At 65.2% G+C, this 56,208-nt stretch carries 54 protein-coding genes (1 of these 54 only partly in view); 13 read left to right on the top strand and 41 right to left on the bottom strand.

Annotated features, from left to right (window positions below; genetic code table 11):
* The 3 genes from CA260_RS00275 to CA260_RS00265 form a co-directional block, all read left to right on the top strand.
* Nucleotides 1-242, top strand: the end of a protein-coding gene (locus CA260_RS00275) for a sensor histidine kinase (protein WP_238149574.1). The gene continues 850 nt to the left of window position 1, outside the view; only the last 242 of its 1,092 coding nucleotides appear in the window; its start codon lies beyond the left edge, outside the window; the stop codon is at nt 240-242.
* Nucleotides 239-997: a LytR/AlgR family response regulator transcription factor gene (locus CA260_RS00270; protein ID WP_111982923.1), complete on the top strand. Its 759-nt coding sequence runs from the start codon at nt 239-241 to the stop codon at nt 995-997. The genes CA260_RS00275 and CA260_RS00270 overlap by 4 nt, the downstream gene beginning before the upstream one ends.
* Nucleotides 998-1,123: 126 nt before the next feature.
* A complete protein-coding gene (locus tag CA260_RS00265) occupies nt 1,124-2,104 on the top strand; it encodes a PD40 domain-containing protein (protein ID WP_111980497.1) in 981 nt (326 codons plus the stop codon).
* A gap of 18 nt (nt 2,105-2,122) precedes the next feature.
* Here CA260_RS00265 and CA260_RS00260 read toward each other — a convergent pair whose 3' ends face one another.
* The 13 genes from CA260_RS00260 to CA260_RS00200 form a co-directional block, all read right to left on the bottom strand.
* Nucleotides 2,123-3,076, bottom strand: a complete 954-nt coding sequence (locus CA260_RS00260; protein ID WP_111980496.1) for an alpha/beta hydrolase family protein — start codon at nt 3,074-3,076, stop codon at nt 2,123-2,125.
* A 32-nt stretch (nt 3,077-3,108) separates the two neighbouring features.
* On the bottom strand, nt 3,109-3,567 hold the full coding sequence (locus CA260_RS00255; RefSeq protein WP_111980495.1) for a GNAT family N-acetyltransferase: 459 nt from the start codon (nt 3,565-3,567) through the stop codon (nt 3,109-3,111).
* Nucleotides 3,567-4,661, bottom strand: a complete 1,095-nt coding sequence (locus CA260_RS00250) for an AI-2E family transporter (RefSeq protein ID WP_238149573.1) — start codon at nt 4,659-4,661, stop codon at nt 3,567-3,569. The genes CA260_RS00255 and CA260_RS00250 overlap by 1 nt, the downstream gene beginning before the upstream one ends.
* Before the next feature lie 68 nt (nt 4,662-4,729).
* Nucleotides 4,730-5,020, bottom strand: coding sequence for a hypothetical protein (locus CA260_RS00245; protein ID WP_111980493.1), 291 nt, complete (start codon nt 5,018-5,020; stop codon nt 4,730-4,732).
* Complete coding sequence (locus tag CA260_RS00240) at nt 5,017-5,484, bottom strand: ABC transporter ATP-binding protein (RefSeq protein ID WP_111980492.1); 468 nt, start codon at nt 5,482-5,484, stop codon at nt 5,017-5,019. The genes CA260_RS00245 and CA260_RS00240 overlap by 4 nt, the downstream gene beginning before the upstream one ends.
* A 17-nt stretch (nt 5,485-5,501) precedes the next feature.
* A complete protein-coding gene (locus CA260_RS00235; protein ID WP_111980491.1) occupies nt 5,502-5,873 on the bottom strand; it encodes a DUF883 family protein in 372 nt (123 codons plus the stop codon).
* Between the two features lie 82 nt (nt 5,874-5,955).
* The gene (locus CA260_RS00230; protein WP_111980490.1) at nt 5,956-6,111 is read right to left on the bottom strand and encodes a DUF1328 domain-containing protein; all 156 of its coding nucleotides are present in this window, start codon (nt 6,109-6,111) and stop codon (nt 5,956-5,958) included.
* Nucleotides 6,112-6,227: 116 nt separating this feature from the next.
* Nucleotides 6,228-6,848 (bottom strand): YbhB/YbcL family Raf kinase inhibitor-like protein, encoded by a 621-nt coding sequence (locus CA260_RS00225; RefSeq protein ID WP_111980489.1) that lies wholly within the window; start codon nt 6,846-6,848, stop codon nt 6,228-6,230.
* 62 nt (nt 6,849-6,910) lie between these two features.
* Nucleotides 6,911-8,002, bottom strand: a complete 1,092-nt coding sequence (locus CA260_RS00220) for a PQQ-dependent sugar dehydrogenase (protein ID WP_111980488.1) — start codon at nt 8,000-8,002, stop codon at nt 6,911-6,913.
* Nucleotides 8,003-8,144: 142 nt separating this feature from the next.
* Nucleotides 8,145-8,549, bottom strand: coding sequence for a DUF3224 domain-containing protein (locus tag CA260_RS00215; protein WP_111980487.1), 405 nt, complete (start codon nt 8,547-8,549; stop codon nt 8,145-8,147).
* Between the two features lie 112 nt (nt 8,550-8,661).
* A complete protein-coding gene (locus tag CA260_RS00210; protein WP_111980486.1) occupies nt 8,662-9,663 on the bottom strand; it encodes a YheT family hydrolase in 1,002 nt (333 codons plus the stop codon).
* Entirely contained in the window at nt 9,660-10,436 is a 777-nt protein-coding gene (locus CA260_RS00205; protein ID WP_425479664.1) for a lysophospholipid acyltransferase family protein, read from the bottom strand. Before CA260_RS00205 ends, CA260_RS00210 begins: the two co-directional genes overlap by 4 nt.
* 93 nt (nt 10,437-10,529) lie before the next feature.
* Nucleotides 10,530-11,006, bottom strand: coding sequence for an Lrp/AsnC family transcriptional regulator (locus tag CA260_RS00200; protein WP_111980484.1), 477 nt, complete (start codon nt 11,004-11,006; stop codon nt 10,530-10,532).
* A gap of 149 nt (nt 11,007-11,155) precedes the next feature.
* On the opposite strand from CA260_RS00200, the gene phhA reads away from it, so the two are divergent.
* Nucleotides 11,156-12,046: a phenylalanine 4-monooxygenase gene (phhA, locus tag CA260_RS00195; RefSeq protein WP_111980483.1), complete on the top strand. Its 891-nt coding sequence runs from the start codon at nt 11,156-11,158 to the stop codon at nt 12,044-12,046.
* 148 nt (nt 12,047-12,194) lie between these two features.
* Here phhA and CA260_RS00190 read toward each other — a convergent pair whose 3' ends face one another.
* The gene (locus CA260_RS00190; RefSeq protein ID WP_111980482.1) at nt 12,195-12,881 is read right to left on the bottom strand and encodes a Crp/Fnr family transcriptional regulator; all 687 of its coding nucleotides are present in this window, start codon (nt 12,879-12,881) and stop codon (nt 12,195-12,197) included.
* An 81-nt stretch (nt 12,882-12,962) separates the two neighbouring features.
* Nucleotides 12,963-13,166 (bottom strand): YgaP family membrane protein, encoded by a 204-nt coding sequence (locus tag CA260_RS00185; RefSeq protein ID WP_111982922.1) that lies wholly within the window; start codon nt 13,164-13,166, stop codon nt 12,963-12,965.
* Nucleotides 13,167-13,426: 260 nt separating this feature from the next.
* On the opposite strand from CA260_RS00185, the gene CA260_RS00180 reads away from it, so the two are divergent.
* The gene (locus tag CA260_RS00180) at nt 13,427-14,044 is read left to right on the top strand and encodes an OmpW/AlkL family protein (protein ID WP_111980481.1); all 618 of its coding nucleotides are present in this window, start codon (nt 13,427-13,429) and stop codon (nt 14,042-14,044) included.
* Nucleotides 14,045-14,120: 76 nt separating this feature from the next.
* On the opposite strand, the gene CA260_RS00175 is transcribed toward CA260_RS00180, so the two are convergent.
* Both CA260_RS00175 and CA260_RS00170 read right to left on the bottom strand, forming a co-directional pair.
* On the bottom strand, nt 14,121-14,804 hold the full coding sequence (locus CA260_RS00175; RefSeq protein WP_111980480.1) for an RES family NAD+ phosphorylase: 684 nt from the start codon (nt 14,802-14,804) through the stop codon (nt 14,121-14,123).
* A gap of 208 nt (nt 14,805-15,012) precedes the next feature.
* Entirely contained in the window at nt 15,013-15,405 is a 393-nt protein-coding gene (locus tag CA260_RS00170; protein ID WP_111980479.1) for an MbcA/ParS/Xre antitoxin family protein, read from the bottom strand.
* A 194-nt stretch (nt 15,406-15,599) separates the two neighbouring features.
* Here CA260_RS00170 and CA260_RS00165 point away from each other — a divergent pair, with 194 nt between their 5' ends.
* Nucleotides 15,600-16,139 carry an SRPBCC family protein gene (locus CA260_RS00165; protein WP_111980478.1) on the top strand — a complete coding sequence of 180 codons (540 nt, stop codon included), beginning with the start codon at nt 15,600-15,602 and terminating at the stop codon, nt 16,137-16,139.
* Nucleotides 16,140-16,169: 30 nt separating this feature from the next.
* Here the strand turns inward: CA260_RS00165 and CA260_RS00160 are convergent, their stop codons facing one another.
* The 8 genes from CA260_RS00160 to CA260_RS00125 all read right to left on the bottom strand — a co-directional run bounded on the left by CA260_RS00160 (nt 16,170) and on the right by CA260_RS00125 (nt 24,338).
* Nucleotides 16,170-17,405: a hypothetical protein gene (locus CA260_RS00160; protein ID WP_146745264.1), complete on the bottom strand. Its 1,236-nt coding sequence runs from the start codon at nt 17,403-17,405 to the stop codon at nt 16,170-16,172.
* Between the two features lie 173 nt (nt 17,406-17,578).
* On the bottom strand, nt 17,579-19,342 hold the full coding sequence (locus tag CA260_RS00155) for a DUF885 domain-containing protein (RefSeq protein ID WP_111982921.1): 1,764 nt from the start codon (nt 19,340-19,342) through the stop codon (nt 17,579-17,581).
* Between the two features lie 17 nt (nt 19,343-19,359).
* Nucleotides 19,360-21,021, bottom strand: coding sequence for a SulP family inorganic anion transporter (locus CA260_RS00150; RefSeq protein ID WP_111980476.1), 1,662 nt, complete (start codon nt 21,019-21,021; stop codon nt 19,360-19,362).
* 532 nt (nt 21,022-21,553) lie between these two features.
* Complete coding sequence (locus CA260_RS00145) at nt 21,554-22,261, bottom strand: helix-turn-helix transcriptional regulator (RefSeq protein WP_111980475.1); 708 nt, start codon at nt 22,259-22,261, stop codon at nt 21,554-21,556.
* A 189-nt stretch (nt 22,262-22,450) separates the two neighbouring features.
* Nucleotides 22,451-23,080, bottom strand: coding sequence for a glutathione S-transferase family protein (locus tag CA260_RS00140; protein WP_111980474.1), 630 nt, complete (start codon nt 23,078-23,080; stop codon nt 22,451-22,453).
* A 22-nt stretch (nt 23,081-23,102) separates the two neighbouring features.
* Complete coding sequence (locus CA260_RS00135) at nt 23,103-23,507, bottom strand: GFA family protein (protein WP_111980473.1); 405 nt, start codon at nt 23,505-23,507, stop codon at nt 23,103-23,105.
* Complete coding sequence (locus CA260_RS00130) at nt 23,504-23,707, bottom strand: hypothetical protein (RefSeq protein WP_111980472.1); 204 nt, start codon at nt 23,705-23,707, stop codon at nt 23,504-23,506. Before CA260_RS00130 ends, CA260_RS00135 begins: the two co-directional genes overlap by 4 nt.
* Before the next feature lie 13 nt (nt 23,708-23,720).
* Entirely contained in the window at nt 23,721-24,338 is a 618-nt protein-coding gene (locus tag CA260_RS00125) for a DJ-1/PfpI family protein (RefSeq protein WP_111980471.1), read from the bottom strand.
* A 336-nt stretch (nt 24,339-24,674) separates the two neighbouring features.
* Between CA260_RS00125 and CA260_RS00120 the strand changes: the two genes are divergently transcribed.
* From CA260_RS00120 to CA260_RS00110, 3 genes are all read left to right on the top strand, one after another.
* Nucleotides 24,675-25,688, top strand: a complete 1,014-nt coding sequence (locus CA260_RS00120) for a class 1 fructose-bisphosphatase (RefSeq protein WP_111980470.1) — start codon at nt 24,675-24,677, stop codon at nt 25,686-25,688.
* A 163-nt stretch (nt 25,689-25,851) separates the two neighbouring features.
* Nucleotides 25,852-26,778: a patatin-like phospholipase family protein gene (locus CA260_RS00115; RefSeq protein ID WP_111980469.1), complete on the top strand. Its 927-nt coding sequence runs from the start codon at nt 25,852-25,854 to the stop codon at nt 26,776-26,778.
* 171 nt (nt 26,779-26,949) lie between these two features.
* Nucleotides 26,950-28,980 (top strand): S9 family peptidase, encoded by a 2,031-nt coding sequence (locus CA260_RS00110; protein WP_111980468.1) that lies wholly within the window; start codon nt 26,950-26,952, stop codon nt 28,978-28,980.
* A 65-nt stretch (nt 28,981-29,045) separates the two neighbouring features.
* Here CA260_RS00110 and CA260_RS00105 read toward each other — a convergent pair whose 3' ends face one another.
* From CA260_RS00105 to CA260_RS00075, 6 genes are all read right to left on the bottom strand, one after another.
* Nucleotides 29,046-29,705, bottom strand: coding sequence for a helix-turn-helix transcriptional regulator (locus tag CA260_RS00105; protein ID WP_111980467.1), 660 nt, complete (start codon nt 29,703-29,705; stop codon nt 29,046-29,048).
* A 2-nt stretch (nt 29,706-29,707) separates the two neighbouring features.
* A complete protein-coding gene (locus CA260_RS21040; RefSeq protein ID WP_172461679.1) occupies nt 29,708-30,370 on the bottom strand; it encodes a hypothetical protein in 663 nt (220 codons plus the stop codon).
* Nucleotides 30,371-30,484: 114 nt separating this feature from the next.
* Nucleotides 30,485-31,576: a PA0069 family radical SAM protein gene (locus CA260_RS00090; protein ID WP_111980465.1), complete on the bottom strand. Its 1,092-nt coding sequence runs from the start codon at nt 31,574-31,576 to the stop codon at nt 30,485-30,487.
* 47 nt (nt 31,577-31,623) lie between these two features.
* Nucleotides 31,624-33,846 carry a hypothetical protein gene (locus CA260_RS00085; RefSeq protein ID WP_146745262.1) on the bottom strand — a complete coding sequence of 741 codons (2,223 nt, stop codon included), beginning with the start codon at nt 33,844-33,846 and terminating at the stop codon, nt 31,624-31,626.
* Between the two features lie 251 nt (nt 33,847-34,097).
* The gene (locus CA260_RS00080) at nt 34,098-35,756 is read right to left on the bottom strand and encodes an MFS transporter (protein WP_111980463.1); all 1,659 of its coding nucleotides are present in this window, start codon (nt 35,754-35,756) and stop codon (nt 34,098-34,100) included.
* A 172-nt stretch (nt 35,757-35,928) separates the two neighbouring features.
* Nucleotides 35,929-37,425 carry a carbohydrate porin gene (locus CA260_RS00075; RefSeq protein ID WP_111980462.1) on the bottom strand — a complete coding sequence of 499 codons (1,497 nt, stop codon included), beginning with the start codon at nt 37,423-37,425 and terminating at the stop codon, nt 35,929-35,931.
* Between the two features lie 216 nt (nt 37,426-37,641).
* Between CA260_RS00075 and acs the strand changes: the two genes are divergently transcribed.
* Nucleotides 37,642-39,582: an acetate--CoA ligase gene (gene acs, locus CA260_RS00070; protein ID WP_111980461.1), complete on the top strand. Its 1,941-nt coding sequence runs from the start codon at nt 37,642-37,644 to the stop codon at nt 39,580-39,582.
* Nucleotides 39,583-39,724: 142 nt separating this feature from the next.
* A complete protein-coding gene (locus CA260_RS00065) occupies nt 39,725-40,396 on the top strand; it encodes a response regulator transcription factor (RefSeq protein WP_111980460.1) in 672 nt (223 codons plus the stop codon).
* Nucleotides 40,397-40,470: 74 nt separating this feature from the next.
* Here CA260_RS00065 and CA260_RS00060 read toward each other — a convergent pair whose 3' ends face one another.
* Complete coding sequence (locus CA260_RS00060) at nt 40,471-43,938, bottom strand: hybrid sensor histidine kinase/response regulator (protein ID WP_172461678.1); 3,468 nt, start codon at nt 43,936-43,938, stop codon at nt 40,471-40,473.
* A 107-nt stretch (nt 43,939-44,045) separates the two neighbouring features.
* Here CA260_RS00060 and CA260_RS00055 point away from each other — a divergent pair, with 107 nt between their 5' ends.
* Nucleotides 44,046-44,687 carry a 4'-phosphopantetheinyl transferase family protein gene (locus tag CA260_RS00055; RefSeq protein WP_338065705.1) on the top strand — a complete coding sequence of 214 codons (642 nt, stop codon included), beginning with the start codon at nt 44,046-44,048 and terminating at the stop codon, nt 44,685-44,687.
* Between the two features lie 72 nt (nt 44,688-44,759).
* A complete protein-coding gene (locus CA260_RS00050) occupies nt 44,760-45,503 on the top strand; it encodes a pyridoxine 5'-phosphate synthase (protein WP_111980458.1) in 744 nt (247 codons plus the stop codon).
* 211 nt (nt 45,504-45,714) lie between these two features.
* On the opposite strand, the gene CA260_RS00045 is transcribed toward CA260_RS00050, so the two are convergent.
* From CA260_RS00045 to dnaA, 9 genes are all read right to left on the bottom strand, one after another.
* Nucleotides 45,715-46,131 (bottom strand): ExbD/TolR family protein, encoded by a 417-nt coding sequence (locus tag CA260_RS00045; protein ID WP_038622740.1) that lies wholly within the window; start codon nt 46,129-46,131, stop codon nt 45,715-45,717.
* Nucleotides 46,132-46,136: 5 nt separating this feature from the next.
* Entirely contained in the window at nt 46,137-46,550 is a 414-nt protein-coding gene (locus CA260_RS00040; RefSeq protein WP_038622738.1) for an ExbD/TolR family protein, read from the bottom strand.
* 11 nt (nt 46,551-46,561) lie between these two features.
* Nucleotides 46,562-47,308 carry a MotA/TolQ/ExbB proton channel family protein gene (locus CA260_RS00035; protein WP_038622735.1) on the bottom strand — a complete coding sequence of 249 codons (747 nt, stop codon included), beginning with the start codon at nt 47,306-47,308 and terminating at the stop codon, nt 46,562-46,564.
* Nucleotides 47,309-47,357: 49 nt separating this feature from the next.
* Nucleotides 47,358-48,017, bottom strand: coding sequence for an energy transducer TonB (locus tag CA260_RS00030; RefSeq protein WP_038622734.1), 660 nt, complete (start codon nt 48,015-48,017; stop codon nt 47,358-47,360).
* Nucleotides 48,018-48,217: 200 nt separating this feature from the next.
* Complete coding sequence (locus CA260_RS00025; RefSeq protein ID WP_172461677.1) at nt 48,218-49,507, bottom strand: tetratricopeptide repeat protein; 1,290 nt, start codon at nt 49,505-49,507, stop codon at nt 48,218-48,220.
* A 314-nt stretch (nt 49,508-49,821) separates the two neighbouring features.
* Nucleotides 49,822-52,236, bottom strand: a complete 2,415-nt coding sequence (gene gyrB / locus CA260_RS00020) for a DNA topoisomerase (ATP-hydrolyzing) subunit B (RefSeq protein WP_111980457.1) — start codon at nt 52,234-52,236, stop codon at nt 49,822-49,824.
* An 80-nt stretch (nt 52,237-52,316) separates the two neighbouring features.
* On the bottom strand, nt 52,317-53,396 hold the full coding sequence (gene recF / locus CA260_RS00015; protein WP_111980456.1) for a DNA replication/repair protein RecF: 1,080 nt from the start codon (nt 53,394-53,396) through the stop codon (nt 52,317-52,319).
* 94 nt (nt 53,397-53,490) lie between these two features.
* Nucleotides 53,491-54,591 (bottom strand): DNA polymerase III subunit beta, encoded by a 1,101-nt coding sequence (dnaN, locus tag CA260_RS00010; RefSeq protein WP_038622729.1) that lies wholly within the window; start codon nt 54,589-54,591, stop codon nt 53,491-53,493.
* A gap of 252 nt (nt 54,592-54,843) precedes the next feature.
* The gene (gene dnaA / locus CA260_RS00005; protein ID WP_111982918.1) at nt 54,844-56,202 is read right to left on the bottom strand and encodes a chromosomal replication initiator protein DnaA; all 1,359 of its coding nucleotides are present in this window, start codon (nt 56,200-56,202) and stop codon (nt 54,844-54,846) included.
* Nucleotides 56,203-56,208 lie beyond the last annotated feature (6 nt).

The following is a 56,208-nucleotide window of genomic DNA, read 5'->3' as shown; positions in this document are numbered from 1 at the left end:
AGACCGAGCGCGGCACGCTGCATATCGTGACCCGCCGCGACGGCGACTCGCTGCTGCTGCGCGTCGACGACGACGGCATCGGCTTGCCGCCCGAAGGGCCGCGCGATGGCCTGGGCCTGGGCAATACCCGCACGCGGCTCGACATGCTGTTCGGCAGCGACGCCACGCTGGAGCTGCAACGCCGCATCGATGGCGGCACGCGCGTGGAGATGCGTTTTCCCTACCGCGAGTGCGCGGCATGAGCGCGCCGCCGATCCGCACGCTGCTGGTCGACGACGAGGTGCTGGCACGCCTCGCGATCCGGCAGGCGCTTGCTTCGCACCCGGACGTGGAGATCGTGGGCGAATGCGGCAATGCCGTCGAAGCGCAGCAGGCGATACGCGCGCTCGATCCCGACCTGCTGTTTCTCGACATCCGCATGCCCGGCATGGACGGCTTCAAGCTGCTGCATGGCCTCAAACGCGAAACCGCACCCATGGTGGTGTTCGCCACGGCATTCGGCCAGCACGCGCTGCGTGCCTTCGATGCCGATGCGATCGACTACGTGCTTAAGCCGATCGACCAGGAGCGCTTCGACCAGGCCATGGCGCGCGTACGACGGCATTGGCAGGGGCAGCATGCGCTGCCGGCGTCACCGCGGGCGACCGCACCGCCACCCAGCCCTTACCTGCAGCGCCTGAGCGTGCAGCACGGCGAGCATATCCGCGTGATTCCGGTGGACGACATCGACTGGCTGCGTGCCGACGGCAACTACGTGCATATCCGTGCGGGCACGGCGAGTTACTTACACCGCGAGTCGCTGCGGCAGCTGCTCGCGTCGCTCGATCCCTCACGCTTCCTGCGCATCCACCGCGGCATCGTGGTGAACGTGGAACGCATCCGCGAAGTGCATCCGCTGTTCCAGGGCAGCGCGGAAGTGGTGTTGCGCGATGGCACGCGGCTCAACCTCAGCCGCCGCTTCCGCATGCAGGCACGGCGCGCGCTCGGCATGGCATGAACCGTCCGTGGCGAGCAGGCAACCGCTCGTCACCGCCAATCAACCGCCCGACACGGAGCCGCTGCACCGAATGGGAACGCCACGCATGCTTGGTGCATACATCACGCCACGCAAAGGAAACCTTCCATGTCGCGCAAGCCGCTCAGCCTCGCGCTCTCGATCGCCGTCGCCGTCTCCGCCCTGGCCGCTGCCCATGCCGGCGAACTGGTCGGGCCGGGGGTGATTTCCACCGGCCTGCAGGAAACCTCGGCGGCGATCAGTCCGGACGGCCATACGCTGTATTTCATGCGTTCGGATTTCGCCGAGAAGGACGACACCATCCTCGTCTCGCATCAGCGCGATGGGCATTGGTCGACACCTGAGGTGGCGCCCTTCTCCGGCCAATGGCACGATTCGGAACCGGCGCTGTCGCCGGACGGCAAGCGGCTCTTCTTCGTCTCCAACCGTCCGCCGCACCCGGGCGATGCATCCGTCACGGCCGAGATGAACGGGCAGCATTTCGCGGGAACGCATCTGTGGTATGTCGAGCAGCAGGCCGATGGTCGTTGGGGCGAGCCCGTGCACGTCGATGGCGCGCACAACGATGGCGCGATGATCTACAACCCGTCGGTGGCGGCCAATGGCGATGTCTATTTCTCCGCGCACCGTGCGGATTCGGGCAAGCTCTACCAGATCTATGTCGCACGGCGCACCGGCCAAGGCTACGCCGCGCCGGAACGCGTGGACCTGGGCGATGTCGACCACAACCGCATGGATCCGTGTGTCGACCCGCAGCAGCGTTTCGTGGTCTACGCCGGCAACGAGGGCGATTCGCTCGGCAGCGCGGATCTCTACATCGCCTTTCGCGACGCCGGCGGCCACTGGGGCAAGCCCGTGCATCTGGATGGCGGGGTGAACAGCCCTTCCCTCGAGAACGCGCCGTCCCTGGGCCACCATTTCGGCGAGCTGTATGTCTCCAGCAACCGCCAGGCCGAGATGCGCTTTCCGAAGAACCGCGACGACAGCGCCTCGCTGCAACGGCGGTTGGAAGCGCCGCTCAACGGCTCACGCAACCTCTGGCTGTTCGATATCAGCGACGTGCTGAAAGCGCATGGCATCGACCATTGATCGCGAGCGGACGCAAAGTCACTGACGGAACCACGCCGCCACCGCCTTGCGCACGCTGGCGAGCGCCTGCGGATCGGAGGCCCATTGGTGGGATACGCCCGGCAGGCGCGTGAACTGCAGGCGCTGCGCGTGATCGCGATACAACGGCTTCAGCTGTTCGTCGAGATCGGCCAGCGCATGCGCATCGATCACCGAATCGTCGGCGCCCTGCAGGAAAAGCAGCGCGGGTGGCGGCGTGCCTTTGGCGATCTCGGCGACATGACGGATCGCATCCGTCCGTTGCGCCAGTTCGCGCGATGCGGGTGACCACGCGTAGGCGCGGCCGGTCACCTGTTCGTAGGCCTGCACCGAGGCCGTCAGCCCCGTCGATGGATTGATGAACACCGCGGCGTCGACAGCGGCCTGGCGTTGCGACATCGCATAGAGCGCTGCCGCGCCGCCGGCCGAAAAGCCCACCAGCCCGACCGCGCCGTCGCGCCGCAGGCAACCCTGCTGCGCAAGCGCCTGCACCACGTGCGGCAGTTCATCGCCGGCGCCCACGACCACCGGCTTGAAGACCTGCAGGCCAAGGTCCTCGCCCTGGCGCTGCGCGAGTTCCTTCATGCCACCCGGCAAGGCACGCTCACCGAAGAACGGAAGACCGAGATACACCTTCACCGCCGGCACGTCGTCGAGCGGCAAGGCCGCCATCATCGCGGTCTCGCTGGCGGGCGGCCCGAAGCCATGCCACAGGACGATCGGCGCGCGGCTCACCTGCTTCGGAATGCGCACGATGGCGGGCAAGCCGGCCAACGTCGTGCGTCGAACCTCGACGTCGGCGGCCGACGGTGACGCTGCGCACAGCGATGGTTCACCGCTGGCTCGCGCCGGGTCAGGCGAGGCGAGAGGCAATCCCAGCAACAGCAACGGCAGCGCCGTGAGGCGCGTGATCCAGGGAATCGTGGGAACGGTTGCGTTGGCTGCAGCGCGCATCGGAAACACTCGTCATCCGTGTTGCATCGACGCTACAGCAGCTTTCGGTACACCACAAATCCCGATCGGCACGCCACCTTGTCGTACAGCTGCATGGCGGTGGCGTTGGTTTCGTGGGTTTGCCAATACACGCGCGGCGAGCCGGCCTGCCGCGCGCGCTCGTACACGGCCTCGATGAGCGCGCGGCCCACGCCGAGCCCACGCGCGGCTTCCACGGTGAACAAGTCCTGCAGGTAGCAATGGTTATCGATGCTGGTCGTGCTGCGGTGGAACAGATAGTGCGCGAGGCCGAGCGGTTCGCCGTCGCGCTCGGCAACCAACGCGTGCACCGGTTCGTCGGCATCGAAAAAGCGTGCCCATGTCGACTGCGTGATCACCTCCGGCAGCGCGGTTTCACCGCTGCGGCCGTAGAAGGCGTTGTAGCCTTCCCACAACGGCTTCCATGCGCCGAAATCGTCGGCGGTGATGTCGCGCACCACCAGCGCCGCCATCAGCGCTGCACCATCCGCGCGAACCAGGCCCAGCCGCGCACGCGTTCGGCCACCAGCTTGGCACTGGTCAGCATCGGCACGGCGAGCAGCGCGCCGGGAATGCCCCACAGCCAGCCCCAGATCAGCAGCCACAACAGGATCGCGATCGGGCTCAGCCGCATGCGATGACCCTGGATCAGCGGCGTGATCACGTTGCCCTCCAGCGCCGTGATGCCGGCGAAGGTGAGCGCCGGCAGCAGCGCGGCGCCGGCATCGTTGAAGTTGAGCAGGCCCACGATGGCCAGCACCGTGGTGGTGGTGATCGCGCCCACATAGGGAATGTAGTTCGCCAGCATCGCCACCGTGCCCCACAGCAGGGGATCGGGCATGTGGTAGAGCCACAGCATGCCGGCGGTGATCGCACCCAGGCCCATGTTGATCAGCGTCGCGGTGAGGATGTAGCGCGAGACTTCATACTGGATGCTGCGCACGATCGACACCGCGTGCCGCTTGTAGCCGAAGCTCGGCGATGCTTCCACCAGTCGCCGCAACATCACGTCGCCATAGACGAGGAAGAAGAACACCAGCAGCACCACGGTCAGCACGCCCGCCAGCACTTTCGGCGTGGTGGCGACGACATCCCAGGCGCTGATGGACAGCGGCGGCGGTTGCTGCACCACCTGGCTGCGTACCTGGCCCGACAGGCTCTGTGTCGCGCGGTTCGCCGCTTCGAACGGCTGCATGAAGGTGCGCAGCTTGGGTACGAAGCCGCGGATCGCGGTGGGCGCCTCGTGGAACCAACCCATGGCCGGCTGCGCCAGCATGCCCACGCCAGCGCCGATGCCGGTGATCAGGCCGATCATCAACACGCTCGCGCCCAGCCAGCGCGGGATGTGCCACTGCGCGCCACGCGCCACGATGGGGTTGAGCGCGAGGCCGATGAACGATGCGAGCACCAGCGGTATCAGCAATTGCTTGGTCAGGGTGACGGTATAGAGCAGCGCCAGCATGACGAAGATGTTGAGCACGATGCGGATGCTGCGCAGGTGGCGCCGCGCGCTCTGCGTACGTATCACGCGCATCACGTCCTGGCGCGGCTGGCGCCGAGGCACCATGGCCTCCACCGCGACGGTCCGCACCTCTCCCTCGGCGGGGGGAGGCGTTGAAGTAGGATCGACGACGTTCATGTAGGGTCGAAGCTGTCCTGCGCGAATTCGGCCAGCAAGCGCGCGCCCTGCCCGACCAGCTCGGCGGCCGTGCCGCTGAGCAACGCGCCCAGACCCGGCACGCGCAGCGGATGGACGTTGAGCTGGCCCAGCACGAAACCCGCGCCAGCAGCTGCGCCCACGGTGGTCAGCGGATAGCGCTGCCCTCTCGACAGCAAGGCATGGGCTGGCACGGCCAGTTCGTGGCGGGCGTCCTGCGCGCGCGTTTGTGCGCTACGTACGGCCTGCAGCTGCTTCAAGAGGCTCATGGCGCATCCTCGGAGCGGGTATCCACCTGCGAATCGGGACGATGCAGGACCTCGCGCATCATCGCATTCCACTCGCCGCGCGTCGCCGGCAGGGTCATCCAGTGCATGCAGCGTCGGAACAGCACGATGGCGCCGACCAAAATACCCAGCTCCAGCAGCGCCAGCACCGCCAGCGCCCATGTCCATGAGCCAAACCACTGCGCCAGCAGCCATCCCGCCAACCCCAGCAGGGTGACGCCCAGGCCCACCGCCGCCACCATCGCGACCAGCGCCGCGGCGAGCAACCAATGCACCGCGCTGCGCGCCAGGCCGAGTTCCGCCGCCAGCAGTCGCAGCTGTGCGCCGAACAAGGTGTGGAGGGCACGGCCAAACCGTCCCAGATCATCCAGCAGACCGGGCGGTGGAGGCGGAGCCGGTGATGCTTCGGGTGCCCCCGCGTTACTGCCGCTTTCGGTCTGGTCCATCCGGTGCCCTCGTCGCGTCAGCGACGAAGTATGCGGCCAAGCAGCCAGCCTGCGCCAAGCGCGATGGCCACGGACTGCACGGGCTTCTCGCGGACGTACTCGCGCGCGCGATCCAGCCATTCGTCGGCGCGATCGATGGCGTCGTCATAGGCCTCGCGCCCACGCTGGCGATATTCGTCGGCCTTTTCGGTAGCCCGCGTGGCGGCGTCGGCGGCCTTGTCGGTGGCGCGATGCAGGCTTTCCTCGACGTGGTCGGCAGCGCGATCGACGGCTTCCTTGGTGCTCGTCACGGCGCTGGAGGTGGCCTGCTTGATGCGCTCGGCACGATCTTCGATGCGCTCGGCAGCCGTGCTGCCGATGTCCTCTGGCGCCTGGACCTGCTTGTTCATGAGGTTCTCCGGTGAGCGTTATGCGATATGGCCAGACTAGCGACCGCGTATCGGGGCTGGCGAGCCCCGATACGCCATTCGATCAGCTGGCGCGGCGAAAGAAGGCGATCACGGCGAGGATCAAGAAGACGATGAACAGGATCTTTGCAATGCCGGCTGCCGCGCCGGCGATTCCCGTGAAGCCGAACAGGGCCGCGATGATGGCGATGACCAGAAATACCAGGGCGTAGTGCAGCATGGGTTTTTCCTCTCGACGGGGCAGTGCTTCGCCCCGTGTCATTCATCCACAGCCCATGCCTTGTGCGCGTGAAAATCTCGGTTCGCCCACGCCACGTTGGGCCCCGTTCACGCTGTTCAGGCCAGCGCGGGATTGAGCGTATACGTGCCCATCAGCTCCGCTTCGGCCAGCACGTGCCCATCCATCGCAGCTCTCAGTTCGGTCACGGTGAAGCCGTCGGCAAGCTTCAGGTGTTCCACGTCCAGCGCATACAGGCGGAAGTGGTAATGGTGCACGAGCGAATCGTTCCACGGTGGGCACGGGCCGTCATAACCCAGGTATTCGCCCTTCATGTCCGCGTCACCGGCGAACCAGCCGGTGTAGTCGTTGCGGCCCTGCACGCTGCCCGGCGGACCGTACGGTGCACGCTTGCCGTGCGCCACGATGCCGTCGCTGCAGGCGCCTTCCGCCAGTTCGCCGCATTCCACCGGAATATTGGCCATCAACCAGTGCACGAATTCCACGCGCGGAAGATCGGCCGGCACGGTGCGGCCTTCCTTGTTGACGTCATCGGGCTTGCTCGGCACGTCGAAGTCGATGCACATGAGCACGAACGAACGCGTCGCGAGCGGCGCTTCCTTCCATGCCAGATGCGGGCTCAGGTTGTCGGAGAGCGCCACCGGCTGCCCGATCTTGCAGAACGCATTGGCAGGCGGGATCGCTTGCCCGTGGGTGAAATGGTCGCTGCGCAGTTGCACGGTGTTTCTCCTGCAGAGGTCTCGGAAGCGTCGCGCCGCATCGTAGCGGACGCGGCCTTGCGTCAGGGCTGATAGGTCACGCGATAGATCGCGCCGGCAAGATCGTCGCTCACCAGCAGGCTGCCGTCGGGCAGCGGCTGCACGTCCGCCGGGCGGCCCCAGGCCGTCTCGTTCTGCTGGAAGCCTTCGATCAGCGGTTCATACGAGAGCACCTTGTCGCCATGGAGCCGCACCGTCATCACGCGATAGCCCGACTTCTTGGTGCGGTTCCACGAACCGTGCTCGGCGACGATGATCGCGCCCTTGTAGCTGGCGGGAAACTGCTTGCCTTCGTAGAAGCGCAATCCCAGCGAAGCGACGTGGGCGCCCAGCTTCAGCACGGACGGCGTGTAGTCCTTGCAGTTCTTGCCCTTGCCGAACTCGGGGTCGAGCATATCGCCCTGGTGGCAATACGGGTAACCGAAATGCTCGCCGATGTGCGACAGGCGGTTGAGCTCGTCGCTGGGCACTTCATCGCCCAGCAGGTCGCGTCCGTTGTCGCTGAACCACATCTGCTTGGTACCCGGCTGCCAGTCGAAGCCGACCGTGTTGCGGATGCCGTAGGCGACGTCTTCCAGGCCACTGCCATCCGGATTCATGCGCGTGATCTTGGCGTACGCCTTGCCCTTGTCGCAGATGTTGCATGGCGCGCCGATCGGCACGTAGAGCTTGCCGTCGGGGCCGAACGCGATGAACTTCCAGCCGTGGTGCGTTTCGGTCGGAAACTTGTCGTACACCACTTCCGGCTTCGGCGGATCGTCCAGATGGTTTTCGATGTCGCGCAGCACGTAGATCTTGCTGACCGCGGAAACGTAGAGATCGCCATGGTGGAACGCGACGCCCACCGGCAGCTCCAGGCCGCTGGCGACCACGCGCACCTTGTCGGCGTGACCGCTGCCTTTGCTGTCGGTCAGCGCATACACCTTGCCGGCATTGTTGGAGCCCACGAACACCGTGCCCTTCGCGCCCAGGGTGATTTCGCGCGCATTCGCCACGTCGTCGGCATAGACGGCGATGTGGAACCCCTTGGGCAGCGTTAGCTTGTCCAGCTGCGGCGCCGCGCTGGCCGTGTGGACGGCCAGGAGGCCAAACAGTGCGAACATCCAGCGACGCATGGGCAAGCCTCTCCGTTGACGGAAAGGCTGAAGCGTAGCGCGACGGCCGCGCACCTTCCACGACGGCATGATGGCAACGCTTCGGGGGGTGTGTTTCGACGATCGCGCGGAGCAGGAAAACGGCCACCGCGCAATCACTTGGCTAGGGAACGTCAGGCAGCGAGTAAGCCAGTTCGTAGTGATGCACGCCATCGGCGATGCGGATGGTCAGCGTGCCGGCGATGCCGCTCAGTCCGTCGGTGCCCGAATCGGGCACGATGGTGATCGACAGCTGCGGCGTACCGCGGTTCATGACGCCGTTGTGCTGCAGCGCAAAGCTGCCTTCGCGGCCGTGCAGGGCGGCCTGGACACGCTCCATCGCCACATAGCCGGCGGAACCGTCGATCGCCGTGCCCACCGCAAGCATCTGCCCGCGACCCACGCCCTCGAGATCGCCCTTGAAATGCTTCTCGAGCGCCATGCGCCCGACGCTGGGATCGCCCACGCCCTCCGCGAAGGATTGCGGCGTGATCGTTACGTCGAAAGTGCCCTGGGCATGCATGGCCATATCCACTCTCCCTTATGGAATATTTGCTCGCGGGCGGCATGCGGGAATGCATGCAGCGCCACCATCAATGATGGATCCGCGACGCCCTCACGGCCGGCGCGGAACACGGATACTACGACGCGATCGCGTTGAACCGCGCGGCAATGTACTCATCCGTGAAGCTGGTCATGTCCCAGCCGCGAATGAACCCGCAATGGCCGCCATAGGCCGAGATATCCAGCTCCACGTTGGCCGGCAGCTCCAGCTTGTCGAACGCGTCCACCGGGATCACGGGGTCGTCACGCGCCGTGAGGATCGTCGCCGGCACATGCAGGTCGGCCAGCGCGCGGCCCGCGACCGAATAGCCGTCCAGATAGGCTTCCAGCGAACCGAAGTCGGTATGCCGCGCCACCAGCGACGCAGTCAGGCCGCGCAGGTTCTGCTTCAGCTCGGACAATTCGAAGTATTGCTGCTGCGGAAACGCGGCCTGCTTGGCCTGCAACGAGCGACGCCACTTGTGCATGAAGTACGCCTGGTAGAACCACGGCGCGGAAGCTTCCAGCGAGAACAACCCTTCGCTGGGATCGATGATCGGGCACACCGCCAGCGCGTAGCTCAGCGGCAGTCCGGCCGAGGGCGCGCGCAAGGCGGCGCGCAGCGCGAAGTTGCCGCCCAGTGAAAATCCCGCCAACGCCATGGGCCGGTTGGGATAGCGTTGCGCGATATCGCCCAGCGCGTTCACCACTTCATCGATGCGGCAGGAATGGAACAGCGCCTCGTTGAGATGATGGCTGTCGCCGTGATCGCGGAAATTCAGGCGGAAGATGTCCCAGCCATCGGCCAGCAGCCGGCTGCCGGTCTGCAGCACGTAGGTGGAATCGACGCTGCCTTCCCAGCCGTGGAACAGTACGGCCAGGCCGCGCGGCTGCGGCTTCGCCTTCTGTGCGGTGTAGGCGCCGGTGAGGCGCACGCCATCGCCGCCGCTCACCATGACCGGCTCGGCTCCTTCCATCACCGCCTGCGCCGCCTTCGGCAGCAGCACGCGCCGCACGCCGCTGGAGGACAGCATGGTCTGGATGTGCCCGCTGCGCAGCGGCCACGGCGGCAGGAAATCCTTTCCCTTCGGCAGAGTCATGCGCGGCTGTCGTGGTTCGGCTGGTCTTCCAGCGCCTGGGCGATGCGTTCGCGCGACAGCTCCGCCATGCGGCGTCGCGCATCGGGCGTGGCCGGCACGGGTTCGAGGAAATGAACTTCCGCATCCAGCGGCGCTTCGCCGAGCAGGCGCAGAAAGTTCTGCATGAAGTTTTCGTGCTCGCGGAAGCCGGCGTCGATCACCCGGTGCCCGTCGCGCGCAAAACGCAGCGCCACCGGCTGCACCGGCACCCCGGCATCGAGCGCCGCCTGGAAGATCCGCGCATGGAACACGCGCAACACGCCGTTGTGGCCCGTGCCGCCTTCGGGAAACACCGCCACCGAACGCCCGCCACGCAGCCGCTCCACCATCACCTGCATGACCGCCGCCAGCGAGTGGTTGCTGCCGCGGCGATGGAAGATCGTGCCGCCAGCCGACGCCAGCCAGCCCACCAGCGGCCAGCTGGCGATCTCGGCCTTGGCCACGAAGCAGGCCGCGCGCTGGCTGTGCAGCAGTTCGATGTCGATCCACGAGGTGTGGTTGGCAACGAACAGCACGGGATCGGCCAGCGGCTGGCCCACCCGCACGGAGCGCAGGCCGAACACCCGCAGCAGCGCGGTGGACCACCAGCGGATCATGCGATGCGTGAACGGCTCGCGGCCGTCCCTCATCACCGCGTCGCGGTTCCAGGTCAGCACCAGCGCGCACAGCAGGATGCCCAGCACGATGTGCAGCAGCAGCAGCGGTACGCGCCAGGCGTAACGCAGGGGTCGCATCAGGTCTCGGGCCGGGGCGGAAACGGTGTGGGTACTCATCAGTCCAGTTAGTTTAGCGTTAGTCGAGGCGATCCTGTGCCCCAGGCGCGCGCTTCAGCGTTCCACAGGATTCAGCGGTAAAGCAGCGGATCGCTTCACGGTACGCAGGACAAAACTGGAATTGACGTCGGCCACGCCCGCAGCGTTCAACAGCCGGTCGAGCAGGAACCTCGAAAAATCCTGCAGGTCCGCCACAAAGACGTGCAGCAGGTAGTCCATGTCGCCGGTGAGCGCATAGCACGCCACCACTTCGTCCCAGCCGTTGACCAGCTCCACGAAGCGCTCCACGGCCGCGCTCTCGTGCTTGGTGAGCTGCACGCGCACGAACGCCTGCAGCCCCAGTCCCACCGCCTGCGGGTCCACCTGGGCGGTATAGCCGGTCAGGATGCCGTCCGACTCCAGCCGCTGCACCCGGCGCAGGCAGGCGGAGGGAGAGAGGCTGACCTTCTCGGCCAACTCGGCATTGGTGATCCGGCCGTCGCTCTGGAGCACGGCAAGAATGCGCAGGTCGGTACGATCCAGATCGGGCATGGCAATGAATTTTCGGCTTTAGGCGTAGTGACGCAATATTATTGCTTGAACGGGCCTTTGGGCTGCAACAAAACAATCTTCGTGCGCGGGAACGGCCCTATGCTGAGGGCATCTTCCTATCACCCGGCCCCCGCAGCCAGGAGCCCGCCATGAGCAGCACGCCCCGCCGCGTCGAACATCACCAGACCGACCGTGGCTATGTCCCCGTCTACGCCACCGGCGTCGTCGAACAGCCGTGGGCGCAGTACAGCCAGACCGACCATCAGGTGTGGGACACCCTCTACAAGCGCCAGCGCGAACTGCTGCCCGGTCGCGCCTGCCAGGAGTTCCTCGACGGCGTGGAGCGCTTCGGCCTGGGTGACGGCGGCATCCCCAAGTTCGCCGACCTGAACAAGGTGCTGGGCGAGACCACCGGCTGGGAACTCGTGGCCGTGGAAGGCCTGCTGCCCGATGAAGTGTTCTTCGACCATCTGGCCCACCGCCGTTTTCCGGTGAGCTGGTGGATCCGCAAACCCGAGCAGCTCGATTATCTCAGCGAGCCTGACCTGTTCCACGACCTGTTCGGCCACGTGCCGCTGCTGCTGAACCCGATCTTCGCCGACTACATGCAGGCCTACGGCCGCGGCGGCATGAAGGCGTTCGCCATCGGTCCCGAAGCGCTGATGAACCTCACCCGGCTGTACTGGTACACGGTGGAATTCGGGCTGATCAACACCAAGGACGGCATGCGCATCTACGGCGCCGGCATCGTCAGCTCCAAGGGCGAGTCGATCTACTCGCTGGACTCGGCCTCGCCCAACCGCATCGGCTTCGGCCTCGAGCGCGTGATGAGCACGCGCTACCGCATCGACACCTACCAGCAGACCTACTTCGTGATCGACAGCTTCGAGCAGCTGTTCGAAGCCACCCGCCCCGACTTCACGCCGATCTACGCCAAGCTGCGCGAAGAGGTCCCTCATGCTGCCGGCGATGTACTCGACAGCGACCGGGTGTTCACGCGGGGCAACCGCGAGGGCTGGGCGACTAACGCGGATACGTGAGAAGCGGCAAGCACGGCGCTGGATTTGCCCATCCATCGCCTGCATGGTTTACCGCCCCGGCCGAGGCTTCTGAACGGTGCGTCTACACGGAGACGTGCAATCCATGAGACCGCGGGCGCCAACTGCGCCGCTCACCAAAAATAAGAGATCAGTCGAGGACAGAAGGATTTTCCTCGGCATGGGCAATCCCTTGCAGTGCTTCAATATCCAAGATATCGATCGCTTGGCGACGCTGCCTGACCCAGCCAGCCCGCGCCATTGCACCCAGATGACGGGATACCACCTCGCGCGCGGTGCCGATATCCGTCGCCAATGCGGCGTGCGTCATGGTCACGGCTCCGTCTTGCATCCTTGCAAGCAGTAGCCTTGCGAGGCGCAGTCCCGGGCTCTCCCCGATGAGACTTTCGACACGCATCATCAACGCGCCGATCCGCATCGAGTACTGCCTGAATACAAATCTTCGGAATGTCGCATTCGCATCGAGCTGTGCGTGGAACATAGCTGCGGGAAGCAACAACGCCATCGTGTCGCGGTCCGTTCTCGCGATCACCTGATAGCGCTGTTTTTCGATAAGGCAGGCTGCAGACACGGCACATCCCTCGCCATGCTGCATCCGGTAGAACACCACCTCATGCCCTGATCGTCCTGGCCGGCATACACGCACATCTCCGGCCAGCACAATCGGGTAGTGGCGACACGGATCCCCCACGCGAAACAGCACCGTCCCCTTCGGCACCTGCGTAACAAGCGCACGAATATTCGGCAGAACTTGCAAACCGAGGCGTCGCAGCTCGGTGTCGATGATTTCATCACCGCTACTAGCCCGCTGAATCACTCGCTTCCCTCATTTGCTCTTCGGCGTTTTCGTTCGCGCATCCTCTTCCACCTTCGCATCATTGAAGGCTGCTACGTGCACTCAGCGCCCGCACTTGGATGCCTTGCATGTGCGCAACCCGAAGACGCGATAGAGCGGGCACCAACTGACGATGGCGGTAACCAACGGAACGATGCCGATCCAGCCCCAGGATGTGCGCGGTCCCACGTAGACCAACGCGATAAGCACACCGCCGATGACGATGCGGATGATTTGATCCATTGTTCCCACGTTTTTGCCGGCCATCTTCATCTCCTTGGTTGATATGGCCAGCGACGTTAGGGAGTGGGGGCCTCATCGTCAGTGACTTTGTCACCGACCTTCTCTTGGAGAAATGTCGCACGCACCTCAGCGAGCAAGTACGTGCCATACGTGGAGATCCGGGCTGATCGTCAGTAAGGCATGCGTCCGTATGCCCTAGTCACGCTTGATGCAAGTCAAAACTGCACAACGAAATTCTCACGAGCATGGACTCGTTCGAAACGAAACCCACACGGATGAGCCCCATGAAAGTTCTGCTTCCCCTCGTCATTGCCGCCACTCTCGGCGCCGTCGCCGCTCCCGCCGCCCATGCCGACAGCAACGACAACTGGGTCGTGCGCTTCGGTGCACACGCCGTCGATCCCAAGAGCAACAACGGCACGCTTGCGGGCGCGCGCTCGTCGGTCAGCACCAGCGTACGTCCGACCGGCAGCATCGAATACATGATCACGCCCAACCTCGGCGTGGACCTGCTGGCTGCGTGGCCGTTCCAGCACGACGTGAAGCTCTCGGGCGTGGGCAAGGTGGCGCAGACCAAGGAGCTGCCGCCGACGCTGGGCATCAACTACCACTTCCTGCCTGACAGCCAGGTCTCGCCCTTCGTGGGCGTGGGCGTCAACTACACCAATTTCTTCGACACCAAGGGCGCCGGTGCGCTCAAGGGCGCCAGCGTCAGCATCGACAACAGCTGGGGCGTGGCCGCGCATGCCGGCATCGACGTGAAGATCAATCCGAAGTGGATCTTCACCGCCGACCTGCGCTGGGTCGACATCGAGAGCGATGTGCACGTCAACGGCGCCAAGGTCGGCACCGCCAAGATCAATCCCATCGTGTACGGCGTGAGCCTCGGCTACCGCTTCTGATTTCCTTGGAAAGGACTTCCGGCAAGGATGCCGGGTGGGCCTCCCGCGATGGGAGGCCCTTTCTTTTGCACACGCGTCAACCGCGCTTCCATTCGTCGACCGTGAGTACCTGGGCGATGCGTGTGCCGTCCCAGCGATACATCAGGTGCTGCGCCTGCACGCATGGCGCGATGCGGTCGGGATAGAACACCGCGACGCACTCGCCGCCCTTGTGGCGCACGCTGTCGTAGACCAGGCCATCGGAACCCTCGCTTCGCAACCTGCGCGCCAGCGCGACGCCTGCGCTGTAATCGTCGGGATCGTGTTCGGCCGTCCAATCGCCGCGCAGGTCATGCAGCCTGGCGTGGATGCTGGTGCGATAGCAGCGCATCTCGATGTCGCACGGCGGCTCCGCGGTGGCAGCAAGAAAACGCTCGCGGTGATACACGGTTTCCTCCACCGCGGTGGCGACGCTGTGCCCGGCGTAGAACACGCCCCAGCTGCCGTCGGAAAAACGGCTGCCCTCGGGATTCAAGTGGGTAAAGGCGGCCATCACCGGTGTGGTGCCGGGACCGCTGATGCGACGCTCCTTCGGCACCAGGTTCAACTGCCCCAGCTCGGTGCGCAGGCGCGGATTGGTCAGGGCTTCGATGGCAAACAGTGCGTCCAGGTCGCCCGGCTCGGCGATGCGATCGAACACACCGATCGGTGGAAAGCGGCTGGGAACGATGCGATAGGCCTGGTTCCAGCGGATCCGTCGAAGAGGTGGAATGTCTGCCATGACGAGTGCTTCTCACGCGGTCTGCCAGAGGAAGAGAGTATGTCCAGCAGGCGTATCGTGGGCTGCGACGTAGGCCGCAGCCTCATCGGAGCTGGCCGCAGGTTGATCGGATCGAGTGGCAGGCGCGTAGAAAGCGCCGCGGTGCTTCTTCCCGCAGCGACATGCACGCAAAGCATAGGTACGCCCGGCGAGAACTGGCGCGATGACTTCAGCCGCGCTGCGCGTCGAGGTACTGGCGCACCACGTACAGGTCCGCCACGTTGCCCGACAGCATGCGCTGCAACGCCGACTGCCCGCCAAACAGCGGCGACTGGTTGGCGCGGTGCACCCAGCCATCGGCCTGCTGTGGATCGGGAAACAGGATCTGCAGGTCTTTCCAGATGCCCAGCAGATAGCTGATGCGCTCCAGCGTGTCGCGACCGAGCGTGCCTTCCTGCAGGCGCTTCCACTTGTAGAAGGTCGACTCTGGCGGATCGCCCAACAGGCGCCGTTGGTCGACGATGCGCAGGTTCCAGCGTTCGGCCAGGTTGAAGAAGGCGCGCAAGGCGGGCCCGCTCAGGTCGGTCGCCGGGATCGTATCGGACTGGAGATGTGCAGCCATTGGCAAACTCTCCGTATAGAGCTCGACGTCAATATACTGTATTGGTAAAGTTTTCGCCAGCAGCCGCCTCTGATCCGGCGGGGCGGAAATGCACGGCCGACCCGCCTTCGCCGGCTACCCATACCCCACCCGGCCTATAGGCTGGCGCCCGATGGGCTGCCCATACTCCGGTGTCACTATCCAGGGAGAACGCCATGCGTGCCTGGCCCCTGCTTGTCGTCGCCGCGTTCGTCTTGCCCACGGCCGCCCGTGCCGAGGTCAAGGAGGCCAGCGCCGACCACCTCCTGATCGTCGACGCGCGGATCGTGCATGCGCCGCCGGACAAGGTGTACGCGGCGCTGATCGATGTGGGCCAGTGGTGGGACAGTCAGCACACCTACTCCGGCCATGCCGCGAATCTCGGCATCGAATCGTCCGCCGGCGGGTGCTTCTGCGAGCGCTGGGGCACGCAGAGCGTGGCGCATGGCCGCGTGATCTGGGCGAACCCCGGCCATCTGTTGCGGCTGGACACGGCGCTGGGGCCGCTGCAGAGCATGGCCGTCGGGGGCGTGATGACGTTTACGCTCAAGCCCGCGGACAGTGGCACCGCGCTGCAGTTCGAGTATCGCGTGAATGGTTCGGGCAGCAGCGGTTTGGACAAGCTCGCGCCGAACGTCGATGGCATGCTGATGGCGCAGCTGCAGAGGCTGCAACGTTACGTGGAAAGCGGCAAAGCCCCGCCCGCCAAGCCTTGAGCTTCGCCAGCCAAGGCGGGGCCGGTGCGACTACGGGCTGCAGCTGCCCAGCTGCGTCCAGCGCAATCCGAACCTGCCGGGATGAAGGCGGACGCAGGCCGGATCGCCCTGCCTCACGGCGTCAAAGTAGGCGCGCGACACGCGGATGCTGTCCTCGCCTCTCGTGTCGCCCCACGGCGCCAGGTACACCTCGTAGGTGGTGGATTTGCCGTGGCTCACGTGCTTGCCGGTGATGGAGGTGCGGAACACCTGGACCGGGGCGTCGTCCCAGATCGTATCGCCGAGTGCCAGCAGGCCGACCCCGTAGGCCGCCATGAAGGGCAGCATGACCAGCGGCAGCACCCATGGCTTCTTGGTCGCGGACGTAGCAGCCTTCGGCGCCATGATGACCGCCAGGCACAGCGGCAGCCCCAGGGCGAGGCCGCCCAAGAGCAATGGCTGCAGGTCGATCACATGGACGTCGAACAGTGCGCGCATCCCCAGCACCAGCGGCGGCATGATCAGCAGGCTTGCGAGGTTCGGGCGCACGTCGCTCTGCTTGCCATCGAGCTGGAACAGGTTCGGCTTCGCCCACGAAAGACCGATCGCCACCCACGGCATCAACGCGGCGCAGGCCACCATCGCGCCATACGGCCGGGGATACAGGTAGCCCCATGCCAGCAGGACCAGCGGGAGGACATTGAGCACCTTGGCGGCCTGCTTGGCCTTTGCCAGTTTCGCCAGGCGCTCCTGCGCGTTGCCGCCGAGCGTGACGTCCTGCTCGACCAGCGCAAGGGTGGAAGCGCGTTCCTGCTCGTCGAGGTCGGGCAAGGCGTTGAACCACGCGTTGAAGCGGTCGTCGAGGCCGAAGGTCGATCGGACAAGCCTGAGCGGACGTCCTTCCTTTACCACGATCAAGGGATACACCACGTTTCGCCCGGTCACCAGGCGACGCCCTGCGATGTCCCTCGTCTCCAATCGTCGCGTACCAAAGGCACCGCGAACTTCGATGGCCCGCGCCTCCAGGGTCACCCGGGCATTCATGGCGTAAAACAGGGCGCAGACGGGAATAGCCAGAAAACCGATGGCGACGAAACCGAGCAATGCGCCGGAGGCATCGCCGGAGCGTCCGTTCTGCGCCAGATAGAACAGGCCGATGCCCATGGCGCCGAACAACAAACCCAGAAATCCGCAGGCGATCTTTTGCGTGGTGGTTACCCGGTAGACCACCGGGTAACGGATGTCCTTGTGCCAACCCTTGTCCAGCACTCCCTGCATGTCACTCATCACCCCATTCCCCCTGAAACGGTGCCCGGCGATGGCGTTGGAGCTTAACGGTATTTCTCGGGAAACTGGCGCGGGTCGCGCTTGGACCGCTTCTCGATGTTTCCGGGCACATCCCTCTCTCCACGCGGGGCACGCTCGCGGCGTCCCGGCGAAGAGAGGGAAACGCGGATGGATTACGGCGCCTTGGACTTCGCGCAGTCGCAGCCGAAATCCGGCTCGGGGCCGCCGTCGGCGATGAAACGGTCGATGCGCTTTTCCAGCACCGGCAGCGGCACGGAGCCGAGCTGCAGGATGGTGTCGTGGAAGTGGCGCACGTCGAACTTCGTGCCCAATGCCTGTTCGGCCTTCTGGCGCAGCTCCCGCATCTTCAGGTAGCCCAGCTCGTAGGACAGCGCCTGGCCCGGCCAGCTGATGTAGCGGTCGACTTCGTTGGCGATCTCGCGATCGGACAACGCAGTGTTCTGCGTCATGAAGTCGATCGCCTGCTGGCGCGTCCAACCGAGGTGATGGATGCCGGTGTCGACGACGAGACGACACGCGCGCCACATCTGGTAGGTGAGATAGCCGAAGCGGTCGTAGGGCGTCTTGTAGATGCCCATCTCGTTGCCGAGGTATTCGGAATACAGGCCCCAGCCCTCGCCGAAGGCGGAGATGTAGCCCTCGCGGCGGAACGCCGGCTGTCCCTTCTGTTCCGCCGCCAGCGCGAGCTGCAGCGAATGGCCCGGCGCTGATTCGTGCAGGGTCAGCGCGGCGACGTTGTAGAGCGGACGCGACGGCAGGTCATAGGTATTGACCAGATAGCTGCCGGCGCCGCCGCGGCCCGAGGTGTAGTACGGCGCGATATCCGCCGGCACCGGCACGATGGCGAAACGCTGGCGCGGCAGGCGGCCGAATTCCTTGCCGAGCTGGCCGTCCACCTGCTTGGCCACCCACGCGCTGCGCATCAGCAGTTCGTCGGGTGTCTTGGCGTAGAACTGCGGGTCGGTGCGCAGGAAGTGCAGGAACTCGGCGAAGCTTCCCTTGAAGCCCGTCTCCTGCATGGTCTTCACCATCTCGGCGTGGATCTTCGCCACCTGGTCCAGGCCGACCTGGTGGATGGTGTCGGGATCGAGATCGAGCGTGGTGTACTCGACGATCTGCTGGCGATACCACGCCTTGCCGTCGGGCATCGCTTCCGCGGCGAGCGTGGTGCGCGCCTTGGGCACGTACTCATTGCGGAAGAAGGTGAGCAGGGTGCCGTAGGCGGGGATCACCTTGCTGCCGATCGCCTGCTTCGCCTCGTCCTGCAGCTTTGCCGCGTCGGCTGGCGCGATGGAGGTCGGCATCTTCTCGAACGGCTTGTAGAAGCTGCTCTTGGTCGGGTCCTTCAGTTCGGCCACCGAGGCGATCGACACATCGCGGCCGTTGAGCACTTCGCGCGGCACACTGAAGCCGCGCGCGAGGCCGTCGCGCATGTTGTCGATCTGCTGGTTGAAGTACGACGGCACTTGGCCCAGACGCTCGATGTAGCGCTTGTAGTCCGGCTCGGTGCGCAGGTTGTCGCCTTCGAGCACGTAGCCGAGGTCGCTCCAGAACGCCGAGTCGCTGTTGAACGGCATCTGCCACTGCTTGAACGTCTGCACGGCGAGCAGGTTCTGGATCTGCGCGCGGTAGATCGCGTAGTTGACCTGGTCTTCCGGCGACAGCTGCTTCACGTCGACGCCGTCGAGATCCTTCAGCACCTTCTGCCAGTAGTCCTGGCGCTTCTGCTGGCTGGCGGCGTCCACGTTGTCGAGCCGGCCGCCGTTGGGCGTGGCCTCGCCCGAGGAAGCAATGCCTGCCTGCCCGTTGCGCCAGGTCCATTCCTGGTCATAGATCTGCTTGAAGCGGCTGGCGGCGTCCTGTGCGGCCCAGGCGGGCGCGGCGAGTGCGAGGGCGGCGGCAGCCAGCCAGGTCATGCGAATCGTATGGGTCACTACGGTTTTCCCTTGGCCAAAGAAGAAGAGGCAGGCGCGGGCGCCAACACGGCATCCTCTACGCTCCAGTCGTCCAGCGCCTGTGGCGGAAGCTGGGGTAGCGCCATGCGCATCAGTGCGTCGCGGGCCGCGTCCTTCAATCGTGCCACGCGCAACTCGATGCCACGAGCGTCCAGCCAAGCGGCGAAGTCGCCCAGCGCTTCGAGCACGGTGCCGTCGAGATCGGGCGATTCCTCCAGGCTGAGGATCACCCGCCGCAACCCTTGCTGCGCTTCGACGCGGTGCCGCGCCTGCACCAGCACCGATTCGGCATTGGCGAAGAACAACGGCTCTTCGGGGCGAAGGATCAGCATGTCCATCGTCGGCGCCGCCTGTGGATGCTGCGCGATGTCGACGAAATCGTGGCCGTCGGCAAGGCGGCCCAGGACGCTCAGCCGCGGCGTCGCCAACTGGCGCAACAGCATCATGAGGCTGAAGGCGATGGCGAACAGCAAGCCGTTGAGGATGCCGAAGGACAACACCGCCACCACCGACGCCAGCGCGACCAGGCGATCGCGATGCCAGCGCAGGTACGGCGCAAAGGTCGACACGCGCAGCGATTTGCTCACCGCGTGGATCACGATGGCAGCCAGCACCGGCTGCGGAATGCGCTCGATCCAGCGCAACGCGAACAGCACCAGCGCCAGCACCGTGCCCGCCGCGATCAGGCCGGACCAGCGCGAACGCGCCCCCGCCGCCTCATTGGCCGAGGTGGCGGAATAGCCGGCACCGACCGGCATGCCATGCAGCGCGCCGGACACCACGTTGGCGATGCCCAGCACGACGAGGTCGCGGTTCGGTTCCACCTTGTCGCCATGCTTGAGCGCGAAGCCACGAATCGAGCTGTACGACTCGGCGTAGAGGATCAGCAGCAACGCCGCGGCCAGTTCCACGCTGGGAAGCCACTCCCCACTCTGCGGCCACCGCGGCCAGCCCAGCGCCTGCACCAGGTCGATGCGCCCGGTCAACGCCACGCCCTGCGTTTCCAGCCAGGCCGAAGCCGCCACGCCGAGCACGATCACCGCAAGGCTTCCCGGCAGCCGGCGCCACCGTTCCCCGGCGAACAACAGCAGCAGCGCAAGCACGCCCGTAGCCACCGAGGCCAGCTTCATCTGCGGCGACACGGTGGCCAGATCCAGCACGAGTTTCGGCACGAAATCGCCATGCAGATCGGCCACGCCGAACAGATGCGGCAGCTGCTTGAGCGCGATCACGCAGGCCAGCCCGAAGGTGTAACCGCGCAGCACGGGCCGCGCGATGAGGTGCGAAAGCCCACCCAGGCGGGCCGCACCGGCAATCAGGAAACACAGGCCCGCCAGCAGCACCAGCGTGGCGCCAACGGCCGCGCGCGACGCCAGGTCCCCACCCGCCAACGCCAACGTCCCCGCCGCCAGCACCGCCGCCGATGACGAGGTGGCGGAAACGATCGCGTAGCGGCTATGCCCCAGCAGCCCATAGACGACCAGCCCCACGAACAACGCGATCACGCCCGCCTGCGGCGGAAGGTTGGCGATGCCCGAATAAGCCACCGCCTCGGGCAACAGCAGTCCCGCAATGGAGAGGCCGGACACGAGGTCCAGATGCCAGGACGAGGCAACGGGGGGATTCTCGGTCACGGGCATCGATGGCTCCGGCGCGTCGGCGGAGATGAGGGTAACTGAAGCGGGGCGGTGGATAGGGGTTTGCATGCCGAGGCGTGCGTTTTGCGGTGCGTCATGCACGGCAGGTGTGTGTGTGTTGCATGCAGCGCTTCGATGGCGGACGGATGGTTTCCTCAAGGCATCCGCGCCATCTCTTCCCCTGTAGGAGCGCACCCAGTGCGCGACCGCAGAGTGGTGCACTGGCCTCAGTGTGGCGGCTGCAACGCCGTGTGGTTGCTGCACATCTAAGGTGGCGAATCGCGCACTGGGTGCGCTCCTACAGAGGGAGGCCGTGCTGTCGAACGCCTACCGCATCCCATGGGACTCGCTACGGCCAAAGGCGCCCGTTGGCGGTATCGCAACAGTCGAAGACCGACGGTACTGGGTCCCGGCCTGCGCCGGGATGACGAACATGGGGACAGACGCGAAAGGCTGTCGCGCACTGGGTGCGCTCCTACAAGGAGCGGAGGTGCGCCTTCAGGTTGGGCGACACGCCTGCTTTGCGCAGCACACCCTACCCTTCCATTCCCTCGTAATAGCCCCGCATCGCCTGCAGGTACGCATCAAGGTTGCGTCCGTCTTCGCTGCCGAAGCGCTCACCCGTGATCGTGCATTGGCGAATGCGATCCGGCCGGAAGTTGCGGAAGCCGACGCGCAGGCGGCACCAGGTGCCGAGCGTCCACGCACCGCCCCAGAAAGCGAGGCATAGCGGCTCAACCTCGCGCATGCTTTCACGCCCCGCTTCGTCGGCGTATTCCAGCCTCAGCACCTGGCTGTCGGTGATGGCAGCGTTGAGGCGATCGATCAACGCGGCGAAATCGGTCTTGGTCTGGTCGCGCCAGATCGGCGCGTAGATGCGCGTGCGCGTGGCCCGATCGCGCAGGTCGGCGGGCAGCACGGCTTCGATCTTCAGCAGAGCGGCCTGCGCGCTTTCGGCCAGCTTCTGTCCGGCGAAGGCGCGCACGAAGCGCGTGCCGACCACCAGCGATTCGAGTTCGTCGGCGGTGAACATCAGCGGCGGGATATCCGAGCCCTTGCGCAAGAGATAACCGACGCCGGCTTCGCCTTCGATGGGTACGCCCGAAAGCTGCAAGTCGGCCACGTCGCGATAGACGGTGCGCAACGAAACACCGAGCGTGCCGGCGAGCTGGCGCGCCTGCAGCGCGGTACGGCGCCCGCGCAGGGCGTGGATGATGAGGAAGAGTCGGTCGGCGCGACGCATCGGTGCATGATGGCCGAGTGGCCGGGTCGCGGCCAGCGCCGGGAGTCACGGTTGCGGGACATCATGCGGCGATACCTCGGCCGTCATCCCTGCGCAAGGGAAGACAGAGCGGCCTTGACGTCTCCTGCGAGGACGTCAGGCAGCAGGCTTCCGCTTGCACGAGGATGGCGGTGGGAAATAGTCACGACCTCACGCCGCCTGCGCTGCCGCCAGCTCGGCATCCAGCGCTGCGGCGCGCTGCATGGCCGGACGCGAGGCGATGCGTTCGACGTACGTCGTGATCACCGGCAGTTCCGGCACCAGCTTGAACAGCGTGGTCCAGCGCAGCGCACTGCCCCACAACACGTCGAGCGCGCTGAAGCGTTCGCCCAGCATGTACGGCCCGCGTTCGAGCTGCGCCACCAGCGTGTTGAACATGGTGTCCCAATCGCCGTAGGGACACGTCGACGGCTGCACGGGCTCCCGCTTCATTGCACGATCCACCAGCGCGGGCTCGAAGCTCGAACCATAGAACACCATCCAGCGCAGGTACGGTCCGCGCAACGGATCGCCGATGGCTGGCGCGAGTCCCTTCTCCGGATAGAGATCCGCGAGATACAGGTACACCGCCGGTTGCTCGGTGACGAGGGCGCCGTTGTGCCAGATGGCCGGCACCTTGCCCATCGGATTCACATCCGTGTACGGCGGCTGGCGCTGCTCGTTGTGCTTGAAGTTGAGCACGTGCATGTCGTACTCGACGCCGAGCTCCTCGAGCAACGCGCGCGTGCCGCCGGAGCGGCTGTTGGGTGCGTGATAGAACGTGACGCGTGGCGTGGTCATGACGGCTATCCCTCGTGGTGGATTACAGGTAGCTGGTCACCGCTGGCGTCTCGCGCCAGTTGTTGTCGCGGCCGTCGGCGTAGTGGACCGGCGCGGCAGCCCATTCCTCATCGCTCACATCGTCCAGGCAGGCCACGTTGATCGAGACGTACGCGCCACCGATTTCTTCCACATAGCCGCGATGGAAGGCGTGCACGCCGCAATGCCGGCAGAACACGTTGTGCGCGCTCTTGGTGTTGAACTGGTAATCGGTGAGCGCGTCTTCGCCGCTGAGCAGGCGGAACGACTCGGGCTTGGTCATGGCGCCCCAGAAGCGCAGCTTGCGGCAGATGGAACAGTTGCAGCGCCCCGTGCCGGCGGCGAGATCCAGCTCCGCTTCATAGCGGACGGCGCCGCAGTGGCAACTGCCGTGGTAGATGCGGCTCATGGCATGGCTCCGTGCAGTGGCTTGCTGGCGATGACCTTGGGCATGCGCTCGGTCTTCACTTCGGTACTGGGCGTTTTCTCGCGCTTGCCGGCGACCGGTTGCTGCGTCGTGGCGGGCAAGGTGTACTGGCCATCCATCAACAGGCCGCGCAGATAGAGCGGGCGGTAGGCCATCAGGATCTTTCCCATCGGAAACGGCATGACATCCTCCTCGTCAGGCCGCCACGGCGGTGGCGGCGTCGCCTGCACACCACGGCGGCGGCAGGGCGTGCTTGAACAGGCGGTACCAGTGCTCGCGGTCGCTGGGGCTGTAGAGATCGAGCGTGCGAATCACTTCGCGGGCGAACTCCACGCTGCCGAGCTGGCTCGCGGTGATCGTGCCGCCGTCGCTGACCGCGAGCACGGTCGGGTCGAACTGATCGGCGCCCGCATAACCAGGCACATGGGCGCCGATGTGGCCGGGCCAGCTGCCGGTATGACGGCAGGCATCCAGCAAACCGGCCCGGGCCAGCACCAGCACTCCGCTGTCGACGGCGGCCACCGGCGCGCCGGCGGCATGCACGCGACGCACGGCTTCCACCGCTTCGTCGCCATGCCCGTGTTCCCACAGGTAACCGCCCGGCACGATCAGCATCGCCGCGCGCTGCAGGTCCAGCCGGTCCAGGGTCAATTCGGGCACCACGCGCAGCCCGCCCATCGAGAGCACCGGCTGCAGGGAAAAGCCCACCGTCTTCAACTGCCATTCGCCCGGGCGGCGGATCTCGCAGAGCGCATGCGCCGCATGCCAGTCCGCAAAACCGTCGAACGCCAGGAAATACACCGTGTCGCGCATAAGACTCCCTCCTTCTGACGGCCGTCAGTGTGGGGACCCCCTGCTGCCAACGTGTTGTCAGCAGGGGCTGACATGGTCAGCTGTAGGAGCGCACCCAGTGCGCGATCGGACGACACCCGGCCGAGTCGTCGGTTGATGCCGATAGTTCACCGATGAGGTTTTGCGGGGCCGCCGATCGCGCACTGGGTGCGCTCCTACAAAAAACCTGCTCGGCTTGCCACTGGTTCGCCCGAAAAGGTTTTCACGACATGGAGATGAATGCACTGGTCATCTTTTGAGCTGACAAGCAGCCGGTTCTGCCCGGACAATAGGCATCCCTTCGCTTGCGGGTTTGTCATGAAGTCCATCTCGCTGATCCAGTTCCTGATCGAGGAACGTCGCGCCGGCCATATCAATGCCGAGCTGTCCCTGCTGATCGAAGTCGTGGCCCGTGCCTGCAAGCGCATCGCGGTGGCCACCAACAAGGGCGCCCTCGGCGGCGTGCTGGGCGAGGCCGGTACCGGCAACATCCAGGGCGAGGCACAGAAGAAGCTGGACGTGATCTCCAACGAGATCCTGCTCGAAGCGAACGCCTGGGGCGGCCAGCTCGCCGCCTGCGCATCGGAGGAGATGGAAGACCCGCAGCCGATCCCCGACATGTACCCCAAGGGCAACCATCTGCTGCTGTTCGATCCGCTGGATGGCAGCTCCAACATCGACGTGAACATCTCGGTCGGCACGATCTTCTCGATCCTGCGCTGCCCCGATGGCATCACCGAACCCAAGGCCGAGCACTTCCTGCAGGCGGGCACCACCCAGCTCGCCGCCGGTTACGTGGTGTACGGCCCGGCCACCGTGCTGGTGCTGACCTTCGGCCACGGCACGCACGAGTTCACGCTGGACCGCGAAGTGGGCAGCTTCATCCTCAGCCGCCGCGACATCCGCATTCCGGAAGAAACCGCCGAGTTCGCCATCAACATGTCGAACCAACGCCACTGGGAAGCGCCGATGCAGCGCTACATCGGCGAGTTGCTGGCCGGCAAGGACGGCCCGCGCGCGAAGGACTTCAACATGCGCTGGGTGGCCTCGATGGTGGCCGACGTGCATCGCATCATCACGCGCGGCGGCGTGTTCTTCTATCCGCTGGACGCCAAGATCAAGTCCAAGGGCGGCAAGCTGCGCCTGATGTACGAGGCCAATCCGATGGCCTTCATCATCGAGCAGGCAGGCGGCGCGGCCACCACCGGCCGCGAGCGCATCATGGAGATCGAGCCCAGTGGCCTGCACCAGCGTGTGCCGGTGTTCCTTGGCTCGAAGAACGAAGTGGAAGTGGCCACGCACTACCACGTCGAGGCCGACGCGGCCGCCTGAGCTGACGCGGGGAGCCGACCGGGTCGTCTCCCCGCTGGCGCTTTTCTGAGCAGCGCCCAACAAGCGCCCTGCACCGACAGCGCGCCGCCCTGCGGCGGCCTTACACTCGCGCGCCAGTGGCCTCCCCGTCAGGCGGCCACATTCACCCACCGCGCCACGAGCCATGTCCGCCATCCACCGCTACCGCCCGCTCCTGCCCCTGCTCGCCAGCCTTGTGCTGTGCGCCTGCTTCGGCACCACCAAGCCCACGCCGCCGCCCGCACCGCTGGTGCCGCCGCCGGTGGTGAAGCTGCGTATCGGCCTGGCGCTGGGCGGCGGCGCGGCCAAGGGCTTCGCGCACATCGGCGTGATCAAGATGCTCGAAGCCAACGGCATCCGGCCGGACGTGGTGGCGGGCACCAGCGCCGGCAGCGTGGTCGGTTCGCTCTACGCCAGCGGCATGGATCCGTTCCAGCTGCAGGAGACCGCCTACGCGCTGGACCAGGCCAACCTGCGCGACGTTCGCCTGTTCTCAGGCGGCGTGGTCCAGGGCCAGAAGCTGCAGGACTACGTGAACCAGCAGGTGAAGAACCGTCCGCTGGACAAGCTCGCCGTGCCGTTCGCCGCCGTGGCCACGCAGCTGGAAACCGGGCAACGCACCGTGTTCGTGCGCGGCAACACCGGCCAGGCGGTGCGCGCCTCCAGCAGCGTGCCCGGCGTGTTCGAGCCGGTGGAGATCAACGGCAAGCACTACATCGATGGCGGCGTGGTCAGCCCGGTGCCGGTCGACGCCGCGCGCCAGCTGGGCGCGGACGTGGTCATTGCCGTGGATATCTCCAGCAAGGCCGACGGCACCAATCCGCAAGGCGTGTTCAATATCGTCGGACAGTCCATCAGCATCATGGGCCAGAAGCTCGGCGAGCAGGAACTGGCGCGCGCGGACATCGTGATCCGCCCGAAGGTGAACCAGATCGGCGCGGCGGACTTCGAACAGAAGAACCAGGCCATTCTGGAAGGCGAACGCGCCGCGCTGGCGGCGATGCCGGCGATCAAGGCGAAGATCGCCGCGATACAGGCCGCGCACCAGCAGCAGGCGATCGCCGCGCACTGACGCTGTTGTGGGGGCGCACCCTGTGCGCGACAGCAGAGCACGTGGTCCCGCACCGAAACATCCTGCGCTCCAGCGGTGTGCCGTCGCACCCGCGAGGCATGCACTCCTGCACATACACGCGGGTGCCACGGCCTGTTAGCGTTTACGCTTTCCACCGCACCAGGCATATCCATGGCCCAGCCTGCACGTCTCCTCCTGCCAGCCCTCATCGCCGTCCTGGCGCCTTCGGCGTTCGCCGCGCCCACTCCGGTCGATCCCCGCATCGAGTCCTTGCTCACCGAGCTCGGCAAGGTGCATTCGATCAGCGCCGTGCAGCTTTCGCCCGACGGCACGCAGCTCGCCTGGGTGGTACGCACCGAGGGCAAGGATGGCATCGAGGTCGCCAAGGCCGATGGCAGCGACGTACGCCGCATCAGCGACAACAAGCCGGGCAGCTGCAGTTCCGAGAACATCGCCTGGGCGCCGGATTCGCATCACCTCGCCTTCGTCTCCAACTGCGCCAGCGGCGGCAAGCAGAAGGACCTGGTGGTGGTCGATGTCACGGCCAAGGGCACGCCCAAGCGCCTGGCCGAGCTGCCCGGCGTGAGCGACGATCTCACCTGGTCGCCCGATGGCAAGTCGCTGGCCTTCCTCTACGTACCCAATGGCACGCGTCGCGCCAGCGCCGTCTATGCGGCCAAACCGGCGTCGGGCGAGATCGGCGTGGATGGCCTGGAAGTGCAGCGCGTGGCGACGGTGGACGCCACGGGCGGCGCCGTGCACCTGCTCACCGACGCCAGCACCTATGCCTATGAATACAGCTGGTCGCCGGACAACCAGCGCATCGCCTACGTCGGCGCGCCGCCGCCGGGCGACAACAACTGGTGGGTAGCCAAACTCTACGTGCAGGACGCCAAGGTCGATGCCAAGGCGACCATGGTGCTCGATCCCACCACGGTGAAGGGTTCGCTGCACGGTCTGCAGATGGCGTTGCCGCGCTTCTCACCGGATGGCCAGCGCATCGCCTTCATCGGTGGCCTGATGAGCGACCAGGGTTCCACCGGCGGCGACATCTACGCGGTGTCATCGCGCGGTGGCGAGCCGGTCAATCTCACGCCCGACACCAAGGTGACGCCGGTGTGGTTCACCTGGAGCACCAGCGGCAACATGCTGGTCTCGCAGGTGCGCAACGGCCAGAGCGAGGTGGCCGAGTACGGTGTCGCCGGCAACAAGGCCGAGCAGAGCGTCACGCTGTTCACGCTGCCGGCGAGCATCTACGACGGCACCGCGTCGATGGCATTGTCGCTGTCGGCGAACCAGACCAAGGTCGCCTTCATCCAGAGCTCCTTCGACACGGCGCCGGAAGTGCATGCCGGCGAATTCGGCAAGACGTCGCCGCCGGCCGTCACCCATCTCAATACCGGCCTCAAGCCCTCATGGGGCAAGACCGAGTCGGTGGAATGGGACAACGAAGGCCGCCACGTGCAGGGCTGGCTGTTGTATCCGGCCAACTACGATCCGAAGAAGTCCTACCCGATGATCGTCACCGTGCACGGCGGCCCGTCGGCCGCGGTGATTCCGCGCTGGCCGGCCGTGGGCTTCGGCGGCGTGCCGTTCTCGGCACTGGGCTACTTCGTGTTCATGCCCAACCCGCGCGGCAGCTTCGGCCAGGGCGAGGCCTACGTGCAGGCCAACCGCAAGGACTTCGGCCACGGCGACCTGCGCGACATCCTCGCCGGCATCGACACCATCGAGAAGAAGCTGCCGGTGGACGACAAGCGCCTGGGCCTCACCGGCTGGAGCTATGGCGGCTTCATGAGCATGTTCGTGCCGACGCAGACGCAGCGCTTCCGCGCGGTGGTGGCCGGCGCCGGCATCAGCAACTGGCAGAGCTACTACGGCCAGAACCTGATCGACCAGTGGATGGTGCCGTTCTTCGGCGCGTCGGTGTACGACGACCCTGCGGTGTACGCGAAGAGCTCGGCGATCAACTTCATCAAGCAGGTAAAGACGCCCACGTTGATCGTGGTCGGCGACCGCGATGCGGAATGTCCGGCGCCGCAGTCGTTCGAGTACTGGCATGCGTTGCGCGCCCAGGGCGTGCCGACCTCGCTGGTGGTGTATCCGAACGAAGGCCACCACTTCGTCGATCCGGATCACCAGCGTGACGTGCTGCAGCGCGCGCTGATGTGGTTCGACAAGTACCTGCCGGCGAAGGGCTGAGCCTTAGAGGTACATGAAACACCACGAGCCGCCGATGGAGACATCGGCGGCTTTTTTTCCGCTCCTCAGCGCTTCCTCTTGGCTTCGTCCGGCAACAACGCGCCGAGGCGAAAGCGGCACACGTGCCCGCCACGCACGATGCATTCCATATGGTGCACACGCCGGCCGGTCGCCGCTTCCATGTATGCCAGGTCGAACTTGCATACCTGCGGGTGTTGCTGCGCCATCGCATGGAATACGCAGTTGAAGGCCTCGACCTGATACTCCCCGCCATGCCTGGCGGCGACGGCTTCGTAGCCGAGCGCGTCGAGTTTCTGCGCCAGCGCCTGCACGACCTCCTCCGCCGGGGTGTCCGCAGCGGGTGCCACTTCCTGACTGCCCAGGCTGCGGCCGAGTTCGCGCAGCATCTGTTCCACGCCCGTCTCGCCGAAGCGATCCTGCAGTTGCGACAGCAGCGCCGTCGCGATGGTGCCGTAGTTGCGTGGAAACAGTGCACGTCCCGCTTCGGTGAGGCGATAGCAGGCCACCGGCCTGCCACCGCTCGGTCGCGATTGCGCGCGTTCCACCACATCGCGGGCGATCAGGGCGCTCAGGTGCTGGCGCACGGCGTTGTGGCTGATGCGCAGTTGCTCGCACAGCGATTCCACCGTGGCGCCCTCGCTGGCCATCAGCAACTGCCGTAGCAATCGCTGCTGGGTGCCACCGAGCTGCCTGAGCGCCGTCATCGTCAGCTCGCCTTGTCCGGGAACTGCTTGGCGATGCCGCCGGCCAACGCATCGGCAATCGTGTTCATGTGCGCCTGCATCTGCGTCCAGGTCGCCTGCTCGCCCTTGGTATCGCCGCTCATGATCTGGCTGATCTGCGAGGCGTGATGCGCGACGTGCATCGCGAACAGGCTCTGCACCGCGCTCTCCGGCAGGTTGGGATTGGCGCCCGAGAAGAATTTGGCGATCGCAGTGACGTTGGTGTTGAGGTCGGCCATGGCCTTCTGTTCGGCCGCCGCATCCTTCGCGGCGGTGGCATCGGTGAGCGCTTTCACGCCACCCCAATGGCCGGCCAGCAATTGCAGCGTCTGCTCACCCGCCGGCTTGCCATAAAAGCCGGCGACAGCGTCGGCGATCTGCTTGGCGTTGGCCACCACGGCGTCTTCCGCCGCCTTGGCCTTGGCGGCGTCATGCGCGTGCACGGCCATCGCATACTCTCGCGTGTGCACCACGTGGCCATGCCACAACGAGCGCATCGCGGCCTGCAGTTTGGGGGCAGCCACGGGCGCGGCGGCGGGCGCCGCCTGGGCCATCGCGGCCATGTCATGCGAGGCCTGGGCCGTCACGGCGATGCCGGCGGTCGCGCAGGCGCCGGCGAGTGCAAGGAACCACATCCTGGTCTTCATCGAGATATCTCCGGTAAGTCGCCACTAGCGACACCGGACAGTCTGGTCGCCCCCTATTCTGACGCAACAGACCTATGTGTAAAGCGCCTTTTACAAGGCTTTACACACCTCGTCTCAGAACAGTTGACCTTGCGGCGACGGTTCGCGCGGCGGCACGAACTTCGCCGTATCGAGCTGCAGCTCGCGGACACGGCCGAAACCATGCTTGCGGCAGGCCACGTCGAAGCGACGACGGATGAGTTCGGCAAACACGCCCTGCCCATGCATGCGCGTGGCGAAGTTGCTGTCGTAGTCGCGTCCACCGTGCATTTGCTGCACCAGGCTCATCACGTGGGCCGCCCGTTGTGGCGCATGCAGCGCCAGCCATTCGCGAAACAGCGCCTTCAGCTCGTAAGGCAGTCGCAGCGTGGTAAAGCCGGCGCTGCGCGCACCGGCGTCGGCAGCCTGCTCGAGCACCGCTTCCATGTCGCGATCGTTCAACGCGGGGATGATCGGCGCCACCAGCACGCCGACCGGCACGCCCGCGTCGGCCAGCGTACGGATTGCCTTGATGCGCCGGTGCGGCGCACTCGCGCGTGGTTCCAGCTTCGCGGCGAGATGGTTGTCGAGCGAATTCACCGAGACGAGCACCTGCACCAGGTTCTCGCGCGCCATCGGCGCGAGGATGTCCAGGTCGCGTTCCACCATCGCGTTCTTGGTGACGATGGTGCATGGATGATGGCATTCGGCCAGCACTTCCAGCGCCGCGCGCGTCAGCTTCCAGCGTCGTTCGATCGGTTGGTACGGATCGGTGTTGCTGCCGATGTTGATCGGGCTGACCACATAGCTGCGGCGCGAAAGTTCATGTCGCAGCACTTCGGCCAAGTTGCTCTTGGCGCGCAGCTTGGTTTCGAAGTCGAGCCCGGGTGACAGGTTGAGATAGCTGTGCGACGGTCGCGCGAAGCAATAGATGCAACCATGCTCGCAACCGCGGTACGGGTTGAGCGCCTGGTTGAAATGGATGTCCGGCGAATCGTTGTGCGTGATGACGCTGCGCGCGCGCTCCTCGGTGACTTCGGTGCGTGGCCGCGGCGCCGCTTCGTCCAGCAACAGGCTTTGCCAGCCGTCGTCCTCGGCGTGGTGCCGGATCGACTCGAAGCGCCCTTCCGGATTGGAAGCAGCGCCTCGCCCCTTGTGAGCCTGCGGTGGAAGAAAGGATTCGGCCATGCCGCCAGTGTGCGCTGGCGACGTCTCAACCGACGCGACACCTCACTTCAGGGCACGTCGGGCGCCAGCTGTGTCTTGAGGGCCTGGACCATGGCCGGCAGCGGATAGTGCTCGTCGAGTTGGCGATCCAGCTCCGCGAACACCGGCGTGGAGATGGTCCATCCCAGGGGAATGGGATAGTTGCCGCGGCACAACCGGAAATGCCACAGCATGTCGCCCTTTGCGGGATCGGCATCATCGGGCTTCAACGTATTGAGCAACTGCACGCGGGCGTACTCGCCACGTGCCGCACGCGTATCGAGCAAGGCGTCGAGCGGCGCGACCGCTTCGCCGCGCACGCCGTCGCGCACGGGCCCGGGCAATGGCGGGCAGGCCGAGGAATAGAACGGCAAGGGATGCGCGGGATCGTGCCGGTCGATGAAATCGGTCATCTGCGGATCGTTGCTGATGTGGATGACGATGAAGCGCAGCGACAGATCGCGCTGGCGAGCACGCTCGCGCAACAGACGCATCACCTCCAGCAAGGTGGTGCTGCCGGAGTTTTCGAAATAGCCACCGTCGACCAGCTGCAGGCGCGCGGGCACCGGCGGGCTGGGCTGCGCGGTTTCCAGCGTCCCGGCCGGGCTCACATAGGTAAAGCGTGCGCTGTTGAGCACCACTTCGCTCAGCGGCACGCGTGGATCCAGCCAGCTCGATCCATCGAAGCCGGCGGTCCACGGCTGGCGCTGCGGCGTGGCGATGGCCTGGAATGGATGCTGGATGAAACGCCGTCCCTCGTTCACCGTCGTGCTGTTGAGGAACAAGGCCGGCACGGTGGGTGCGGCCGTGCCGTCCGCTCGTGCATAAAGCGCCGCGAAGGGTTCCGCGAACGCGTTGACGCCTTGCTTGCGAGCCGCCGACTCCCAGGCGCGGGTGAGTGCGCGCGAGCGATCGTTCAACCATGCGCCCGGCAGCCAGCGTTGGGTGAAATCGACGAAGAACGCATTGGCCAGCGTCGGCGCGAGAAAGTCGTGGCTGAGCATCTCCTGCGCGCGGCCTTCCAGCGTCGCCGCGTTGGTCGGTGATGGTTGGGCGAGCATGCTCACGTAGGTCGCCAGTCCGAGGCTGCCGCCGGATACGCCACTGGCGGCGAACAGGTAGCGCGGGAAAAGCGGCTCACCTTGAGCGTGGTCCTGCGCGTCGAGCATGGCCGTCAATCGGCTCAACACCACGGCTGTCCACGCCGCACCGCGAATGCCGCCGCCTTCCGCGGCAACGAGTATCACCGGGCAGCGCGCATGCCCTGCGCAGCGGTCGTTGAGCCAGGCGTCGGCGTAGGCATCGAAACTCGGCCGCGATTCCGCTGGCGGCTTCATCGGAAGCTCGTGCGTGCTCATGGCCGGATACTGGCGCACCCGGTGGTTGTCGTTGAGGTGCAGCCAGTGCAGCGATGCACTCAACAGCAACATCGCGCTGAGCAAGGGCACGCCACGTCGATCGCCGATCATGCACAGCAGGCTGCCGCTGAAGCACAGGAATGCCGCGGAGATCAGCAGCTGGGCCAGCGGTCCGATGCCGTCCAGCGCCTCCGGCCGCAGCACGATCAACACAGTGGCCAGGATGTTGAGCACCACCACCACGGCGTAGCACATGCACGGAATGACGCCGAGGTCGCGCACGCGCCACACGCGCGCTTCGGCGGATGGACGTGGCGCCGGGGGCGCCAGCGATGCTGAGCGTCGCGACAGCGCGCGCCACAGCCGCCGACGCGAAACGAAGAAGATGATCAGCGCCGCCGATACCAACACCAGGCCGATCGCGCGCCAGCTGCGTTGCGCGCATTCCAGGGCGGCTCCGCAGGAACCGTGCGGCAGGCTCGCCAGCGCGAACACGTAACCCAGGCAGACCAGCAGGGGCACGGCGGCGCCCAGCAGGCGCGGCAGCCAGTCACGCAGCACCGCCGCGCGTTCATCCTGCAGCGCCGGCCAACGTGGGTAGCGCAGGCGATAGGCGTTGCGCGCCGCGTACCACATCGAAAGCCCTGCAAGCGCGCTGGTGGCCAGCAGGGTGAGATAGCGCCAGGGGCTCGGGTCGGTCCACAGCGCAATCAGGAACAGTTCGGCCGCCTGGTCCACGCCGACCGCCACGAACACGGCCACCGCCAGCACCAGCAACGAGACGCGCACCGGCTTGAGGTGATCGAGCACCAGTGCGGTCCAACCGAGCATGCGTCGCCAGCGGCGGTGTAGCGGTCGGCGTTGCCTGGCAGTGGGGCGGTCGACTGTCGACATGCGGCATCCGGAAGTCGCAGAGGCGCCGCTATCTTAATGATCTCCCGCGCCACCGTTTTGTGTAGGAGCGCACCCAGTGCGCGATCGGCGCAGCGGCGTACACATGTGGCCCGTCGTGGCGACGGCCGGTGACTGAGGCAGAGGAGACAGGCTGCGGTCGCGCACTGGGTGCGCTCCTACCGTGGGGGACGTCCAAAAGAATGGGCGCGGCAGATAGCTGCCGCGCCCTTGGTCTTCGTCATGCCGCGCGATCAGTTGCGGATGTCGACATCCTTGGTTTCGCGCAGGAACAGCAGGCCGATGAAGAACGTCGCGATGGCGACGATGATCGGATACCACAGGCCGTAGTAGATATCGCCCTTCCACGCCACCAGCATGAAGCCGATGGTGGGCACGAAGCCGCCGAACCAGCCGTTGCCGATGTGGTACGGCAGGCTCATCGAGGTGTAGCGGATGCGCGTGGGGAACATCTCCACCAGCCACGCCGCGATCGGCCCGTAGACCATGGTCACGTAGATCACCAGGATCGCCAGCAGCACGATCAGCATGACGTTGTTGGTCTGTTCCGGATTGGCCTTCTCCGGATAACCCGCGGTCTTCAGCGCGGCGCCGAGCTGCGTGCCGAAACTCTTGCTCTGGTCGGCGAACGCCTTGCCATCCAACGAGCCGCCTTCGAAGGAGCTGATCACCGTGTCACCGATCTTCACTTCGGCGATCGCGCCACGCTCGGCCGTCACGTTCGAATACGGAATGCCCTTCTTCGCCAGCGCGCTCTTGGCTACGTCGCACGAACTGGTGAACTTGCTCTTGCCCACCGGATCGAACTGGAAGCTGCACGCCTGCGGGTCGGCCACCACCTTCACCGGTGACGTCGCCGCCGCCTGTTCGATGGCGGGATTGCCGTAGTGCGTGAGGCCCTTGAAGATCGGGAAGTAGGTCAGCGCGGCCAGCAGGCAGCCCGCCAGCACGATGGACTTGCGGCCCACGCGGTCGGACAACCAGCCGAACAGCACGAAGAACGGCGTGCCGATGGCGAGCGCCGCGGCGATCAGCAGGTTCGCCGTGGTGCCGTCGATCTTCAGGCTCTGCGTGAGGAAATACAGCGCATAAAACTGGCCCGTGTACCACACGACCGCCTGGCCGGCGGTAGCGCCGAGCAGTGCGAGGATGACCAGCTTGAGATTCTTCCACTGGCCGAAGGCTTCAGTCAGCGGCGCCTTGGAGTGCTTGCCCTCGGCCTTCATCTGCTGGAACACCGGCGACTCGGACAGCTGCATGCGGATGTACACCGACACGATCAGCAGCAAGGACGAGATCAGGAACGGAATGCGCCAGCCCCAGGCCTCGAAGCCTTCCGTGCCCATGCCCAGACGCGTGCCGAGGATCACGAGCAGCGACAGGAACAGGCCGAGCGTCGCCGTGATCTGGATCAAGCTCGTATAGAAGCCGCGCTTGCCCTGTGGCGCGTGTTCCGCGACGTAGGTCGCCGCGCCGCCGTACTCGCCGCCGAGCGCGAGGCCCTGCAACAGGCGCAACGCGATCAGGATGGTGGGGGCGGCAACACCGATGGTCGCGTAGCCGGGCAGCACACCGACGAAGAACGTCGACAGGCCCATGATCACGATGGTGATGAGGAAGGTGTACTTGCGGCCGATCATGTCGCCCAGACGGCCAAACACGATGGCGCCGAACGGGCGCACCGCGAAGCCGGCCGCGAACGCCAGCAAGGCGAAGATGAATTGGCTGGTCTCGTTGAGGCCGCTGAAGAAGTGCTTGCCGATCAGCGCGGCAAGCGAACCATAGAGATAGAAGTCGTACCACTCGAACACCGTGCCCAGGCTGGACGCGAGAATGACGCGCCGATGGTTGGTGTCGAGCGACCCGCGCATGTCGACTGCGGTCGTTGCCATGATGAAAGCCCTCGATGATTGCTGCCGGAGTTGGACGTGAAATTCAGGGTGCAAGCCACCGGAGCGGCGACTGCCGCCCTTCTCTTTCTCTCCGCTGTCGGGTCGAGGCGCGTCCTTGGCCTTTTCCCGGCCGATCAGGCGGCGACGCCTCCCGCGCCACCGCCGTGAAGCCTCAGAACTTGTACAGGCCGTTCAAGCTGACCTGGTTGCCGTTGATGTTCTGCGTCTCGCCATGGACGCCGGGCTGGTACTTCAGCTTGTCGTACATCCATTCGACGCCCAGTTCGTACGCGCCTGAGGCGTATTGCAGGCTCAGTGCGGCCTGTTGCGTCCTCAGCAATCCGTTGGCGGTGGTGCTGCTGCCGATCACCCAGCGCCGCACATCGCTCTGGCTCGGATTGGCCTGCGAGTAGAACGCGTTGACGCTCCACTTCGGCGTGAAGTTGTAGCCCGCCTGCACATAGCCGCCCGCTTCGCCGATGTCGCCAAACTGCGACATGGCGCCGAAGATCTGGCCCAGCGCATTACCCGAGTAGATCAGGCCCTTGAACGTCCACGGCCCGGGCTTCCACTGGCCACCCAGCTCGTAGCCGTAGCTGTCGATCTTGTCCTTGATGGGCGTGGCGAACGAACCGTTCACGCCCTTGAGGTTGAGCGACGAATAGTGCGCCACGAAGTAGGCGAGCCAGTCCTTGTCGGCGACGCGCAGACGCGCTTCGACCTGCGGACGGAAGTTGGCGTTGCCCGCGGTCAGGTAGTTGATGGTGTTGGTGCCACCGCTCGGATTGGGACCGTTCCAATTGCCCGAGAACGCACCGACGTCCAGGCGCCACTTGGGACCGTCGGAACCATGGTTGAGGTCCTGCATCCACACCACGCCCGGATAACGCCAGCCGACGAAGCCGGCGCCGAAACCGAGCGGGAAGGCGATGTGCGAAAGCGAGGTGGGCGTGTTGTCCAGCGGGAACATCAGGTCCCACTGCTCGCCGATGCGGATGGTGCTGCCCGTGCTCGGGTTGGCGATGTCCATGTAGGCCTGGCGCAGGCGCGGCGTCGGCTGCTGTTGCGAGTACGCGCCGGTGCCGTTGAAGCCGCCGAAGAAGTCCATCTCGATGCGACCGCCACCGCCCCAGTTCTCATTGAACTTGGCGCCGGTGAAGTCGAGCCAGAAGCGCGTGTTGCGCACATCGACGCCGCTGAGCGAACCCTTGTTGGCGGCGGCCGGCACCGCGGGAATTTCCGCATTCTGGCCATTGCCGTAGGTGAAGGTCTTGTCCTGGCCAAAGGCGCTGGCGCTGATGAAGCCATGCAAGGCCACCGACATGCCCGGCGCGGTGGAGAACGTCGGCTTGCCATTGGGCGCCACCGCTTCCACTTTGGTGGACGTCGCCTGCGCCGTGGTGGCGGCCTGCGTGGCCGTGGCCTGCGCTTGCTGCGCCGTCTGCGCCGCCTGCGTGGTGGCCTGCCTCTGTTCCTGGATCATGGCCTTCAGTTCGGCCAGTTCCTGTTCCAGCTGGTTCACGCGTTGCTCGAGTTGTTGTTCGCGCGCGTTGCCTTTTGCCGAGCTCTTCGTCGTGCTTTGTGCATGCACCCCGAGCGGCAACGCCAGCGCGCAGGCGATGCTGATCGCCAGCAGCCGGCTGCCTCGGGTGGTGGTAGGAAATGTCATGGCAGGCCTCCCCAGGTCGATGACCGGCCCGAGCATGTCCATGCTGCAACGCGGGCGCCTATTCCCCATTGGTCGAACCTCGACCAAAGTCGAAAGCGCGACGAAACGTCTCAATCACCGGCCAGCCGCTACACTCGGACGCTACCGCCGGCCATGGTGCGCTGCGGCGGATTCAACGCATGAGGAGGCCGGACCGCCGGCCGCAGGAGCCCCACGATGACCAAGCTCTACCCCGTCAAGCCCGAATTCGCCGTCAAGGCCCGCATCCGCAAGGACGATTACGAGCGGCTTTACGCCGAATCCGTGAAAGACCCGGAGGGCTTCTGGGGCAAGGCGGGTCAGCGACTGGACTGGTCGAAGGCGCCGAGCAAGGTCAAGAACGTTTCGTTCGATCCGAACAACCTGCACATCCGCTGGTACGAGGATGGCGAGCTCAACGTCTCGGCCAACTGCCTGGATCGCCACCTCGCCACCCGCGGCGACAAGACCGCGATCATCTTCGAAGGCGACGACCCGAACGAATCGCGCCACATCACCTACAAGGAACTGCACGCGGAAGTGTGCAAGTTCGCCAACACGCTCAAGCATCTTGGCGTCACCAAGGGCGATCGTGTGGCCATCTATATGCCGATGATCCCCGAGGCGGCGGTCGCCATGCTGGCCTGCGCGCGCATCGGCGCCGTGCATTCGGTGGTGTTCGGCGGTTTCTCGCCCGACTCGCTGGCCGGCCGCATCGCCGACTCCGCCTGCAAGGTGGTGGTCACCGCCGATGAAGGTGTGCGCGGCGGCAAGAAGATCCCGCTGAAGGCGAACGTCGACGCCGCACTGGAGCGCCCGGGCACCAACAGCGTGGAGACCGTGATCGTGGTGCGCCGTACCGGCAGCGCCGTGCCGATGCAGTCGCCGCGCGACCGCTACTACCACACGCTGATGGACGGCCAATCGACCGATTGCCCGCCGACGCCGGTCGGCGCCGAGCATCCGCTGTTCATCCTCTACACGTCCGGTTCGACCGGCAAGCCCAAGGGCGTGCTGCACACGTCGGGCGGCTATCTCGTCTACACCAGCTATACGCACGAACTGGTGTTCGACGTGCGCGAGGACGACGTGTACTGGTGCACCGCCGACGTGGGCTGGGTCACCGGCCACAGCTATGTGGTGTACGGCCCGCTCGCCAACGGCGCCACCACGGTGATGTTCGACGGCGTGCCCAACTATCCCGACACCAGCCGCTTCTGGAACGTGGTGGACAAGCACAAGGTGACGCTGTTCTACACCGCGCCCACCGCCATCCGCGCGCTGATGCGCGAAGGCGAAGGCCCGGTGAAGAAGGCCTCGCGCGCCTCGCTGCGCCTGCTGGGTTCGGTGGGCGAGCCGATCAATCCGGAAGCGTGGGAGTGGTACTACCGCGTGGTCGGCGACGAGCGTTGCCCGATCGTGGATACCTGGTGGCAGACCGAGACCGGCGGCATCCTGATCACCCCGCTCGCCGGCGCCATCGATGCCAAGCCGGGGTCGGCGACCAAGCCGTTCTTCGGCATCGTGCCCGCGGTGGTGGATGCCGCCGGCAACGTGCTCGAAGGCGCCACCGAGGGCAACCTGGTGATCACCGATTCCTGGCCGGGCCAGATGCGCACGGTGTACGGCGACCACCAGCGCTTCATCGACACCTATTTCACCGCCTATCCAGGCAACTACTTCACCGGCGACGGCGTGCGCCGCGACGAGGACGGCTACTACTGGATCACCGGCCGCGTCGACGACGTGATCAACGTCAGCGGCCACCGCATCGGCACCGCCGAAGTGGAGAGTGCCTTGGTATCGCATCCCAAGGTGGCCGAAGCCGCCGTGGTCGGCGCGCCGCACGACATCAAGGGCCAGGGCATCTACGCCTTCGTCACGCTGATCGCCGGGGAACAGGGCAACGAGGACCTGCGCAAGGAACTCGTCGCCTGGGTGCGCAAGGAAATCGGCCCCATCGCCACGCCGGATTTCCTGCAGTGGGCGCCGGGCCTGCCGAAGACGCGCTCGGGCAAGATCATGCGCCGTATCCTGCGCAAGATCGGCGAGAACCAACCCGATGCGCTGGGTGACATCTCCACGCTGGCCGATCCGAGCGTGGTGAAGAACCTGGTGGACGAACGGCTGATCAAATAATCAGAGAGAACCTGTAGGAGCGCACCCAGTGCGCGACCGCAGAGATTCGCCTCACGCCAATCTCCGCTTGTCGCGCAAATCTTCAACACTTCGCGGACCGATCGCGCACTGGGTGCGCTCCTACAGACAAGAACGGATCACCATGCCTGACGTACTGATCGCCGACGACCATCCGCTATTCCGCGACGCGTTGCAGCGCGCCGTGGTGGCCGCCGTGCCTCACGCCAGCGTGCACTGCGCCGACAGTGTCTACACGCTGCTCAGCCTGATCGAGCAATACCCCGACGCCGAGCTGCTGCTGCTCGACCTGCACATGCCGGGCGCGCGCGGCTATTCGGCATTGGCGCATATCCGCGGCCAGTTCCCGGGCTTGCCGACCATCGTTGTGTCCGGCCATGAAGACGTGCAGGTCGCGCGGCGCGCGCTCGCCCATGGCGCGTCGGCCTATATTCCCAAGTCCACGCCGGGCGAAGACATCATCACCGCCATCCGCAAGGTGCTGGATGGCGACGTCTGGCTGCCGCATCAGTTCGTCGGCGGCGGCATGGAACTGAAGCCCGACGAAGCCGCCGTGGCCGATCGCATCGCCACGCTCACGCCGCAGCAGTTCCGCGTGCTCACCATGATCGCCGAAGGCCTGCTCAACAAGCAGATCGCCTACGACCTCGGCGTCTCCGAAGCTACGGTGAAAGCGCACATGACCGCCATCATGCGCAAGCTCGGCGTGAACAACCGCACGCAAGTCGCGCTGGCCGCCAGCCACCTGGCGATCGACCAGGAAGCATTGCCACCGCTGCCCGACGACGACGAATAACACCGCCGCTCTTCTGTAGGAGCGCACCCAGTGCGCGATCAACCCGCCTCACGCGCTATGCCTTGATCCATGTGTTACGCCGGTGTCTGCCTCCGCACCAACGCCGTCAGCAACGCCCGCAATGCCGCCGGCCGCACCGGCTTGTGCAGTATCGGATAGCCCAGTGCACGTGCACGCTGCTTCAGTTCGCTGCTGCCATCAGCGGTGATCATCGCCACGGGCGGCAGTTCTTCGACGCTGCTGCGTAATTGCTCCAGTGCCTGCAAACCGTCCGTATCTTCGCTCAGGTGGTAATCGGCGAGGATGAGATCGATGCGTCCGCGCCGCAGCTCCTGTTGTGCCTGCGCGGCATCGAGGGCAGTGCGGCAGTCCACGCCCCAGCGCTGCAGCAGAGCGCGCATGCCGTCCAGGATCGAAGGATCGTTGTCGAGACACAGCACGGTCAACGGCAACTGCTCGTTCGGCAACGGATGCACTGAGGTGCGGCGGCGCGACACCGCACTCTCCGCACGCGGCACGCGCACGGCAAAACGACTGCCCTTGCCCTCGCGCGATTCCAGCTCCAGCGTGTGGTGGAGAATGCCGGCGATGCGCTCGCAGATCGACAGGCCAAGACCCAGGCCCTTCTCGCCCCAAGGCGATGGACGATCGAGACGCTGGAACTCACCGAAGATGCGCGCACGCTGCTCCGCGGCAATGCCAGGTCCGGTATCCCATACTTCGATGCGCACGTCGCTGCCCATGCGGCGAGCGCCGAGCAGAATGCTGCCTGTGCGCGTGTAGCGCAGCGCATTGGAGATGAAGTTCTGCAGGATGCGGCGAAGCAGTTGCGGGTCGCTACGCACCGCGAGCTTGGTCGGCACCACGCGCAGGCGGAGGTCGCGCTGTTCGGACAGCACGGCGAACTGCGCCTTCAGCGAATCGAACAGGTCGGACAAGGCAATGTTGCTGATGTCGGCGCGGTAGCTTCCGGCATCGAGTCGCGATGTATCGAGCAATGCATCGAGCAGGTCTTCGGCAGCGCGGAACGAAGCGTCGATACGCTCGGCGAGCTGTCCTGCTTCGGCGTCCAGTCCCGGATGCTGGCGAAGCGCGGCCGTGAATAGTCGTGCCGCGTTCAACGGTTGCAGGAGGTCATGACTGGCGGCAGCCAGGAAGCGCGTCTTCGATGCGTTGGCCATCTCGGCATCGCGCTGCGCATTGGCCGTGGCGGTGAGTGCTTCGCTCAACTCGGCCGTGCGCTGGTCGACGCGCTGTTCCAGGTTCTCGTTCGCCTCGATCAACGCCTGTTCGGCGTGCTTGTACGCCGTCACGTCGGTGTAGGTGGTCACGTAGCCGCCACCTGGCAGCGCCCGACCGCGCATTTCGATCACCGTGCCATCGGGGCGAATGCGCTGGAACAGATGCGGCGAGCCCGCACGCATGTGTCCGATGCGTTTCGCTACGTGCGCTTCCACTTCGCCAGGGCCGCATTCGCCGTGCTCCGCATTCCAGCGAATCAGGTCGGCAACCGGAACACCGACGTACACCATGCCATCGGGATAGTCGAACAGCTCGAGATAGCGCCGGTTCCACGCCACCAGGCGCATGTTCGCATCGACCACGCTGATGCCCTGCGAAACGTTTTCCAGCGTGGTGGAAAGCAGCTCGCGGTTGAAGCGCAGTTCCTGCGAGGCCTCGTCCATCAAGGCCATCGCCTCGGCGATGTCGAGGCCCGAACCCGACAGCGCGCCCATCAGGATGCGACGCGCGCTTGCGGCGCCCACCGCGGAAGCCAGCAGGCGTTCGGTGTACTGGATGAGCGCGCGATCGGCGGCTTCGCCGGCCTGCAGCGGCTTGCCGCGACGCTCGGCGTAATCGTCGAACGCGCGCTGGCTGGTCCGCTCGCCGACGATGCGCTCGGCGATCGTGCGCAAGTCGGCTACCGCGACACGCCCGCGCCAGTCACCAGCGCCGCGATTGTCGATCGCATACGGATCGATGAACATCGCGGCGTGCAGGCGTTCTTCGAGATTCGGGCGGAAGCGCAGCGAAACGAAGATCAGGCACGCCACGTTCACCAGCAGCGACCAGAACGTGCCATGCATTACTGGGTCCCAGCCGCTCAGATGGAACAGCGCCTGCGGCTGCAGCCAGCTCAATCCCATCGGGCCCGTCGCCAGCCATCCCGCCGGACGGCTCATGGCGGGCACGAGCAAGGTGTAGGCCCAGACCATGAATCCGGCGGCGAGGCCCACCGCGACACCCTTGCGACTGGCGCTGCGCCAGTACAACGCCGCCACGATGCCGGGCGCGAACTGCGCCACCGCGGCGAAGGCGAGCAGTCCGGTGTCGGCGAGATTCGTGGTGTCGGCGACCAACCGATAGTAGAGGTACGCCATCGCCGCGAGCGCGATGATCGCGATGCGGCGCACCAGCAGCACCAGCTGCGACAGGTCGGCTCGCTCGTCCAGGCGGAAGCGCCGTACGCGCAACAGCATCGGCATGACGAGGTCGTTGCTGATCATGGTCGACAAGGCGACCGACGCCACGATCACCATGCCAGTCGCCGCCGAGAAACCGCCAAGGAAGGCGAGCAACGCCATGCCGCGGTCGCCGTAGCTCATCGGCAGCGTCAGTACCCAGGCATCCTTGTTGCCGCCCAGCACCTGGGGGAGGTTCAGGCCCGCGGCGACGATGGGCAACACCGCCACGCTGATCAGCACCATGTAGATGGGAAACAACCAGCGGGCGCGGGAAAGATCCGAGGGGTCCTCGCATTCGACCACGCCGATCTGGAACTGGCGCGGCAGACAGAACATCGCGCAGAAGGCGAGCAGGGTCTGGGCGAGAAAACCCGGCGAAACGCCTTCGGAAATCTGTTGCAGCGGAAGCTGTGCGGTGGCCTGCAGCCCTGGGCCACGCCACAGCGCATATCCCGCGAGCGCGACGAAGGTCATCAGCTTGATCAGCGATTCCACGGCGATCGCGAGCATCATGCCGTGGTGGTGTTCGGTCGCATCGATCGTGCGCGTACCGAACAGGATGGCGAAAGTTGCCAGGAGAATCGCGCACCACAGTGCACTGTCACCGAACTGCGTGGCGCCCGGCGTGCCCAGGCCGCCGAGCACGGCATAGGACATCGCCACGGCCTTGAACTGCAGCGCAAGGTAGGGCACCACGGCGATCACCGCGATGATCGCCACCAGCGCCGCCAGTCCGTGCGATTTGCCGAAGCGCGCGCCGATGAAGTCGGCGATCGATGTGATGTTGCGCTGGCGTGCGAGCAATACCAGGCGACGCAGCAGACCAAAGCCGAACACGAACAGCACGATCGGGCCGAGGTAGATCGGCAGGTAGCTCAGGCCTTCGCGCGCCGCCGTGCCGACCGCGCCGTAGAACGTCCACGACGAGCAATACACCGCGAGCGCCAGGCTGTAGACCAGTGGGCGCAATCGCGGCTGCCGGGGATACAGCGGGCGCCGGTCACCCGCGTAGGCCACCACGAACAGCAGGCCGACGTAGAGCAGGGACACCAGCAGCAGCAGCCATCCGGCGATCAAGCGGCGGTTCTCCGTGAAAGGGTTCCATACCGTGGCTAGGCCGCCGGCGCATGACGGACCCGTCATGCTTGTAAGTATCGCCATACACCCGGCAACATGAGCGGATGATGACGACGGACGGCCAGACGCCAGCGAAAGTAGCAGAGCGGCTGGGCGATGACGAGATACACGTGTGGCGGCTGGCCTACGACCATCACCGGGGCCGTGAGCCGCTTATCCACATGCTGGCCGCCTATCTCGGGCAACCGGTGGCAGCCGTGCAGCTCGAAGATTCACCGCACGGCCGACCGACGCTGGCCGGCGCGCATCGCGATGCCTTCGCGTTCAACTGGACCCACAGCCACGACGAAGCATTGATCGCCATCGCCCGGGGCATCTCGCCCGGCGTGGACCTGGAGCGGATGCGCCCGCATCCCAAGGCGCTGCCGATCGCGCGCCGATATTTCAGTCCCGACGAGACGGCGTTGCTGGAGTCACTTCCCGAGGCGCTGCGCGACCGCGCGTTCCTCGAAATCTGGACCGCCAAGGAAGCAGTGCTCAAGGCGCTGGGCCGCGGCCTTGCCTTCGGCCTGCACCGCCTGAGCATCGCCGGTTCCTCCGAATGGCCCGTGCTCGGTCGCCTCGAGGGCCACGAAGCCGGGCAATGGCAACTGCATCGATTGGCGCTCGGCGCCGAGCACATCGGTGCATTGGCCTGGCTGGGTGGGCCGCGGCGCGTTCGCCTGTGGACACTTGCCGGCGCTCCTTGATCGGCGCACTGTTTTCAACCCGCCGCCGTTATGGCGCCTCACACCGCTACGTCTGCGAGTACCGTTCCTCCCATGACCCTGCTTAGCGTCAACCTCAACAAGATCGCCGTCCTGCGCAATTCGCGTGGCGGCACCGAACCGGACATCCTGCGTGCCGCGCATACCTGCATCGATGCGGGCTGCGGCGGCATCACCGTGCACCCCAGGCCCGATCAACGGCACGTGCGCCCTGATGACGTGCGCGCGCTCGCGGCGACGTTGCGCGGGCGTGTCGAATACAACATCGAGGGCAATCCGTTCGCCCCGGCGCGTGACTCCTATCCGGGCCTCGTCGCCCTCGCTCGCGAAGTGCGGCCCACGCAGGTGACGCTGGTTCCCGACAGCGACGGCCAGATCACCTCCGATCACGGCTTCGACCTCGAGCGCGACATCGACACGCTGCGCCCCATCGTGGCGGAGCTGACGGACATCGGCTGCCGCGTGAGCCTGTTCGTCGATGCCGGCGAGACCGGTTTCGATGCGGCGGCCGCCATCGGCGTGCAGCGCATCGAGATATACACCGGCCCCTACGCGCACGCCTTCGCCAGCGGCGACGTACAGGACGAGCTGGAGCGTTGCGCCGACACGGCCCGGCGCGCGCAGCACGCGGGTCTCGCCGTGAACGCCGGTCACGATCTGAGCCAGGCGAACCTGGGTACCTTCAAGGCCGCCATCCCGGGCCTCGCCGAGGTATCGATCGGCCATGCGCTGATCGGCGAAGCGTTGTACGAAGGCCTCGCCACGACCGTGCGCAACTATCTGCAGATCCTGCGCTGAGCCTTGTTGGAAGGTGCAACCACATTGGTCGCGCACTGGGTGCATTCCTACAGGAACGATGACGCCCTGCTGTAGGAGCGCACCCAGTGCGCGATCGGCCCTGCAACCTGTTTAGACGTCCAAACGCCCAAACCCTTTTTTAGATGCCCAAAAAAGAACCCCCGCACAAGGCGGGGGCTCTAAGGGTAGTGTTACTGCGTTTACAGCGAAATCACTGACCTTCGGTGAAGCCGATCTTGGTCAGGCCGTAGCTCTTCGCATCGGCCAGAACGCGTGCAACGTGCTCGTAGGCCACGCCATCGTCCGCATTGATCTGCACTTCCGGCTGCTTGGCCGGATCGCCCAGACCACCAATCACCGCCAGCTGCGCCTTCAGGCCCAGCTCGTCCACCGGCGTATCGTTCCAGTACAGCGCACCAGACTGGTCGATCTTCAGGCGAACGGGTTCCGGCGGATTTTCCGGCTGGACCACGTTCGGGTTCGGCTGCGGAAGATCGATCTTCACTTTGTGGGTAAGCATCGGCGCCGTGATCATGAAGATGATCAGCAGCACCAGCATCACATCGACCAGCGGCGTGACGTTGATGTCAGCCATCGGCCCCTTACCACTTCCAGAACTAAATGCCATGACTGTTACTCCTTGCCGGTCGTAATGAAACCGACATGGACCATGCCTGCTTCCTTGGCGTCGGCCAGGACCTTCTTCACGACCTTGTATTCCGTCGTCTTGTCCGCTCGGATCTGCAGTTCCGGTTGCGGGCTCTTGGACGCCGCAACCGCAAACTGCGCCTTCAGCTCGCCCTCGGTGACTTCGACGTCACTGAGATACAGCGTGCCATCCGGCTTCACGGCCAAGTCCATCGGCTCTACCGGCTCGTTATCCGAGACTTTCGGATTGGCGGTCGGCAGATCCACCGTGATTCGATGGGACATCAGCGGTGCCGTGATCATGAAGATGATCAGGAGAACCAGCATCACGTCGACGAGCGGCGTGACGTTGATTTCCGACATCGGGCCGCCGGAATTATCTCCAGTGCTCATCGCCATGGGTCAGATCCTCACTTGCCTTCGACGCGAGCGCCGGTGGCGAAGAAGTCGTGCAGGTCGTGCGCAAACTCGTCGAACTGAGCGTACGTCAGACGGTTGGAGCGGTTGAAGAAGTTGTAAGCCAGCACGGCCGGGATAGCGGTGAACAGACCGAACGCGGTCATGATCAGAGCTTCACCCACCGGACCTGCCACCGCTTCCATCGAAGCGTTGCCGGATGCCGAGATCGAGATCAGGGCGTGGTAGATGCCCCACACGGTACCGAGCAGACCGATGAACGGTGCCGACGAACCGACCGTGGCGAGCAGGGTCAGGCCGCCTTCCAGGCGCAGGCTCTCGCGAGCAACCGCCTGGCGCAGGGCACGATCGATGAACTCGGAGCGGCTGAGCGACTCGGCGAGGCGACCACCGCCGGCCGAAGCCTGCTGATGGTGAGCGACGGCCGAAGCGGCGTCGAGGGCGATCTTCGAGAACGGTTCGCCCTTGGGCTGGGCTTCCAGCTCACGGATGGCGTCCTGGGTCGAGCCATTCGACCAGAAACCGTTGATCACCTTGTCGGCGCGACCGCGAACCATGGCGTTGCGGATCGCGTTGGCGATGATGAAGTACCAGGAGGAGAAGGACATCACCACCAGCACCACGAACACGATCCAGCCAAGGAAATCGAAGTGGTGAATGAGGTGGTCGAAGCCCATCGACTTCATGGCTTCGGCGTTGGTGGTACCGCCCGCGGGGGCCGGAGAAGTTTGCAGGAACATAACGCTACCCTTGGAAAGTCAAGCGTGAACTGATTGACCGTAACCGGAGTTACAGCTGATTGAGATTAAAGTTAACCGGGACGCGGACAAAGCCTTCCGTCTTCTGTCCGTTCCTGATGTTCGGATTGAAGCGCCACTTGCGTGCCGTTTCAATCGCGGCCTGATCCAGCTCGCGGTAACCGCTGGACGTTTCCACCTTGATGTCCTTGGGCGCACCGTCCACGCCGACCAAGATCATCAGCGTAACCGTGCCCTCGTGACGCTGGCGAATCGCCTGCGGCGGATACTTGGGCTGAATACGGCTGTTGTAGCTGATGTCCTGGCTGGCCGTGATGTCCGCTGGCGGAGCCGGGGGAGCAGGCGGAGCCGGCGGCGGCGCCGGGATAGCGTTGGTCGACGCTTCCTCGACAGCCGGCGGCGGAGCCGGCGGCGGCGGTGTCGGCGGCGGCTTGACCTGCTGGATGATCTTCGGCGGCGGCTGCTTCGGCGGCTCCGGCGGCGGCGGCGGCGGGGGCGGCGGCGGCGGCGGTGGCTCGATGAAGTTCACCTGGACGGTGCGTTCCTTTTCCTTCTGCACCTGCTTCGGCGGTGCCATAGGCGCCACCAGCAACAGGAACGCGAACGCATGCAGCGCGATGGCTACGGCCAGCGCCCAGGTACGCCTCCAATTGAACGGCCCTTGGCCGGTTGCTTCGTTACTTGAGGCCATCTGTCACTATCTGGAGCTAATCAATCGGTGAGTCGTGGTCACGGCACCTGGTGGCAATATCGATCCAAAAAGGGATGACATTTGCCACTGGACGAGAGCACGGAAAGGTTTCAACGGTACAACAGCACATGGCATTTGTATAGCACTTGTGAGGCAGACAAATGGACGTCTATCCGCCTCTCAATGGCTATACCTGTGCCTTACTTACTGACGGTCGGCGACTTCAGCCAAGCCTTGGCTTTTGCTGAGGTTTCTGGATCCTGCGCCGCTTTCTCCATGGCTGCGATCGTGCCCGGCTTGTCCTTCAGGCCACGGCACGCTTCGGCCAGCAACATATAAGCCGTGCCCTTGTGCTGCACGCCCTTGTCGATGCCCTGTTGGATGAGGCTCTTGGCCTCGCTGTACTTGTTGTCCTGGATGAGCAGCTGGCCGGCGCGGATGTTCGCCTCGCCGTCCTTCGCCAGCGGGATCGCCTTCTGGTAGGCGGCCAGCGCACCCGAGGTGTTGTCGGACATGTAGGAGGCGGCACCCAGCAGCTCGTAGTTCTCGGCGGTCTGGGTCACCACGCCCTTGCTCAGGCCTTCCTGCAGGGTGGCGGCAGCCTTGGCGGCCGGTCCCTTCTGGTCCTCGCTGTTCTGACCGGTGATCAGATAGAGCTTGGCGAGATTGACGTAGTCCTTCTCGCTCTTGAGCTGGCCGCTGGCCTTGGCCTTCTCCATCAGCGTGATCGCTTCAGGATACTTCTGGGCCTGCATCAGCACGGCCACCGCGTTGTTCAGTGCGTTGGGATCGTTCGGGTTGGCGGCCAGCTGCTGCTGGGCCACCTGGGCGGCCTGGTCGCCCTGGCCGGATTCCGAGTAGCTGGCCATCAGGATCTGGTTCCAGCTGTCGTTCGGCTTGTCGGTCATCGACTGCGCCTTCTTGATGGCGGCAATCGCTTCCGGGTACTTCTCGAGGCGGTAGTAGGCGTTGCCTTCCAGCGCGTACGAATCGGCGGTTTCCTTCTTGCCCTCGGCGCGCCACTTGGCGATCGTGTCCAGGGCCGGCTGGTACTGCTCGTCGGCCAGGTAGAACTGGGCGAGCATGTACTGGAGCTGGAAGTAGGTGTCGTTCGGCATGACGCCGTTGTCGAGCGCGCGCTTCAGCAGGTCGATGGCGCCCTTCACGTCGCCGTCGTTGTAATGAATGCTGGCCAGGCCCTGGAGGGCGAGCGCCTGGGCGTACTTGCTCTTGCTGCCGTCGGCGATCGGCTGAAGGATCTGCGTCGCCTTTTCCTTGTCCTGGTTGTTGACTGCGTCGAGGCCTTCGTTGATGGCCTTCTGGTCCTTCTCACTGGTCAGGTCCAGCTTGGGTTCCGCGCGAGTGGCGTTCGGATACAGCGCTTCCTTCTTTTCCTTGGAAGAGCCGCTGCCCGCAATGACCGGGGTGCTCACCACGGCCAGGGCCAGCGCCGTACCGGCAAGCAACTTGATCAGGGGAACACGCTTCATGGCAGTCCTCGGTGTAAGGTTTTCACGCGCCAACGACGCGGGGGATCGCTGAGCGTAACCTGACTCGGCGGCAGATAACAAGTCGCAATGCCACAACAAAGATTGTTAAGAATCAATAAGTTGAACCATACGGTGGCGACTGGTTCTGATTTTCAAGCCGACAAACCCCGTAAGCCGTGACTTTTTGCCCTGGAAAACCGTCGGTTAGTCCGTATGGCTGCGTACACTAACGTACTAATGCATTAATACAAGGCGGCAAAAAGATGGCCGGTGTGACGGCCATCGCATGATGACTGCCAACACCGGCCGATGGATCAGATATCCAGGTTCGCCACCTTGAGCGCGTTCGCCTCGATGAAGTCGCGACGCGGTTCCACCGCCTCTCCCATCAGCATGGAGAACATCTGGTCGGCGGCGAACGCATCCTCGATGCCGACCTGCAGCATGCGGCGCGTCTCGGGGTTCACCGTGGTTTCCCACAGCTGCTCCGGATTCATTTCGCCCAGGCCCTTGAAGCGCTGGATCATGCGGCCCTTCTTGCCCTCGTCCAGCAGCCAGCTGCGCGCCTCGGCGAAGCTCTGCACGCCCCGCGAGCCATTGCCACGACGGACCACGGCACCGTCCTGCACCAGGCCGGACAGCTGCTGGCTGGCCTGCAGGATGGCGCGGAACTCGGTGCCAGCGAAGAACGGCTGCGGCAGCAGCCAGGTATGGCTGAGGCCGTGCTGTTCGCGGACCACCTCGATGGCGGCCGGCTGTTCCTCGGTGGCCTTGCGCAGGCTGAGGCGATAGCGCGGTTTGCCAAGGCCGCTGGCCGCCAGGCGCTGCTCGACGCCGGCGAGCCAGCCGAGCATGGCGGGCTCTTCGTTCCAGAGCGCGTTGTCGATCGGCGGATGCTCCAGCAGCGCGGTGAGCACGTTGGCGTCGAAGCGGTGGCCCAGGCGCTCGATCTGGTCGAGGGCAGCCTGGTAGTCGCGCAGCAGCTTCTCCAGCGCTTCGCCAGTCACCGGCGGTGCCTCGGCCGAATACTGCAGCTCGGCACCGTCCACGGCGGTCGACACGAGATAGGCGTTGAGCGCCGAATCGTCCTTCAGGTACATCTCGTTCTTGCCCTGCTTGATCTTGTAGAGCGGCGGCAGGCCGATGTAGACGTGGCCGCGCTCGATCAGCTCGGGCATCTGGCGGTAGAAGAACGTCAGCAGCAGCGTGCGGATGTGCGAGCCGTCGACGTCCGCGTCGGTCATGATGATGATGCGGTGGTAGCGCAGCTTGTCCGGGTTGTACTCCTCCTTGCCGATGCCCGTGCCGAGCGCGGTGATCAGCGTGCCGACTTCGGCGGAGGACAGCATCTTGTCGAAGCGGGCCTTCTCCACGTTGAGGATCTTGCCCTTCAGCGGCAGCACGGCCTGGGTCTTGCGGTTGCGGCCCTGCTTGGCCGAGCCGCCTGCGGAGTCACCCTCGACCAGGAACAGTTCGCACAGCGCCGGATCCTTTTCCTGGCAGTCGGCGAGCTTGCCCGGCAGGCCGGCGATATCCAGCGCGCCCTTGCGGCGGGTCATCTCACGGGCCTTGCGGGCCGCCTCGCGGGCGCGCGCCGCGTCCACCACCTTGGAGGCGATGGCCTTGGCTTCGTTCGGGTGCTCGAGCAGGAACTCGCCCAGCTTCTCGTTGACGGCCTGCTCCACCGCGGTCTTCACCTCGGAGGAAACCAGCTTGTCCTTGGTCTGCGAGGAGAACTTCGGGTCTGGCACCTTCACCGACAGCACAGCGATCAGGCCTTCGCGCATGTCGTCGCCGGACAGGGCGACCTTGGCGTTCTTGGCCAGGCCTTCCTTCTCGATGTAGCCCTGCAGCGAGCGCGTCAGCGCCGCGCGGAAGCCGGTCAGATGGGTACCGCCATCGCGCTGGGGAATGTTGTTGGTGAAGCAGTACATCGTCTCCTGGTACGCATCCGTCCACTGCATCGCCAGTTCGACCGAGATGCCTTCCTGCATGGCGGAAAGGCTGATCACGTTGGGATGCAGCGCGGTCTTCAGCTGCGCCAGGTGCTGGACGAACGACTTGATGCCGCCTTCGTAGGCAAAACGGTCGCTACGACCTTCCCCGCGCTCATCCTTCAGGTCGATGGTGACGCCGGAATTGAGGAAGGCCAGCTCGCGCAGGCGCTTGGCCAGGATGTCGTAGTGGAATTCGATGTTGGAGAAGGTTTCCGTGCTGGGCAGGAAGCGCACCGTGGTGCCGCGCTTGGACGACGGGCCCACTTCCTTGACCGGGTACAGCGGCTCGCCCAGCGAGTATTCCTGCTGGTACTCCTTGCCCTCGCGGCAAATGGTCAGCCACAGGTGCGAGCTGAGCGCGTTCACCACCGACACACCCACGCCGTGCAGGCCGCCGGAGACCTTGTAGGAGTTGGCGTCGAACTTGCCGCCGGCGTGCAGCACCGTCATCACCACTTCGGCGGTGGAACGGCCCTCTTCCGGATGCATGTCGACCGGGATGCCGCGGCCGTTGTCGCTGACGCTGACCGAGCCGTCCTCGAGGATGGTGACCGTGACATGGTCGCAATAGCCAGCCAGCGCTTCGTCGATGGAGTTGTCGACGACTTCGAACACCATGTGGTGAAGGCCGGTGCCGTCATCGGTGTCACCGATGTACATGCCCGGGCGCTTGCGCACCGCTTCCAGACCTTTCAGAACCTTGATGTTGCTCGAATCGTAGGATGCGTTCATTCGTCGACCGTTTCCTGGGCGCCAGTTCCCGCCCGGTTCGGCGCCGTATAAGTGGCCGGGCGGAATACACAATTCGTTGATTATAGCAGGGGGTTGAGGGTGCCTTGTTCCACGTGGAACACACGCGTCGAGGTGTCCTGTAGGGCGTCCGGGACCTCGGTGCCCGTCACCAGTACCTGGGCGCCAGCCCCCTTGAGCCGGCCCACGAGCGCCGCCTGGTGAGCCTTGTCGAGTTCGGAGGCCAGGTCGTCCAGGCAAACGATGGGCCATTCGCCCTTTCGTTCGGCGTACAGCGCTGCTTGCGACAGAACACAGCCCAGCGCCGTCAGCTTCTCTTGTCCGCGCGATAGGTGCTCGCGCTGGGGGGCCTGCTCAAAGACCACCGACCAGTCGGCTCGATGCGAGCCAAGGGTCGTGTGCCCTCGCGCAAGATCCCTGCCCCGCTGTGCCGCCAACAACTCACCAAGATCGGCCTCATCCGACCAGCCGCGCTTGTACCGAAGCTCGACGACGCCCAGCTCGGGGAGCAAGGCTTCCATTACCTGCCTGATATGGGGGCGAAGGGCCTCCAGATAAAGCTGCCGTTGCCGATCGATCACCGCTGCTGCAGAAGCCAGCTCCGCCTCCCAGGGCAGGAACAACGCGTCAGGCACGGGTCCCGAAGCCCGCAGGAGACTGTTCCGCTGCTTGAGCGCCCGCTGGTACCGCCGCCACGCCAGGAAAAATTCGTGTTCCACGTGGAACACGCCCCAGTCGAGGTATCGGCGCCGCTCTTCCGCACCTCCCGCAATGAGCGCGTGGGATCCCGGTTCAAAGCAGACCACCGCGCACTCACCTACCAGCTCGCTCAGCGTCACCACCTGCCCGTCCACGCGGGCTTCCCAGCGAACACCCTGGCGGCCGAGGCCAAGCCGACGGGTTTGTCCGTCCTCATGGCGCAGCTGGGCGAACACCGAAAGCTGATCAGCGCCGCGCTGAAGCAACGCGTCTTTGGCGCCGGCCCGGAAGGAGCGTGCATGGGACAGCAGGAAAGCCGCTTCCAGCAGGCTGGTCTTCCCGGCCCCGTTGGGCCCGACAAACACGGTGACCCCCGCGGACAGCGGCACGGTGACGTCTGCCAGGCAACGCAGTCCCTGGATGCGCAGGCTTTCCAATCGCATTACCGGGCCCTCGAAGCAAGAACGCCGGAGCGTCTTGCGACGACCCCGGCGTTTCGTTGCAGCGTGCCCTGTTCCGGCAAACGCTTGTCCTGCATCAGAGGCGCAGCGGCATGATCACGTGCCGTGCCTGGTCGCTGTCATCTTCCTGCACCAGGCAGCTCGACTGGGCGTCGCGCAGGTTCAGGCGAGCGCGCTCGCCGCGCAATGCACCCAGCGCATCGAGCAGATAACCCACGTTGAAGCCCACAGCAAGATCGGAGACCACGGTCTCGGCCTCGACCTCTTCCACGGCTTCTTCCTGCTCGGGGTTGTGGGCCACGATGCGCAGCTTGCCCGGCGAGAGTTCCAGCTTCACACCGCGGTACTTCTCGTTGGAAAGAATGGCCGCGCGCTGCAAGGCGCCACGCAATACTTCGCGATCGAGCGAGGCGTGCTTGTCGGCACCCAGCGGAATCACCGCTTCGTAGTCCGGGAAACGACCATCGATCAACTTCGAGGTGAACACCACGTCGCCACGACGCACGCGCAGATGATTCCTGCCGAACTCCAGCTCGACCTGGCCATCGCCCGTCTCGAACAAACCGATCAACTCGTTCACGCCCTTGCGGGGAATGATGATCTGGCGGCGTGCGGCGACCTTGCTGTCCAGCTTCGTTTCCTTGAGCGCCAGACGATGGCCGTCGGTGGCGACGCAGCGAAGCGTGTGTTCCTGCAGATCCAGCAGCATGCCATTCAAGTAGTAGCGCACGTCCTGGTTCGCCATGGCGAACGCGGTGCGCTCCATCAGGTCGCGCAGGACTTCTTCCGGCAGCGAGACGCGCTCGACCAGTTCGATTTCATCGATGGTCGGAAATTCGGTCGCGGGCAGCGTCGCCAGCGTGAAGCGACTGCGGCCTGCGTTCAAAGCAATGCGGTCGCCGTTGAGCTTCAGATCGATCTGCGCGCCGTCAGGCAGCGCACGCACGATATCGAACAGCTTGCGCGCAGGAATGGTGATTTCGCCGTCAGCCAGCTTGTCGGCGGCTGTCGTGGCGACCATTTCGACTTCCAGGTCGGTGCCTGTCATCGACACTTTGCCGTCGGCGACCTTCACCAGCAGGTTGGCGAGCACCGGCAGTGTCTGGCGGCGTTCGACCACGCCGACGACCTGCTGCAAGGGCTTGAGCAGAGCTTCTCGTTGAATGCTGAATTGCATGTATGCGCTTCCCCTAAACCTGCTTTTCTGTTTTTAAAAGAAGTTCTGTGGTGGTGGTAGGCGGCGTGGATAACTTTGAAAACAAAAAAAACTATTGAGAATCAAATGTTTACGTGATTCTCGGGTTGTGTTCCAAAGAGCGGGATGACTGTGGGCCAGATGTGGATAACTTTGCCATCCAAATCGTCCACCTATTATCCACAGGTTGCCCCTGCACTTTTCAAGCACTTAGTGCACAGCCCGCCTGTCCACTTAGCCTGTCAGGATGCGGATCAGCTGTTCCCAATCCTGCCGCATCCGTGTGTCTGTCTCGCAAAGCTTCTTGATGGTGCGGCAGGCGTGCAACACCGTGGTGTGGTCACGGCCGCCGAACGCCTCGCCGATTTCCGGAAGACTGTGCTCGGTGAGTTCCTTGGACAGCGCCATGGCGATCTGCCGCGGGCGAGCCAGCGAACGGACGCGGCGCTTGGACAGCAGATCCTGCAGGCGCACCTGGTAGTAGTCGGCCACCGTCTTCTGGATGTTCGGCACGGTGACCGCCTGCGCGTGCGTGGCGAGCAGGTCGCGCAGGGTTTCCTCCGCGAAATCGATGGTGATCGGCTTGCCGTAGAAGTTGGCGCGCGCCGCCAGTGTGTTGAGCGCGCCCTCGAGGTCGCGCACGTTGGAACGGATGCGCTTGGCCAGCAGCATCGCCACGTTCTCCCCTACCGCGACGCCCTTGTCGTGCGCCTTGGAAAGCAGGATCGCCGCGCGCGTCTCGAAATCCGGCGGCTCGATCGCCACTGACAGGCCCCAGCCCAGGCGCGACTTCAGCCGCGGCTCCAGCTTGTCCACTTCCTTGGGATAGCGGTCGCAGGTGAGGATGATCTGCTGCTTGGACTCGAACAGCGCATTGAACGTGTGGAAGAACTCTTCCTGCGTGGTGTCCTTGCCGGCGAAGAACTGGATGTCGTCGATCAGCAGCGCGTCCACCGAGCGGAAGCGGCGCTTGAACTCGTCCATGCTCTTGGTGCGCAGCGCCTCGATCATCGAGCCGACGAACTGCTCGGAGCGCAGGTACAGCACCTTGAAGTCCGGATTGCGCTCGCGCATCAGGTTGCCGGTGGCGTGCATCAGGTGGGTCTTGCCCAGGCCGGTGCCGCCGTACAGCAACAATGGGTTGTAGGCGCGACCAGGGTTCATCGCCACCTGCATCGCGGCGGCCTTGCCCAGCTGGTTGGACTTGCCCTCGACGAAGGTTTCGAAGGTGTAGTGGGGGTCCAGGTTATGGGTAAAGCTGGGCGCGGCCGGTTCCGCGACGGCCACCGGGGCCGGTGCAGGCGCGGCCTTTGGCTGCACGATGGCCGCCTTGCCGCTCGCGGTAGCGCGGGGAGAACTGGAGCCGACCTCCAGCTTGACCGTGAGGTCATGGCCGGTCAGCTGGCTGATCACCGTCTCGATGCGTGCCAGGTAGCGGTCGCGCACCATGTCCAGGGTGTAGGGGTTGGGAGCAAACAGCTGCAAGCCATGGGTGTCGTCGCGCGCCTGCAGCGGCATCAGCCAGGTGTGCAGGTCTTCGGCGTTCAATTCGCCCTCGAGACGCTCGAGACAGCGCCGCCACAGGTCACTCATGGATAC

The sequence above is a fragment of the Dyella jiangningensis genome, assembly GCF_003264855.1.
GTDB classification, from domain to species: domain Bacteria; phylum Pseudomonadota; class Gammaproteobacteria; order Xanthomonadales; family Rhodanobacteraceae; genus Dyella; species Dyella jiangningensis_C.
Note: the sequence above shows the minus strand (reverse complement) of the source record. Positions and strands in the feature narration are given on the sequence as shown.

Bases quoted from the DNA above. Each gene is read 5' to 3' on its own strand.
- CA260_RS00270 (WP_111982923.1), top strand. From the start codon at position 239: ATGAGCGCGCCGCCGATCCGCACGCTGCTGGTCGACGACGAGGTGCTG.
- CA260_RS00265 (WP_111980497.1), top strand. From the start codon at position 1,124: ATGTCGCGCAAGCCGCTCAGCCTCGCGCTCTCGATCGCCGTCGCCGTC.
- CA260_RS00260 (WP_111980496.1), bottom strand. From the start codon at position 3,076: ATGCGCGCTGCAGCCAACGCAACCGTTCCCACGATTCCCTGGATCACG.
- CA260_RS00255 (WP_111980495.1), bottom strand. From the start codon at position 3,567: ATGGCGGCGCTGGTGGTGCGCGACATCACCGCCGACGATTTCGGCGCA.
- CA260_RS00250 (WP_238149573.1), bottom strand. From the start codon at position 4,661: ATGGTGCCTCGGCGCCAGCCGCGCCAGGACGTGATGCGCGTGATACGT.
- CA260_RS00245 (WP_111980493.1), bottom strand. From the start codon at position 5,020: ATGAGCCTCTTGAAGCAGCTGCAGGCCGTACGTAGCGCACAAACGCGC.
- CA260_RS00240 (WP_111980492.1), bottom strand. From the start codon at position 5,484: ATGGACCAGACCGAAAGCGGCAGTAACGCGGGGGCACCCGAAGCATCA.
- CA260_RS00235 (WP_111980491.1), bottom strand. From the start codon at position 5,873: ATGAACAAGCAGGTCCAGGCGCCAGAGGACATCGGCAGCACGGCTGCC.
- CA260_RS00230 (WP_111980490.1), bottom strand. From the start codon at position 6,111: ATGCTGCACTACGCCCTGGTATTTCTGGTCATCGCCATCATCGCGGCC.
- CA260_RS00220 (WP_111980488.1), bottom strand. From the start codon at position 8,002: ATGCGTCGCTGGATGTTCGCACTGTTTGGCCTCCTGGCCGTCCACACG.
- CA260_RS00215 (WP_111980487.1), bottom strand. From the start codon at position 8,549: ATGGCCATGCATGCCCAGGGCACTTTCGACGTAACGATCACGCCGCAA.
- CA260_RS00210 (WP_111980486.1), bottom strand. From the start codon at position 9,663: ATGACTCTGCCGAAGGGAAAGGATTTCCTGCCGCCGTGGCCGCTGCGC.
- CA260_RS00205 (WP_425479664.1), bottom strand. From the start codon at position 10,436: ATGCGACCCCTGCGTTACGCCTGGCGCGTACCGCTGCTGCTGCTGCAC.
- CA260_RS00200 (WP_111980484.1), bottom strand. From the start codon at position 11,006: ATGCCCGATCTGGATCGTACCGACCTGCGCATTCTTGCCGTGCTCCAG.
- phhA (WP_111980483.1), top strand. From the start codon at position 11,156: ATGAGCAGCACGCCCCGCCGCGTCGAACATCACCAGACCGACCGTGGC.
- CA260_RS00185 (WP_111982922.1), bottom strand. From the start codon at position 13,166: ATGGCCGGCAAAAACGTGGGAACAATGGATCAAATCATCCGCATCGTC.
- CA260_RS00180 (WP_111980481.1), top strand. From the start codon at position 13,427: ATGAAAGTTCTGCTTCCCCTCGTCATTGCCGCCACTCTCGGCGCCGTC.
- CA260_RS00175 (WP_111980480.1), bottom strand. From the start codon at position 14,804: ATGGCAGACATTCCACCTCTTCGACGGATCCGCTGGAACCAGGCCTAT.
- CA260_RS00170 (WP_111980479.1), bottom strand. From the start codon at position 15,405: ATGGCTGCACATCTCCAGTCCGATACGATCCCGGCGACCGACCTGAGC.
- CA260_RS00165 (WP_111980478.1), top strand. From the start codon at position 15,600: ATGCGTGCCTGGCCCCTGCTTGTCGTCGCCGCGTTCGTCTTGCCCACG.
- CA260_RS00160 (WP_146745264.1), bottom strand. From the start codon at position 17,405: ATGAGTGACATGCAGGGAGTGCTGGACAAGGGTTGGCACAAGGACATC.
- CA260_RS00155 (WP_111982921.1), bottom strand. From the start codon at position 19,342: ATGACCTGGCTGGCTGCCGCCGCCCTCGCACTCGCCGCGCCCGCCTGG.
- CA260_RS00150 (WP_111980476.1), bottom strand. From the start codon at position 21,021: ATGCCCGTGACCGAGAATCCCCCCGTTGCCTCGTCCTGGCATCTGGAC.
- CA260_RS00145 (WP_111980475.1), bottom strand. From the start codon at position 22,261: ATGCGTCGCGCCGACCGACTCTTCCTCATCATCCACGCCCTGCGCGGG.
- CA260_RS00140 (WP_111980474.1), bottom strand. From the start codon at position 23,080: ATGACCACGCCACGCGTCACGTTCTATCACGCACCCAACAGCCGCTCC.
- CA260_RS00135 (WP_111980473.1), bottom strand. From the start codon at position 23,507: ATGAGCCGCATCTACCACGGCAGTTGCCACTGCGGCGCCGTCCGCTAT.
- CA260_RS00130 (WP_111980472.1), bottom strand. From the start codon at position 23,707: ATGCCGTTTCCGATGGGAAAGATCCTGATGGCCTACCGCCCGCTCTAT.
- CA260_RS00125 (WP_111980471.1), bottom strand. From the start codon at position 24,338: ATGCGCGACACGGTGTATTTCCTGGCGTTCGACGGTTTTGCGGACTGG.
- CA260_RS00120 (WP_111980470.1), top strand. From the start codon at position 24,675: ATGAAGTCCATCTCGCTGATCCAGTTCCTGATCGAGGAACGTCGCGCC.
- CA260_RS00115 (WP_111980469.1), top strand. From the start codon at position 25,852: ATGTCCGCCATCCACCGCTACCGCCCGCTCCTGCCCCTGCTCGCCAGC.
- CA260_RS00110 (WP_111980468.1), top strand. From the start codon at position 26,950: ATGGCCCAGCCTGCACGTCTCCTCCTGCCAGCCCTCATCGCCGTCCTG.
- CA260_RS00105 (WP_111980467.1), bottom strand. From the start codon at position 29,705: ATGACGGCGCTCAGGCAGCTCGGTGGCACCCAGCAGCGATTGCTACGG.
- CA260_RS21040 (WP_172461679.1), bottom strand. From the start codon at position 30,370: ATGAAGACCAGGATGTGGTTCCTTGCACTCGCCGGCGCCTGCGCGACC.
- CA260_RS00090 (WP_111980465.1), bottom strand. From the start codon at position 31,576: ATGGCCGAATCCTTTCTTCCACCGCAGGCTCACAAGGGGCGAGGCGCT.
- CA260_RS00085 (WP_146745262.1), bottom strand. From the start codon at position 33,846: ATGTCGACAGTCGACCGCCCCACTGCCAGGCAACGCCGACCGCTACAC.
- CA260_RS00080 (WP_111980463.1), bottom strand. From the start codon at position 35,756: ATGGCAACGACCGCAGTCGACATGCGCGGGTCGCTCGACACCAACCAT.
- CA260_RS00075 (WP_111980462.1), bottom strand. From the start codon at position 37,425: ATGACATTTCCTACCACCACCCGAGGCAGCCGGCTGCTGGCGATCAGC.
- acs (WP_111980461.1), top strand. From the start codon at position 37,642: ATGACCAAGCTCTACCCCGTCAAGCCCGAATTCGCCGTCAAGGCCCGC.
- CA260_RS00065 (WP_111980460.1), top strand. From the start codon at position 39,725: ATGCCTGACGTACTGATCGCCGACGACCATCCGCTATTCCGCGACGCG.
- CA260_RS00055 (WP_338065705.1), top strand. From the start codon at position 44,046: ATGACGACGGACGGCCAGACGCCAGCGAAAGTAGCAGAGCGGCTGGGC.
- CA260_RS00050 (WP_111980458.1), top strand. From the start codon at position 44,760: ATGACCCTGCTTAGCGTCAACCTCAACAAGATCGCCGTCCTGCGCAAT.
- CA260_RS00045 (WP_038622740.1), bottom strand. From the start codon at position 46,131: ATGGCATTTAGTTCTGGAAGTGGTAAGGGGCCGATGGCTGACATCAAC.
- CA260_RS00040 (WP_038622738.1), bottom strand. From the start codon at position 46,550: ATGGCGATGAGCACTGGAGATAATTCCGGCGGCCCGATGTCGGAAATC.
- CA260_RS00035 (WP_038622735.1), bottom strand. From the start codon at position 47,308: ATGTTCCTGCAAACTTCTCCGGCCCCCGCGGGCGGTACCACCAACGCC.
- CA260_RS00030 (WP_038622734.1), bottom strand. From the start codon at position 48,017: ATGGCCTCAAGTAACGAAGCAACCGGCCAAGGGCCGTTCAATTGGAGG.
- CA260_RS00025 (WP_172461677.1), bottom strand. From the start codon at position 49,507: ATGAAGCGTGTTCCCCTGATCAAGTTGCTTGCCGGTACGGCGCTGGCC.
- gyrB (WP_111980457.1), bottom strand. From the start codon at position 52,236: ATGAACGCATCCTACGATTCGAGCAACATCAAGGTTCTGAAAGGTCTG.
- recF (WP_111980456.1), bottom strand. From the start codon at position 53,396: ATGCGATTGGAAAGCCTGCGCATCCAGGGACTGCGTTGCCTGGCAGAC.
- dnaN (WP_038622729.1), bottom strand. From the start codon at position 54,591: ATGCAATTCAGCATTCAACGAGAAGCTCTGCTCAAGCCCTTGCAGCAG.
- dnaA (WP_111982918.1), bottom strand. From the start codon at position 56,202: ATGAGTGACCTGTGGCGGCGCTGTCTCGAGCGTCTCGAGGGCGAATTG.